This window comes from Massilia psychrophila, assembly GCF_002760665.1.
Lineage (GTDB): Bacteria > Pseudomonadota > Gammaproteobacteria > Burkholderiales > Burkholderiaceae_D > JAFCUW01.
In genome coordinates this window covers 1-57,163 of sequence record NZ_PDOB01000011.1, presented here as the reverse complement: position 1 = coordinate 57,163, position 57,163 = coordinate 1, and the positions used below count along the sequence as shown (strand labels likewise).

The 57,163-nt window shown below is 63.7% G+C and carries 54 protein-coding genes (1 of these 54 cut by a window edge); 21 read left to right on the top strand and 33 right to left on the bottom strand.

Going from position 1 to position 57,163, the window contains the following annotated elements:
- Together CR103_RS09145 and CR103_RS09140 are read left to right on the top strand one after the other, a co-directional pair.
- Positions 1-2,937, top strand: the 3' portion of a protein-coding gene (locus tag CR103_RS09145; RefSeq protein ID WP_099915679.1) for a M1 family aminopeptidase. It extends 639 nt beyond the left edge of the window; 2,937 of the gene's 3,576 nt are visible here — the last part of the coding sequence; its start codon lies beyond the left edge, outside the window; the stop codon is at positions 2,935-2,937.
- Between the two features lie 46 nt (positions 2,938-2,983).
- A complete protein-coding gene (locus tag CR103_RS09140) occupies positions 2,984-3,196 on the top strand; it encodes an addiction module protein (protein ID WP_099915678.1) in 213 nt (70 codons plus the stop codon).
- A gap of 129 nt (positions 3,197-3,325) precedes the next feature.
- Here the strand turns inward: CR103_RS09140 and CR103_RS09135 are convergent, their stop codons facing one another.
- The 4 genes from CR103_RS09135 to CR103_RS09120 all read right to left on the bottom strand — a co-directional run bounded on the left by CR103_RS09135 (position 3,326) and on the right by CR103_RS09120 (position 9,019).
- A complete protein-coding gene (locus CR103_RS09135; RefSeq protein WP_099915677.1) occupies positions 3,326-5,995 on the bottom strand; it encodes a DNA topoisomerase III in 2,670 nt (889 codons plus the stop codon).
- Positions 5,996-6,230: 235 nt separating this feature from the next.
- Positions 6,231-6,695, bottom strand: coding sequence for a Smg family protein (locus CR103_RS09130; RefSeq protein ID WP_099915676.1), 465 nt, complete (start codon positions 6,693-6,695; stop codon positions 6,231-6,233).
- 52 nt (positions 6,696-6,747) lie between these two features.
- Entirely contained in the window at positions 6,748-7,917 is a 1,170-nt protein-coding gene (gene dprA, locus CR103_RS09125) for a DNA-processing protein DprA (protein ID WP_229442973.1), read from the bottom strand.
- Between the two features lie 7 nt (positions 7,918-7,924).
- On the bottom strand, positions 7,925-9,019 hold the full coding sequence (locus CR103_RS09120) for a LysM peptidoglycan-binding domain-containing protein (RefSeq protein WP_099915675.1): 1,095 nt from the start codon (positions 9,017-9,019) through the stop codon (positions 7,925-7,927).
- Positions 9,020-9,343: 324 nt separating this feature from the next.
- Between CR103_RS09120 and def the strand changes: the two genes are divergently transcribed.
- Together def and fmt are read left to right on the top strand one after the other, a co-directional pair.
- Positions 9,344-9,886 (top strand): peptide deformylase, encoded by a 543-nt coding sequence (gene def, locus CR103_RS09115; RefSeq protein ID WP_099915674.1) that lies wholly within the window; start codon positions 9,344-9,346, stop codon positions 9,884-9,886.
- Between the two features lie 23 nt (positions 9,887-9,909).
- Positions 9,910-10,866, top strand: a complete 957-nt coding sequence (gene fmt / locus CR103_RS09110) for a methionyl-tRNA formyltransferase (RefSeq protein WP_099915750.1) — start codon at positions 9,910-9,912, stop codon at positions 10,864-10,866.
- Here the strand turns inward: fmt and CR103_RS09105 are convergent.
- Positions 10,863-11,093, bottom strand: coding sequence for a BrnA antitoxin family protein (locus CR103_RS09105; RefSeq protein ID WP_229442972.1), 231 nt, complete (start codon positions 11,091-11,093; stop codon positions 10,863-10,865). The two genes, fmt and CR103_RS09105, sit on opposite strands and share 4 nt — an antisense overlap.
- A 269-nt stretch (positions 11,094-11,362) precedes the next feature.
- Here CR103_RS09105 and metH point away from each other — a divergent pair, with 269 nt between their 5' ends.
- Entirely contained in the window at positions 11,363-15,145 is a 3,783-nt protein-coding gene (gene metH, locus CR103_RS09100; protein ID WP_099915672.1) for a methionine synthase, read from the top strand.
- Between the two features lie 119 nt (positions 15,146-15,264).
- Here the strand turns inward: metH and CR103_RS09095 are convergent, their stop codons facing one another.
- From CR103_RS09095 to rsmB, 8 genes are all read right to left on the bottom strand, one after another.
- A complete protein-coding gene (locus CR103_RS09095) occupies positions 15,265-16,557 on the bottom strand; it encodes an EAL and HDOD domain-containing protein (RefSeq protein WP_099915671.1) in 1,293 nt (430 codons plus the stop codon).
- A gap of 108 nt (positions 16,558-16,665) precedes the next feature.
- The gene (locus CR103_RS09090; protein WP_099915670.1) at positions 16,666-17,433 is read right to left on the bottom strand and encodes a class II glutamine amidotransferase; all 768 of its coding nucleotides are present in this window, start codon (positions 17,431-17,433) and stop codon (positions 16,666-16,668) included.
- Positions 17,434-17,547: 114 nt separating this feature from the next.
- Positions 17,548-17,805, bottom strand: a complete 258-nt coding sequence (locus CR103_RS09085; protein ID WP_099915749.1) for a BTH_I0359 family protein — start codon at positions 17,803-17,805, stop codon at positions 17,548-17,550.
- Positions 17,806-17,888: 83 nt separating this feature from the next.
- On the bottom strand, positions 17,889-18,278 hold the full coding sequence (locus CR103_RS09080; protein ID WP_099915669.1) for a GTPase: 390 nt from the start codon (positions 18,276-18,278) through the stop codon (positions 17,889-17,891).
- On the bottom strand, positions 18,275-18,994 hold the full coding sequence (locus CR103_RS09075; protein ID WP_099915748.1) for a response regulator: 720 nt from the start codon (positions 18,992-18,994) through the stop codon (positions 18,275-18,277). The genes CR103_RS09080 and CR103_RS09075 overlap by 4 nt, the downstream gene beginning before the upstream one ends.
- 102 nt (positions 18,995-19,096) lie before the next feature.
- Positions 19,097-21,397, bottom strand: a complete 2,301-nt coding sequence (locus CR103_RS09070) for a sensor histidine kinase (protein WP_180279340.1) — start codon at positions 21,395-21,397, stop codon at positions 19,097-19,099.
- 1 nt (position 21,398) lies between these two features.
- Positions 21,399-21,962, bottom strand: a complete 564-nt coding sequence (locus CR103_RS09065) for a DUF4390 domain-containing protein (protein ID WP_099915667.1) — start codon at positions 21,960-21,962, stop codon at positions 21,399-21,401.
- A gap of 45 nt (positions 21,963-22,007) precedes the next feature.
- Positions 22,008-23,450, bottom strand: a complete 1,443-nt coding sequence (rsmB, locus tag CR103_RS09060; protein WP_099915666.1) for a 16S rRNA (cytosine(967)-C(5))-methyltransferase RsmB — start codon at positions 23,448-23,450, stop codon at positions 22,008-22,010.
- 266 nt (positions 23,451-23,716) lie between these two features.
- Between rsmB and argS the strand changes: the two genes are divergently transcribed.
- From argS to CR103_RS09025, 7 genes are read left to right on the top strand one after another with little or no spacing between them, the layout of a single operon-like run.
- On the top strand, positions 23,717-25,438 hold the full coding sequence (argS, locus tag CR103_RS09055; protein WP_099915665.1) for an arginine--tRNA ligase: 1,722 nt from the start codon (positions 23,717-23,719) through the stop codon (positions 25,436-25,438).
- A gap of 45 nt (positions 25,439-25,483) precedes the next feature.
- Positions 25,484-26,182, top strand: a complete 699-nt coding sequence (locus CR103_RS09050) for an SPOR domain-containing protein (protein ID WP_099915664.1) — start codon at positions 25,484-25,486, stop codon at positions 26,180-26,182.
- Between the two features lie 28 nt (positions 26,183-26,210).
- The gene (locus CR103_RS09045; RefSeq protein WP_099915663.1) at positions 26,211-26,888 is read left to right on the top strand and encodes a thiol:disulfide interchange protein DsbA/DsbL; all 678 of its coding nucleotides are present in this window, start codon (positions 26,211-26,213) and stop codon (positions 26,886-26,888) included.
- Between the two features lie 28 nt (positions 26,889-26,916).
- The gene (locus CR103_RS09040) at positions 26,917-27,741 is read left to right on the top strand and encodes an SDR family oxidoreductase (RefSeq protein WP_099915662.1); all 825 of its coding nucleotides are present in this window, start codon (positions 26,917-26,919) and stop codon (positions 27,739-27,741) included.
- Positions 27,738-28,520, top strand: a complete 783-nt coding sequence (locus CR103_RS09035) for a biotin--[acetyl-CoA-carboxylase] ligase (RefSeq protein WP_099915661.1) — start codon at positions 27,738-27,740, stop codon at positions 28,518-28,520. The genes CR103_RS09040 and CR103_RS09035 overlap by 4 nt, the downstream gene beginning before the upstream one ends.
- Before the next feature lie 5 nt (positions 28,521-28,525).
- Positions 28,526-29,248 (top strand): type III pantothenate kinase, encoded by a 723-nt coding sequence (locus CR103_RS09030; protein ID WP_099915660.1) that lies wholly within the window; start codon positions 28,526-28,528, stop codon positions 29,246-29,248.
- 10 nt (positions 29,249-29,258) lie between these two features.
- Positions 29,259-29,945: an SPOR domain-containing protein gene (locus CR103_RS09025; protein ID WP_099915659.1), complete on the top strand. Its 687-nt coding sequence runs from the start codon at positions 29,259-29,261 to the stop codon at positions 29,943-29,945.
- Between the two features lie 17 nt (positions 29,946-29,962).
- Here the strand turns inward: CR103_RS09025 and CR103_RS09020 are convergent, their stop codons facing one another.
- The 6 genes from CR103_RS09020 to CR103_RS08995 all read right to left on the bottom strand — a co-directional run bounded on the left by CR103_RS09020 (position 29,963) and on the right by CR103_RS08995 (position 36,741).
- On the bottom strand, positions 29,963-31,009 hold the full coding sequence (locus CR103_RS09020; RefSeq protein WP_229442971.1) for a septal ring lytic transglycosylase RlpA family protein: 1,047 nt from the start codon (positions 31,007-31,009) through the stop codon (positions 29,963-29,965).
- Positions 31,006-32,118, bottom strand: a complete 1,113-nt coding sequence (gene rodA, locus CR103_RS09015) for a rod shape-determining protein RodA (protein WP_099915658.1) — start codon at positions 32,116-32,118, stop codon at positions 31,006-31,008. The genes CR103_RS09020 and rodA overlap by 4 nt, the downstream gene beginning before the upstream one ends.
- 3 nt (positions 32,119-32,121) lie before the next feature.
- The gene (gene mrdA / locus CR103_RS09010; protein WP_099915657.1) at positions 32,122-34,077 is read right to left on the bottom strand and encodes a penicillin-binding protein 2; all 1,956 of its coding nucleotides are present in this window, start codon (positions 34,075-34,077) and stop codon (positions 32,122-32,124) included.
- Positions 34,078-34,093: 16 nt separating this feature from the next.
- Positions 34,094-34,606, bottom strand: coding sequence for a rod shape-determining protein MreD (mreD, locus tag CR103_RS09005; protein ID WP_099915656.1), 513 nt, complete (start codon positions 34,604-34,606; stop codon positions 34,094-34,096).
- Entirely contained in the window at positions 34,603-35,610 is a 1,008-nt protein-coding gene (gene mreC, locus CR103_RS09000) for a rod shape-determining protein MreC (protein ID WP_099915655.1), read from the bottom strand. Before mreC ends, mreD begins: the two co-directional genes overlap by 4 nt.
- 87 nt (positions 35,611-35,697) lie before the next feature.
- Complete coding sequence (locus tag CR103_RS08995) at positions 35,698-36,741, bottom strand: rod shape-determining protein (RefSeq protein WP_099915654.1); 1,044 nt, start codon at positions 36,739-36,741, stop codon at positions 35,698-35,700.
- 317 nt (positions 36,742-37,058) lie between these two features.
- Between CR103_RS08995 and gatC the strand changes: the two genes are divergently transcribed.
- The 3 genes from gatC to gatB all read left to right on the top strand — a co-directional run bounded on the left by gatC (position 37,059) and on the right by gatB (position 40,403).
- Complete coding sequence (gatC, locus tag CR103_RS08990) at positions 37,059-37,361, top strand: Asp-tRNA(Asn)/Glu-tRNA(Gln) amidotransferase subunit GatC (RefSeq protein WP_099915653.1); 303 nt, start codon at positions 37,059-37,061, stop codon at positions 37,359-37,361.
- A 78-nt stretch (positions 37,362-37,439) separates the two neighbouring features.
- On the top strand, positions 37,440-38,915 hold the full coding sequence (gene gatA / locus CR103_RS08985; RefSeq protein ID WP_099915652.1) for an Asp-tRNA(Asn)/Glu-tRNA(Gln) amidotransferase subunit GatA: 1,476 nt from the start codon (positions 37,440-37,442) through the stop codon (positions 38,913-38,915).
- 27 nt (positions 38,916-38,942) lie between these two features.
- Positions 38,943-40,403: an Asp-tRNA(Asn)/Glu-tRNA(Gln) amidotransferase subunit GatB gene (gatB, locus tag CR103_RS08980; RefSeq protein ID WP_099915651.1), complete on the top strand. Its 1,461-nt coding sequence runs from the start codon at positions 38,943-38,945 to the stop codon at positions 40,401-40,403.
- A 178-nt stretch (positions 40,404-40,581) separates the two neighbouring features.
- Here gatB and pyrE read toward each other — a convergent pair whose 3' ends face one another.
- Positions 40,582-41,259 (bottom strand): orotate phosphoribosyltransferase, encoded by a 678-nt coding sequence (gene pyrE, locus CR103_RS08975; RefSeq protein WP_099915650.1) that lies wholly within the window; start codon positions 41,257-41,259, stop codon positions 40,582-40,584.
- A 96-nt stretch (positions 41,260-41,355) separates the two neighbouring features.
- Here pyrE and CR103_RS08970 point away from each other — a divergent pair, with 96 nt between their 5' ends.
- Positions 41,356-42,126 (top strand): exodeoxyribonuclease III, encoded by a 771-nt coding sequence (locus tag CR103_RS08970; RefSeq protein WP_099915649.1) that lies wholly within the window; start codon positions 41,356-41,358, stop codon positions 42,124-42,126.
- Here CR103_RS08970 and CR103_RS08965 read toward each other — a convergent pair.
- The 12 genes from CR103_RS08965 to CR103_RS08910 all read right to left on the bottom strand — a co-directional run bounded on the left by CR103_RS08965 (position 42,114) and on the right by CR103_RS08910 (position 53,794).
- The gene (locus CR103_RS08965) at positions 42,114-43,049 is read right to left on the bottom strand and encodes an RluA family pseudouridine synthase (RefSeq protein WP_229442970.1); all 936 of its coding nucleotides are present in this window, start codon (positions 43,047-43,049) and stop codon (positions 42,114-42,116) included. The genes CR103_RS08970 and CR103_RS08965 overlap by 13 nt on opposite strands.
- Before the next feature lies 1 nt (position 43,050).
- Positions 43,051-43,932, bottom strand: a complete 882-nt coding sequence (locus CR103_RS08960; protein ID WP_099915648.1) for a M48 family metallopeptidase — start codon at positions 43,930-43,932, stop codon at positions 43,051-43,053.
- A gap of 140 nt (positions 43,933-44,072) precedes the next feature.
- Complete coding sequence (metW, locus tag CR103_RS08955) at positions 44,073-44,693, bottom strand: methionine biosynthesis protein MetW (RefSeq protein ID WP_099915647.1); 621 nt, start codon at positions 44,691-44,693, stop codon at positions 44,073-44,075.
- On the bottom strand, positions 44,690-45,865 hold the full coding sequence (gene metX / locus CR103_RS08950) for a homoserine O-succinyltransferase MetX (protein ID WP_099915646.1): 1,176 nt from the start codon (positions 45,863-45,865) through the stop codon (positions 44,690-44,692). Before metX ends, metW begins: the two co-directional genes overlap by 4 nt.
- Positions 45,866-45,956: 91 nt before the next feature.
- A complete protein-coding gene (gene ptsP / locus CR103_RS08945; RefSeq protein ID WP_099915645.1) occupies positions 45,957-47,708 on the bottom strand; it encodes a phosphoenolpyruvate--protein phosphotransferase in 1,752 nt (583 codons plus the stop codon).
- Between the two features lie 41 nt (positions 47,709-47,749).
- On the bottom strand, positions 47,750-48,019 hold the full coding sequence (locus CR103_RS08940; protein WP_099915644.1) for an HPr family phosphocarrier protein: 270 nt from the start codon (positions 48,017-48,019) through the stop codon (positions 47,750-47,752).
- A gap of 90 nt (positions 48,020-48,109) precedes the next feature.
- Positions 48,110-48,517 carry a PTS sugar transporter subunit IIA gene (locus tag CR103_RS08935; protein ID WP_099915643.1) on the bottom strand — a complete coding sequence of 136 codons (408 nt, stop codon included), beginning with the start codon at positions 48,515-48,517 and terminating at the stop codon, positions 48,110-48,112.
- A gap of 1 nt (position 48,518) precedes the next feature.
- A complete protein-coding gene (gshB, locus tag CR103_RS08930) occupies positions 48,519-49,478 on the bottom strand; it encodes a glutathione synthase (RefSeq protein ID WP_099915642.1) in 960 nt (319 codons plus the stop codon).
- Positions 49,479-49,678: 200 nt separating this feature from the next.
- Positions 49,679-50,980 (bottom strand): glutamate--cysteine ligase, encoded by a 1,302-nt coding sequence (gene gshA / locus CR103_RS08925; protein ID WP_099915641.1) that lies wholly within the window; start codon positions 50,978-50,980, stop codon positions 49,679-49,681.
- A gap of 151 nt (positions 50,981-51,131) precedes the next feature.
- Entirely contained in the window at positions 51,132-52,682 is a 1,551-nt protein-coding gene (locus tag CR103_RS08920; protein WP_370659430.1) for an ammonium transporter, read from the bottom strand.
- Positions 52,683-52,692: 10 nt separating this feature from the next.
- The gene (locus CR103_RS08915) at positions 52,693-53,031 is read right to left on the bottom strand and encodes a P-II family nitrogen regulator (RefSeq protein WP_099915640.1); all 339 of its coding nucleotides are present in this window, start codon (positions 53,029-53,031) and stop codon (positions 52,693-52,695) included.
- A 13-nt stretch (positions 53,032-53,044) separates the two neighbouring features.
- Positions 53,045-53,794 carry a TorF family putative porin gene (locus tag CR103_RS08910; protein ID WP_099915639.1) on the bottom strand — a complete coding sequence of 250 codons (750 nt, stop codon included), beginning with the start codon at positions 53,792-53,794 and terminating at the stop codon, positions 53,045-53,047.
- Positions 53,795-54,088: 294 nt separating this feature from the next.
- Here CR103_RS08910 and CR103_RS08905 point away from each other — a divergent pair, with 294 nt between their 5' ends.
- Entirely contained in the window at positions 54,089-54,343 is a 255-nt protein-coding gene (locus CR103_RS08905) for an accessory factor UbiK family protein (protein ID WP_099915744.1), read from the top strand.
- Between the two features lie 38 nt (positions 54,344-54,381).
- Here CR103_RS08905 and CR103_RS08900 read toward each other — a convergent pair whose 3' ends face one another.
- Entirely contained in the window at positions 54,382-55,122 is a 741-nt protein-coding gene (locus CR103_RS08900; RefSeq protein ID WP_099915743.1) for a YoaK family protein, read from the bottom strand.
- Positions 55,123-55,325: 203 nt separating this feature from the next.
- On the opposite strand from CR103_RS08900, the gene CR103_RS08895 reads away from it, so the two are divergent.
- The 4 genes from CR103_RS08895 to CR103_RS08880 all read left to right on the top strand — a co-directional run bounded on the left by CR103_RS08895 (position 55,326) and on the right by CR103_RS08880 (position 56,895).
- Entirely contained in the window at positions 55,326-55,640 is a 315-nt protein-coding gene (locus CR103_RS08895) for an EthD family reductase (protein WP_099915638.1), read from the top strand.
- 180 nt (positions 55,641-55,820) lie between these two features.
- The gene (locus CR103_RS08890; RefSeq protein WP_099915637.1) at positions 55,821-56,153 is read left to right on the top strand and encodes an ArsR/SmtB family transcription factor; all 333 of its coding nucleotides are present in this window, start codon (positions 55,821-55,823) and stop codon (positions 56,151-56,153) included.
- 60 nt (positions 56,154-56,213) lie between these two features.
- The gene (locus CR103_RS08885; protein ID WP_099915636.1) at positions 56,214-56,420 is read left to right on the top strand and encodes a hypothetical protein; all 207 of its coding nucleotides are present in this window, start codon (positions 56,214-56,216) and stop codon (positions 56,418-56,420) included.
- A gap of 37 nt (positions 56,421-56,457) precedes the next feature.
- A complete protein-coding gene (locus CR103_RS08880) occupies positions 56,458-56,895 on the top strand; it encodes a hypothetical protein (RefSeq protein ID WP_099915635.1) in 438 nt (145 codons plus the stop codon).
- Positions 56,896-57,163: the final 268 nt, after the last annotated feature.

Sequence of the window (57,163 nt, the reverse complement as noted above, 5' to 3'; positions counted from 1 at the left end):
TTCGGCACCACCGCGCTGGTGCGCCTGACCGAATACTGGACCGTGCTTGAGAAGAACAGCCGCGCGATCGGCTTCGAAGGGGTGTACCTGATCAACCGCCTGACCTGGTCCGGCTTTGCGCTGGTCGTGCTGCTGCTGGGTTATTGGCGCTTCCATTTCTTCAGCGACGTCGGCCAGCGCGCCGCCAACCGGCCCGAGGGCGCAGGTATGCAGGCGCCGGCGCTGTCGAACAGCGCCATCGACACCCGCGAGCCACCCGATTTCGCCGGCCGCGGCATGGCGTGGCTGTTGCTACAATCGACCTGGCTGAACCTGCGCGAGTCGCTCAAGAACGTCTATTTCGTCGTCATCGCGCTGGCCGGCGCGCTGATGCTGCTGGCCGCCTCGCTCAACCTCGGCTCGCTGTACGGCACCAACACCTATCCGGTCACCTACCAGATACTCGAACTGATCGGCGAGACCTACCCGCTGTTCATGCTGATCGCCACCACCCTCTACAGCGGTGAACTGGTCTGGCGCGAGCGCGAGGCACGGGTCGCCCAGATGCTCGACGCGCTGCCGGTGCCAAGCTGGCTGCCGCTGGTGGCCAAGACGCTCAGCCTGGTCGGCCTGCAGGCGGTGATGCTACTGGTAGCGATGGTGTGCGGCATGTTGATTCAGTTGTTCAAGGCTTACTTTGTGCTCGAACCCGGGCTCTACCTGCAGACGCTGTTCCTGATCAAGCTGCCGCATTACGCGCTGCTGGCGGTGCTGGCGATCGCGCTGCAGGTGCTGATCAACCAGAAGTACCTGGCCTACTTCGCCATGATCTTGTATTACGCGGCGACGCTGACGTTCGGCGCGCTCGGGCTCGACCATCCGATGCTGCTGTACGGCACCTCGCCCGACTTCGTCTACTCGGCCATGAACGGTTACGGCCACTACCTGGCGCGCGAACGATGGTTCGCGCTGTACTGGTTCGGCGCGGCGCTGATGCTGATGGTGCTGTCGGTGGTGTTCTGGCCGCGCGGCTGTAACGCACAATTGGGCAGCCGCCTGCAGCTGGCGCGCCGTAACCTTTCCAAGCCGGTGCTGGCGGCATTCGCCGTCGGCTTCGCCATCTTCGTCGGTAGCGGCGGCCTGCTGTACTACAACCTGCACGTCGTCAACGGCTTCCAGACCGCCTGGCAAGAGGAGCAGTCGCGTGCCGAGTACGAATTGCGCTACAAGCGCTTTGGCGCGCTGCCGCAGCCGCGCATCACCGGCGTCAACCTGCAGGTCGACCTCGTGCCGGAGCGGCGCAGCCTGCGCGTGCGCGGCGCCTACCAGCTGGAAAACCGCAGCGCCGCTTTGATCCGCGATGTATTCGTGCACCAGGCGCGCACCAGTGCGCTCGTGCTGCGCTTGGCGCCGGGCGCGCGCCTGCTGCTGTCCGATCAGGCGCGCGGCTTGTATGCTTACCGGCTGGCCGCGCCGCTCATGCCGGGTGCCAAGGTGGCGCTCGAATTCGAGCTCACGGACGCGCCCCAGGGCATTCCCGGCATGGGACTTGACACCCGCGTAGTCGCCAACGGCACCTTCTTCAACAACGATGCACTGCCGCGCATCGGCTACCAGGCAAGGACCGAACTGCGCGACGACCGCGACCGCAAGCGCCACGGCCTGGCGCCGCGCGCGCCGATGGCGGCGCCCACCGACCCGCAAGCGGCCGGCGTCAACTACGTCGCCAGCGACGCCGACTGGATCGACTTCGAGGCGGTGGTCAGCACCAGCCCGGACCAGCTCGCCATCGCTGCCGGCACCCTCGAACGCGAATGGATGGCCGGCGGCCGGCGCTACTTCCACTATAAAATGGACGAGCCGATCCTCAATTTCTATGCCTTCCAGTCGGCCCGCTACGAAGTGCGCCACGAGCGCTGGCAAGACGTCACGATCGACGTGTATTACCATCCGGGCCACGACTTCAACCTGGAGCGCATCGTTAAGGGCGTGCGCGCCTCGCTCGAATATTGCTCGGCCAATTTCACTCCCTACCAGCACAAGGTGCTGCGCATCGTCGAGTTCCCGCGCTATGCCGGGTATGCCCAGTCGTATCCGAACACGATCCCGTTCTCGGAGTCGGCCGGCTTCATCGCCAAGGTCGACGACGCCAACCCGAAAGACATCGACTATCCGCTGTACGTCACCGCGCATGAAGTGGCGCACCAGTGGTGGGGCCATCAACTGGTGGCCGCCAACGTCGCCGGCGCCACGGTGCTGAGCGAAACCCTGTCCGAATATACCGCCCTGATGGTGATGAAGCAATCCTACGGGCCGGCCAAGATGCGCCGCTTCCTGCGCTACAACCTCGACCGTTACCTGACGGAGCGGGCGCACGATAACCGGCGCGAACTGCCGTTGGCGCGCAATCAAGACCAGCGCTACATCCACTACCGCAAGGGCGCGCTGGCGATGTACCTGTTGCAGGACCTGGTTGGCGAGGACAAGGTCAACGAGGCGCTACGTGCGCTGCTGGTGCGTCACGCCTTCCACGCCGCGCCCTACCCGAACGTGACGATGCTGACCGACGAACTGCGCCGCGTCACGCCCCCTGGCCTGGCCTACCTGGTCGACGACCTGTTCGAATCAATCGTGCTGTACGAGAACCGGGCGATGCGCTCTTTCGCCGTCAAGCGCGCCGATGGCCGCTATGCAGTGACGCTGACGGCCAGCGCCGGCAAGGTGCGGGTCGGCGAACGCGGCGACGAGAAGGATGCCGCGCTCAAGGACATCATCGAATTCGGCGTCGACGACAAGGACGGCAAACCGCTCGTGCGCGAGCGCCGCCTGGTCGGCAGCGGCGAGGTGACGGTGACGATGGTGGTGGCCGGCCGCCCGGCAAAGGCCGGCATCGACCCGGATAATAAATTAATCGATCGCAAGCCCACAGATAACCTGATCGATGTGGAAATGCGTTAGACTAAGGAAAGATTTAAAAAAAAATAAGATAGAGGGGGTGCCACCGATGTCCACATTAGTTGCAGAAATAGCCGAAAAAATCCAGCTGCTGAGCAGTGCGGAAAAGAACGACCTGCTGCGTTTGCTGTTGCTGGACATCGACGGCGCTGTCGATCCCGACGCCGACGAAGCGTGGCGCGAAGAGATCGTGCACCGCGTAAAGGCGATTCGCAACGGCGAAGCGGCAATCCGGGCGTTGCAGGCGGGGTGGCAGGAATAAACTGGCAACAGAGGCCGAGGTGCTTACCGGCGCCGAATAACATAAAACCGCGCGCCGTAATGGCTACGCGGTTTTTTTATTAACCGAGATGTCTGCCATCGGTACTGCCACTGGCAGTACCGATGTAACTTACTTCTTGGCCGCCGCCGCGCGCTTCACCGGTGCTTTCTTGGCCGCCACTTTTACCGGCGCCTTCTTTGCCACCGCCTTCTTTGCCGCCACCTTCTTCGCCGCCGGCTTGATCGGCGCCGTAACCTCGGCCGCCCCATCGCCCTCGTCCGCCACTGGCTTGGCCTTGACCTTGGCACCCGGCTTGGCTTTGCGTTCCTCGAACTCGAAGCTGATCTTGCCATCCTTGCCCTTGACCAGGAAGGCCTTGAACGGACGGCGCGTGCGCTGCGAAACAAAGCCTGGCATCAGGTCGGTCTTGCCGTCATTGAGCAGCTTGACCATTTGTTCCGGCAAGATCTCCTGCTGCAAGATGATGCGCCCGCTGCGGAAGTCGCATGTCTTCGGTTTCGCCACGCTCGCCTCGCACACATACGCCAGGCCCATCTCGTACACGCCGCCATTGCATTTCGGGCAAGGACCGAGCGGCGTCTGGCCGGTGAAATCGACGCCCTCGCCGTTTTCGCCTTCCTCGTCGTTTTGGCCGAAATCGAATTCGAGCTTGCAGTTGTTGATATCCTCGTCGCGCACGATGCGCAGGATCGCCGCGAACGGCCGCCCCATCTTCGAGCGGAAGCCCTGCATCGGGCCGATCGTGCGGTTCTTGAGCAACTCCTCGACTTCGGCGATTTCGAACTGCCGGCTGCCCGGCGTCTTGCTCATGTTAAATTCGCACTTGGAGCAGGCGAAGCGGCGGTAGTTTTCCTTGACCACGCCGCCGCAGTTCGGGCACGGCGTCGTCAACGTCGCATAGTCGCCGGGGATGGTCTCGTTATTGTATTCCTTGGCGCGCTTGACGATGATCTGGGTCATCTGGGCGATCTCGCGCATGAATTCTTCGCGCGAGATTTTGCCTTTTTCCATCTGCGACAGCTTGTATTCCCACTCGCCCGTCAGTTCCGGCGCCGTCAGTTCGTTCACGCCGAGGCCGCGCAGCAAAGTCATCAGCTGCGCCGCCTTTGCCGTCGGAATCAGCTCGCGCCCTTCGCGCAGCAGGTAACGCTCGCCCAGCAAGCCCTCGATGATCGCCGCCCGCGTGGCCGGCGTGCCGAGACCCTTGCCGGCCATGGCGTCGCGCAGTTCGTCGTCGTCGATCAGCTTGCCGGCGCCTTCCATGGCCGACAGCAACGTCGCCTCGGTGTAGCGCGCCGGCGGCTTGGTGACCAGGCCATTGGCGGTGACTTTTTCGGTCTGCACCTTCTCGCCTTTTGCCACCGGCACCAGGTTACCGCCGGTGCTGCCTTCCTTGTCGTCATCGGTCGACGCTTCCTTGCCGTAGATCGCCAGCCAGCCCGGATTGGTCATGACCTTGCCTTCAGTCTTGAACTGATGGCCCGACACTTCGGTAAACCGGGTGGTAACCTGGAACTCGGCCGGCGGGAAGAACACCGCCATGAAGCGCCGCGTCACCAGGTCGTACAGCTTTTGCTCCGGCTCGGACAGGTTCTTCGGCGCGATCGGCGTCGGGATAATGGCGAAGTGATCCGAAATCTTGGTATTGTCGAAGATGCGCTTGTTCGGCTTGACCCAGCCCTTGGCGCTGATCTGCTTGGCGAACTGGTGGTAGTTGTTGTTCTCCGCCAGCGACGTCATGGTCTCCTTGACGGTGTCGATGTAGTCTTCCGGCAGGTGGCGCGAATCGGTACGCGGGTACGTCAACACCTTGTGCTTTTCGTACAACGCCTGGGCCAGGCCCAGCGTGTTCTTGGCCGAAAAGCCGAAACGGCCGTTCGCTTCGCGCTGCAAGCTGGTGAGATCGAACAGGCCCGGGGCCATCGAGGTGGTCGGCTTGCTCTCTTCGGTAACTGCGCCCTGGCGGCCCTTGCAGGCCATCGCGATGGTATCGGCCGCAACCTTGCTCCACAAGCGCTCCGGACGGCGCTCGGGGTCGTTCTCGTCCTTCTTGAACGACTGGTCGAGCCAGCGGCCTTCGTAGATACCGGCCGCGCAGATGAACTCGGCGCGCACTTCCCAGTAATCGCGCGACACGAATTTTTTGATTTTTTCTTCACGCTCGGCGACGATCGACAGGGTGGGCGTCTGCACCCGGCCGACCGTGGTGAGATAGAAGCCGCCCTCTTTCGAGTTGAACGCGGTCATGGCGCGGGTGCCGTTGATACCGATCAGCCAGTCCGCTTCCGAGCGGCAGCGCGCGGCGTCGGCCAGCGGCAGCATCTCTTCGTCGCTGCGCAGCTTGGTGAAGCCTTCGCGGATCGCGCCCGGCGTCATCGACTGCAGCCACAGGCGCTGGACCGGCTGCTTGGCCTTGGCGTTCTGCTGGATCAGGCGGAAAATGAGCTCGCCTTCGCGCCCGGCATCGCAGGCATTGATCAGGGCGGACACGTCCTTGCGCTTGATCAGTTTATTGAGCACCTTCAGCCGCGCCTCGGTCTTGGCGATCGGATTGAGCGCAAAGTATGGCGGAATCATCGGCAGGTGGGCAAAGCTCCATTTGCCGCGCTTGACGTCGTGTTCTTCCGGCACGGCAATTTCGAGCAGGTGGCCGACCGCGGACGACAACACGTACTGGTCGGACTCGAAGTACTCATCGTGCTTGGTGAAGCCGCCCAGCGTCTTGGCGATATCGTTCGCGACAGAAGGCTTCTCGGCGATGATGAGGGTTTTTGTCATAGGGTTTCTCGTCGTACTTATAAAGTGGTTCGGCAGGCGCATGATACATGGCTTGGCCCAGCGGGATGCATTTGCCACCCGTGAGCTGCTTGCTAACAGTCAAAAGGTGCGGCCAATGATAAGCGGGTTGCGCGCAAATTCGCAAGCGGCCTGTGCATCGGCAGGGCCGGCGCAACACCATGCGTGAAGCCGGGCGGGAAAAGCGCGAGGATTGGGCGCCTGGGTGCCTGGTAGCTTAATGCAGCAGGCGCGGCGTCTGCTCGTCGTCGGCGCCGAACAGGTCGTCGAACATCAGCGCGTCCGGCTCCTTGCCCTGGCTCCAGAGCAGCATCAGCACGATGATCTTCAGTTTGCCCAGGCTGACGGGCGATTCGCCCAGCGCCAGCGCGCGCTCGATGACGATTTCGCGCTGCAGCGCGCTAAGCACCTTGGCGCTTTCGAGAAATTGGATGAAGCCGACCGCACCGCTGCCGAGCACATCGAGTTCCTGCACCACGTAAAATCGCGTGCCGGTCGAGGCGACAACGTCGTTGTGCTCGGCGCCGGCCATCGCGGTCAGGTCGGTGAGCCAATCGAGGGCTTCGGAAATTTCGACGTCGTCGAACCCGACCGCCGACAGCTTGCGCGCCAACGCCCCCGGCTCGGGACAGGCGTCCGGCCGGTAATAGGTTTCGTAGAGGTAGACGAGGATATCGAACATGGCTCTACTCTATCAGTTAAGTTCGCTCCGGCACAAGCCCTGCGCAGCGGCATCACCGATTCATGCGCTGGAACAATCCTCCCGGCAAGCGCTCGACCTGACCGGACAGCTCCAGCTCCAGCAGTACCAGGCTCAATTGTCCCGGTTCGGCCTTCGGTTCGGCTTCATACAGCCGCGCCAGCGCGTCGGCGCCGACCGGCTCGTGCGCCATCGCCGCCAGCAGCGCCTGGCCGGCGCCGGAAATGGCTGCGGCAACCACCGGGTTTGCATAGGCTGCCTTCGCCATCGCAACCAGCGGCGACATGCGCAGTTCGCCCAGCACGTCGGCGGCCGACTCGACCAGCTTGGCGCCTTCCTTGATCAGCTTGTGACAGCCCTTGGCCAAGGCCGAATGAATCGAGCCGGGGATGGCGAACACGTCCCTGCCCTGGCTTGCAGCCAGTTGGGCGGTGATCAGCGAGCCGGACTGGGCCGCCGCCTCGATCACCAGCACGCCGGCCGACAGCCCGCTGATGATACGGTTGCGACGGGGAAAGTTGTGCGACAGCGGGGGCGTGCCCAGCGCGTACTCGCTGACGATGCAGGCTTGTTCGGCGATGCGGTGGGCCAGAGCACGGTTGCGAGCCGGATAGACGATATCGGCGCCGGTGCCGATCACCGCCACCGTCGCGCCACTGCCGTCGAGTGCACCCTGGTGAGCCGCCGCGTCGATACCCAGCGCCAGGCCGGAGACGATGGTCAGCCCGGCGCAGCTGAGTGCATGGGCGAACACCTCGGCGTTGGCCTTGCCCTGCATCGTCGCGTTACGGCTGCCGACGATGGCCAGCATGGGCGCGGCCAGCAATTGCGGCCGGCCTTTTACATACAGCAGCGGCGGCGGGTCGGGAATCTGCGCCAGCGCCGCCGGGTAAGCGGAGTCGTGCAGCGTCAGCAAATGGTTGCCGGGCCGCTCGAGCCAGGCCAGCGACAGGCCGATCTGGCGTTCAATCGCGCAGGACGGCGGCTCGCATAGCGCGCGCGCCAGCGGCGCGGGGACGTGAATGCTCAGCGCGCGGTAACCGGCGTTGAAGACGCGCTGCGGGGAACCGAACTCGGCCATGAGCGCGCGCAGCGTAGCGCGCCCCAGGCCCGGCGTCTGCTCGAGGCGGATCCAGCCGGCAAGATTGGCAGCATCGGCCGGGGTGGCGCCGCGGGGATGGGGGCGAAGGTCCGTGTCCTGCACGGCGATGTTACTCCGGTGATTTGGCGACGTCGCCGACTTCCACTGGCTTCGTCACTTGCATGATCAGGCCGTAGGCAACATGCTTGAACACGCGGAAGATAAACAGGTTCCCGATTTGTTCATCGGGCAGCTTGATCATCGTTTTGCCCAGGCCCATCACGCCCTGCTTGCCGCCCGGGTCAGCGACAGTCTGACCGAAATGATAAAGCTGCAGCACGGCGCCGACATCGAGTCCGTCAAGCGAACCGCGATTGACGCTGACGACCTGGTTCTGGCCGGCATAGGTAACGCCTGAATAAATCGACAGCACGCGCGCATTTACCTGGCGCTGTGGCGGGTGCGGCACATAATTGCGCAGCGGCGTAGGCGGCGCCGGCATCAGGCGGTCGCCCACGCCCATCTCCTGGGTCGAGCTCGACACCGTGAACGTATGCACGTCGACACCCGGTTTCGCCTCGGCCTGCAGCTTAACCGTGCCCAGGTACACCGCCTCGTAGGCGAGCAGGCGGCCGGTCTCGGGGTCCTTCAACGCGCTACCCGGGCGAAATACCTGGAACGACGTTGCGCCGTGAAGGACGCCGCGCACGTACAGCTTGTCGTCCTTGCCGAGGTAGACGTGGTTGTCCCCGATGGCGGCAATCCGCGGCGCGCTGTTCAGTTCGCCTTCTTCGACGATCAGCGGCCTCGACAGGAAGGGCTCGATCGCGCCGGCCGAAATCGATTGCACGGCGTCGTTGCCCAGGCCCTCGGTGCGGATCTGCGGCGACAGCCGGGTAGTTTGTTCAATGCCGTCGCTTGGTGCGTCCGGGCGCGACAAACTCAGGCGCCGGTTGAGCCGGTCGAAATACACGGTCTGCCCCGGATAGATCCAGTGCGGGTCGCGGATCTGGTCGCGATTGATGCCCCACACCTGCGGCCAGCACCAAGGATGCTCGAGGAACTGACCGGAAATATCCCATAAGGTGTCGCCGCGCACTACCAGATGCTGATCCGGCGCATTCGGACGGAACTCACAGGTAGCGGCCTGGACGGGAGCGGCCAGAACAGACGCAAAAACCGCCGCGACAGCACCGCGCGCGCCGACTGTGATAAAATTTTTCATCGAGATGTCCGTAAAGTGCAGCGTGAAAACGACATTCCTGGCTGCAGCCGCTCCAGGCCCCGGAGGCGCGGAGGCCGGCTCAAACCAGCGCCATCCATCCGGCAAACGGATGAAAAGTTGCCGAACTGGATCAAATTCTGCACACAAATCCTTGAACTGGCAAGACAAACCACGCTCGGCCACCCTGCCGACCTGTTGCGTTTTTGTTGATTCAGGGCATTACATGCGCGTGCTGCGTCACACTGCGGTTATGTCCATTGCGGGTATACCCATTGTTAACCATCGTCCGCTTGATACCGAATTCTTAACGAGTTGTCCTACCCTATGGCCTTACTGAATATTCTGCGCTACCCCGACCCCCGCCTGCACAAGGTGGCCAAGCCGGTCACCGAATTTGGCGATCGCCTCGGCACCCTGGTGGCTGACATGGCCGAGACAATGTACGACGCACCCGGCGTGGGCCTGGCCGCCAGCCAGATTGACGTCCATGAGCAGCTCCTCATCATCGACACGTCCGACACCAAGGACGACCTGAAAGTATTCATAAATCCGGAAATTACCTGGGCCAGCGACGAAAAGTTGATTTACGACGAGGGCTGCCTGTCGGTGCCAGGCGTTTACGACGGCGTCGAGCGCCACGCGCGCGTCAAGGTGCGCGCGCGCGACCTGCACGGCGCGGCGTTCGAACTCGAAGCCGACGGCCTGCTCGCGGTGTGCATCCAGCACGAGATGGACCATTTGCTGGGCAAAGTGTTCGTCGAATACCTGTCGCCGCTCAAGCGCAACCGCATCAAGGCGAAGATGGTGAAAGAAGTGCGCGGCCTCGAGCGCGAGGCGGCCTTGAAAGCCGCCGGCCGTCGCTTCTGATGAGCTTGGCCACGAAGGAATCGATGAAAATCGTCTTTGCCGGCACGCCGGAGTTTGCCGCGCTGGCGCTGGCCAGCCTGCACGCGGCCGGCGTCGAGATTGCCCTGGTGCTGACCCAGCCCGACCGCCCCGCCGGCCGCGGCCTGCAGCTACATGCATCCAGCGTCAAGCAGTTTGCCATCACCCATGGCATCGAGGTACTCCAACCGTTGTCGCTGCGCCAGGACAGCGCGGACCCGGTACGCGCCGAACAGGCGCGCGCCGTACACGCCCGCCTGCTGACCACCGACTACGACGTCATGGTGGTGGCGGCCTACGGCCTGATCCTGCCGCGCGCCACCCTCGACATCAAGCCCTGCATTAACATCCACGGTTCGCTGCTGCCGCGCTGGCGTGGCGCCGCGCCGATCCACCGCGCGATCGAAGCGGGCGACGTCGACACCGGCGTCACCATCATGCAGATGGAACAAGGGCTCGACACCGGCCCGATGCTGGCGATGGAGCGCGTCGCCATCTCCCGTTTTGACACCACCGCCAGCCTGCACGACACGCTCGCGGCGCTGGGCGCGCGCATGATCGTCGACACGCTGCGCAAGATGGAATCCGGTCCCCTGGAAGCGGTGCCGCAACCGGATGCCGGCGTGACCTATGCGGCCAAGATCGGCAAGGAAGAAGCGCGTCTCGATTTCACCCTCGGCGCGCAGCAACTGGAGCGCAAGATCCGCGCCTTCAATCCGTTCCCAGGCGCCCACGCCCAGGTCAACGGCGTCACCCTCAAGATCTGGGGCGCCCAAACGCTTGCGACCGACAGCGGCGCGCGCGCCGGACAGGTGCTCGCCGCCGACGCGGCAGGCGGCATTGTCGTCGCCTGTGGAAGTGGTGCCCTGCGCTTGACGGAACTGCAAAAACCCGGCGGCAAGCGGCTCCCCGCCAGCGAGTTCCTCAAGGGTTTCGCGCTGGCGAACTGCTGTTTCGATTAGTTCGGCTCGCTGCCGGTTTTGTCCTGGTGCTCCGCCATATACTGGCGCAGGATCTGGTTGATCCGGGTCTGGTAGCCCGGCCCGGCGCCCTTGTACCATGCCAGCATGTCGGTATCGAACCGGATCGTGACGATCTGCTTGTGCGAAACCACGCTGGCCTTCGGCGCTGCGGCGCGCGGTTCCACCGGCTCCGGTGCATCCCATTGTTGTGCGTATTCTTTGTTCATCTGGTCTTTCGGTACCTGCATGTAAAAGCGAAGTGGATGGCGAATGCTTCCACCAGACAACGATTCTGCTGCCGGCATGTATCACGAAGATTGCTGGCTTCCCGTTAATTGTATCGTTATGTAACAATTGACGCGCCGAAACATAATGTTACAAACACGCGGCAACGGCGGCGTGCGCCCTGCCGGCAACCAAACTGACGCGATGCCGTATAATTTCAGCCCTTCCCCGCGCCTGCCGGATTTCCCGCCGCGCCTATAGAAAGCAATCGATGACCACCGCCACCGCCGCTGTTTCTCCGACCGAAATCGCCTTGCGTGACATCTTATCAACCCGGATCATGATTCTCGACGGCGCGATGGGCACCATCATCCAGCAGTACAAGCTGGGCGAGCAGGAATACCGAGGCGGCGCCGACGGCCGTTTCGCCAGCTTCGCGGCGCCCGGCGGCAGCGGCGCGCGCGAACTGTTTGTCAAGGGCAACAACGAACTGCTGACCTTGACCCAGCCGCACATCATCCAGGAAATCCACGAACGCTACCTCGCGGCCGGCGCCGACCTGATTGAAACGAACACCTTCGGCGCTACTTCCATCGCCCAGGACGACTATCACATGGGCCACCTGGCCTACGAGATGAACGTCGCCGCGGCCAGGCTGGCGCGCGCTGCCTGCGACAAATTTTCCACGTTTGACAAGCGCCGTTTCGTCGCCGGCGCGCTCGGACCTACGCCCAAGACCGCCTCGATTTCTCCGGACGTCAACGACCCGGCCGCGCGCAACGTCAGCTTCGACCAGCTCGTTGCGACCTACCACGAGCAAGTGCGCGGACTGGTCGACGGCGGCGCCGACGTGCTGCTGGTCGAGACCATCTTCGACACCCTCAACTGCAAGGCGGCGCTGTTCGCCATCGACCAGTATTTCGACGAGCATCCCGACATCGTGCGCCTGCCGTTGATGATTTCGGGCACCGTCACCGACGCCTCCGGGCGCATCCTGTCCGGCCAGACCGTGCCGGCGTTCTGGAACTCGGTGCGCCACGCCCGGCCGCTGACGATCGGCCTCAATTGCGCGCTGGGCGCGGCGCTGATGCGCCCCTACGCCGAAGAGCTGTCGCAGATCGCCGACACCTTTGTCTGCATCTACCCGAACGCCGGCCTGCCCAACCCGATGAGCGACACCGGCTTCGACGAGCTGCCGGCCGACACCTCGGCGCTGCTGCGCGAATTCGCCGACGCCGGTTTCATCAACATCGCCGGCGGCTGCTGCGGCACCACGCCCGAGCACATCGCCGCGATTGCCGCGCTGCTGGCCGACACCGCGCCGCGCGTGCCGCCGGAAGTACCCGTTGCACTGCGCCTGTCGGGCCTGGAACCGTTCACGGTCGATGCCGATTCGCTGTTCGTCAACGTCGGCGAGCGCACCAACGTCACCGGCTCCAAAGCGTTTGCCCGCATGATTTTAAACGAGCAGTTCGACGAGGCGCTGTCGGTGGCGCGCCAGCAGGTCGAAAACGGCGCCCAGGTCATCGACATCAACATGGACGAAGCGATGCTCGACTCGCAAGCGGCGATGAGCCGCTTCCTGAACCTGATCGCCTCCGAGCCGGACATCTCGCGCGTGCCGATCATGATCGATTCGTCGAAATGGTCGGTGATCGAGGCCGGCCTCAAATGCGTACAGGGCAAGTCGATCGTCAACTCGATTTCGATGAAGGAAGGCGAGGAAGAATTCATCCGCCAGGCGCGCCTGTGCCGGCGCTACGGCGCCGCCGTGATCGTCATGGCCTTCGACGAACAGGGCCAGGCCGACACGTTCGAGCGCAAGACCGCCATCTGCCAGCGCGCCTACAAGGTGTTGACGGAGCAAGTGGGGTTCCCGCCCGAAGACATCATTTTTGACCCGAACATCTTTGCCATCGCCACCGGCATCGAAGAACACAACAACTACGCCGTCGACTTCATCAACGCCACCCGCTGGATCCGCGCCAACTTGCCGCATGCGGGCGTGTCGGGTGGCGTGTCGAACGTGTCGTTCTCGTTTCGCGGCAACGACCCGGCGCGCGAAGCGATCCACACCGTGTTCCTGTACCACGCCATCCAGGCCGGCATGACAATGGGCATCGTCAACGCCGGCATGATGGGGGTGTACGACGACCTCGCGGCCGAACTGCGCGAGCGTGTCGAAGACGTGGTGCTGAACCGGCGCATCGACGCCACCGAGCGCATGATCGACATCGCCGGAACGCTCAAGGCCGGCGGCGCCAGGCAGGACGCGCAGAACCTCGAATGGCGCGACGCCACGGTGCAAAAACGGCTGTCGCATGCGCTGGTGCACGGCATCACCCAATGGATCGTCGAAGACACCGAAGAAGCGCGCCAGCAATTGCTGGCGTCAAACGGACGGCCGATTCACGTCATCGAAGGGCCGCTGATGGACGGCATGAACGTCGTCGGCGACCTGTTCGGCCAAGGCAAGATGTTCCTGCCGCAGGTGGTCAAGTCGGCGCGCGTGATGAAGCAGGCGGTGGCCCACCTGATCCCGTTCATCGAAGAAGAAAAGCAGCTCGAGGAAAAGCGCACCGGCATTGTCGCCAAGCCGAAGGGCAAGATCGTGATTGCGACGGTGAAGGGCGACGTCCACGACATCGGCAAGAACATCGTCTCGGTGGTCCTGCAATGCAATAACTTCGAAGTCGTCAACATGGGCGTGATGGTGCCTTGCTCCGAAATTTTGGCGCGTGCCAAGGTCGAAAATGCCGACATGATCGGTCTGTCCGGCCTGATCACGCCGTCGTTGGAAGAGATGGCCCACGTCGCCAAGGAGATGCAGCGCGACCCGCATTTCCGCATGCTCAAGATTCCGCTGCTGATCGGCGGCGCCACCACCTCGCGCGCCCACACGGCTGTAAAAATCGCCCACAACTACGACGGCCCGGTGGTGTACGTGCCGGACGCCTCGCGCTCGGTATCGGTGGCGCAGGCGCTGCTGACTCCTGAAACGCGCGACCAGTACATCGACGACATCGCCCTCGATTACGTGCGCATCCGCGAGCAGCACGCCAGCAAGAAGGCGCTGCCGATGCTGCCGCTGGCCGCCGCCCGCGCCAACAAGGCGGTGCTGCCGTTCGCCCCGGTCAAGCCGAAGTTCATTGGCCGGCGCGTCATCAAAAACGTCGACCTTTCTCTGATCGCGCGCTACATCGACTGGGGCCCGTTCTTCCAGACCTGGGACCTGGCCGGCCCGTTCCCGGCGATCCTGACGGACGCCGTGGTCGGCGAAGCGGCAACCAAAGTGTTCGAAGAAGGCCAGGCGCTGCTGAAAAAAATCATCGACGGCCGCTGGCTGACTGCCAGCGGCGTCATCGCCCTGCTGCCGGCCAACAGCGTCAATGACGACGACATCGAGGTCTACCGGGACGACAGCCGCGGCGATGTCGCGCTGACCTGGTACGGGCTGCGCCAGCAAGGCGTCAAACCGCTGGTCGACGGCGTGCAGCGCCCCAACCAGTGCCTGGCCGATTTTATCGCGCCAAAAGAGTCCGGCGTGCAGGACTACATCGGCATGTTCGCCGTGACGGCGGGGTTAGGCATCGAAAAGTACGAAAAGCGCTTCGAGGATGCGCATGACGACTATTCGTCCATCTTGCTCAAGTCGCTGGCCGACCGGCTGGCCGAAGCGTTTGCCGAATACCTGCACGAGCGCGTGCGCACCGACCTGTGGGGCTATGCTGCCGGCGAAGACCTCGCCAGAGACGCGCTGATCGCCGAAAATTATTCCGGCATCCGCCCGGCGCCGGGCTATCCGGCCTGCCCCGAGCACACCGTCAAGGCCGACATGTTCAATGTCTTGCAGCCGGAAGAAATCGGCATGGCGCTGACGGAATCGTATGCGATGTTCCCGGGCGCGGCGGTGTCGGGGTTTTACCTGGCGCACCCCGACTCGAAGTATTTTGTGGTGGGCAAGATCGGCACCGACCAGCTGGCGGACATGGCGCAGCGCCGCAAGGTCCCTGACGCGCAGCTCGAAACCTGGCTGGCGCCGAACCTGTCATAGGGCCAGGGACAGGTTCTTTGCCATGTTCGCGCTTGAGCTTGACCGCTGCCAGCGCGCGCCCGGCGCGTCGGCACCGCCACCGTCACCTCTGCACCCAGCCGGCGAAACCGGGTCGACCGTCAGATCGCGTAACGCACCACCGTCTCGCTCCACGCGAACGCGGCAACCTCGAACTCCACCGGTTCGTCGTTGGCGATGGCCAGCTGCTTCAGGCTCGGCGTCACCAGGTCTTCGCCGCCTTCCATCTGTTCAATCGATTCGGCCAGCCGCAGCAGTTCGCCGAAGAAGCCGCTGCGATGCGTCAGCGCGGCGGCCACTTCGTCGATCACCGGGATCTGCATGACGATCTCACGCATCGGAATGCCGAACAAGGCGTCCATCAGCGACATGATGCCGACGGTGAAGGCGACGTCGGCGACGTTGCGCTGGCTCGGCCGCAGCCGCTTGGCGAGCAGCTCGAGCAGCCGGCCGCGCGTGGTGGCGAGCATCAGCAAGGGCGAGGCGCTGTGGCCGCGCTCGCCCGCATCGGCGTACAGCATGATCTGCAGCCAGCGCTGCAGCTGGCGCCGGCCCAGCACGATCAAAGCCTGGCTGACCGAATCGATCCGCTGGCGCATGCCGACCGCCGGCGTATTTACCAGCCGCAGCAGGTTCAGCGCCAGGGTGACGTCGCGCTTGACGGCGCGCTCGATCTCGATGTTCTCGGCGTCCGAGCTCACCAGCGTCATCAGCTCGAGCAGCGCCAGCTGCGACGGCGTCAGCTTGCGCCCGCTGATCAATGCCGGCCTGGCAAAATAATATCCCTGGAAGTAGTCGAAGCCGAGTTCGCGGCAGCTGTCGTAGATTGGGCGCGTCTCGACTTTTTCGGCCACCAGCAGCTTGCCGGCGCGCTTGACGTGCGCTGTCACTTGCAGCAGCGCCGGCGCCGTCATTTCGCGCGTGTCGATCTTGACGAAGTCGACCAGCGGCAACAGCCGTTCGAGGCGCGAAGTGGCTTCGCGCACCCCGCCCAGTGCGAACCGGAAGCCGTGATCGGCCAGTTCGGCCATCCGCTCGAACAGCGGCGCGCCGGCGTGGGCGGTGTCTTCAAGCGCCAGCACCAATTTCTCGCGCGGCAGGAAGGCGAACATGTCGCCGTCGATGACGGCGCTGTCGACGTCGATAAAGGCCTGGGCATCGCCGATGGCTTTGTCGAGGCCCAGCTGGCCGGCGTGGGCGATCACCGCTGCCGTGGCCGACAAAGCAGCGCCTACGTTGACGTTGCCATAAGCGTTGCCGCCCTGCGCATCGCGAAACAGCAACTGGTAGCCGAACAGCGCCTGGTTACGGTCGAGGATCGGCTGGCGCCCCAGATGAAAATCGCGCACGCTGAGGTCTTGCGGTGCGTGCCGGGAGTGGGCAGGATCGGTCATCGGGTGTCGTTCCGGGGTCGGGGGAATGCCTTACTTTACCGCATTCTCTTGCGCCAGTGAACTTTCGACATTGAATTACGGACAAATTCTTTTCTTTTCGCCATCACATCACGGCAACGGCTGTCCGTCGACGAATACTTTGAGTTCGCCCGGCTGGAATTCGGTCCAGCGCTCGTTGGTGGTCAAGGGTTCGGTGACGATGATGGCAACGCGGTCATCGGGCGTCGTCACCTGCGAAAAGTCGACGTTGAGATCCTCGTCAGATAACTGGGCGGTGACGAATGGGTATTGGCGCACCACGTAGCACAGCCTGGTCGAGCAGTGGGCAAACAGCGCAGAGCCGTCCGACAGCATCAGGTTGAAGGCGCCGTGGGCGGCGATGCCGCTGACCAGTTCGGCAAGCGCGGCGCGCAGTTGCGCCAACGGCGGCGCCACGTCGCCAAAGCGCGCGCGCAGCTCCTGCAACAGGAAGCAGAAGGCCCGTTCGCTGTCGGTGTCGCCGACCGGGCGAAACGCGCCGTCCAGCACGGGAAAAAAATGCTTCAGGTCGCCGTTATGGGCAAACACCCAGTAGCGGCCCCACAATTCGCGCACGAACGGATGGCAGTTTTCCAGCGCGACCCGGCCTTGCGTGGCTTTGCGGATGTGGGCGATGACGTTTTTCGACTTGATCGGATAACGCTTGATCAGCTCGGCAATCGGCGACGTCACCGCGGCCTGGTGATCGACGAAGTGGCGCACGCCAGCGCCTTCGAAAAAGGCGATGCCCCAGCCGTCATGGTGGGTATCGGTGCTCCCGCCGCGCAGGGCAAATCCGGTAAAGCTGAAGACGATGTCCGTGGGGACGTTGCAATTCATTGCGAGAAGTTGACACATGGTGTTGAGCTTACCATATTGCCGGGAAGGGAAAGCGGGAGAGTGCCTGACCGGATGAGGTCAGGCCTGGTGTTGCGGTTGCTGCAAGTGGTTCAACGCAAAGCCCGTGCAAACTTAGTGCAACAGCACCGGCTGGCTCATCAGGGAGTCGTAGGAGCCGAGGAAATCGTCGATCTCTTCCATCGTCGGTTCGCTGGCGATCAGGTTGTTGACGTCGCGACGGAACGATTGGGCAAGCGTACCGCCGATAAACGCTTCGCGCTGGCCGGACTTGTCGACGATCTCGTAACCGCCGAAGCGCAAGGCCTCGAGGTTGTGATCGACGCCGAATTCGACGACGCTGTATTGCTCGCTGTTGTAAATCATGTTCATGGTCATTCCTTCGCCAGATCAGACAGTTTTGCAGGCTGACTTGCACCCGCCTCAGCTTTGAGGTGGGGCTGTCCGGACCAAATTCAAGTGCGCAGGTCCGGCGTCAGTTCCAACAGCTGATCGTATGGCGGCTGCAGCAGCCACGATCTCAACTGATCAAGGTGTGCAGTGACCGCCAGAGCAATGTAAAGACGTTCGGGCCGCCGCCGCAGCAGACGATTTAATGTTACACGCAAAACGAGATTGCCGGTGCAGCACAGGCAACCTGGCGCAATGCGCTCGATCAGGACAGAGGGAGACGGGAAAATGATGCTGGTGCCGTCGGGCAAACCTTCGAGGAGCACGGCGACGCAGGCGGGTGCGCCAGGCAGATCAGGTGCGAGGTGCGCCGCGATCAATCGCTCGCGCGCGCCGGCAGTGGGGCCGATAACCAGGCTGGTGGTTACCAAGAGCGGCGCCAGGGCGCTGCTCATCCCCCTTTTTTGGCCAGTTTGCCTGGCTCGACACCGAGCTGCTTGAGCTTGCGGTACAGATGGGTGCGCTCGAGCCCGGTCTTTTCGGCCACCCGCGTCATGCTGCCGCCTTCGCGGCCCAGGTGGTGTTCGAAGTACAAGCGCTCGAAAGCGTCGCGCGCCTCGCGCAGCGGCAGGTCGAAACTGAGGTTGTAACCCTGCGGCTCACCGTTTGACAAGCCGGCCAGGCGCGGCGCGATGCCGGACGACTGCATCGACTGCGCGGCGAACATCGTCGTTGCCGAACTGCTTTCCTCGACCTGGGGCGCCAGCACCGGGCGCGCCGCGATGGCCGGCGCGCGCACCGTTTCCTGGGCCCTTGTCAAGCCCTGCTGGACAGCCTTGAGCAGTTTTTGCAGCGCAATCGGCTTTTCGAGAAAATTGAGGGCGCCGATGCGGGTGGCCTCGACCGCGGTATCGATCGTCGCATGGCCCGACATCATGATCACCGGCATGGTCAGCAGACCGTCGCGCTGCCACTCCTTGAGCAGCGTGACGCCATCGGTATCGGGCATCCAGATATCGAGCAGCACCAAGTCCGGCGCCCCCGCCGCGCGGGCGTCGCGCGCTTGCTGGGCGTTTTCGGCCAGCTGGATCGCGTGGCCTTCGTCGCCCAGGATCTCCGAGAGTAGCTCGCGGATGCCCATTTCATCATCAACTACGAGTATGTTTGCCATCTGTATATTGCCTTCTTTTTGCACTCGCGCTTGCCTGGACGCGCCGCGCGCGCCCGTCGATAGCCGTATTCTAAGGTGCGATTGTAATGGTTGCACCGCCATTTACGCCAATTTTGCGGCCTCAGGAGTTAACTTTAACAGCAAAATCAGGACCGACGCGCCCGTTCCGTCCTGCCGGTTCTGGATGTCGATACGTCCGCCATGTTCGTCGATGATTTTTTTGACCATCGGCAGGCCAAGTCCGGTGCCGCGCGCCTTCGACGTGACGTACGGTTCGAACGCGCGCGACAGGATGCGCGGGGCGAAACCGGGACCGTTGTCGACGATCGCCAGGCGCACCGCGGTGCCGGCGCCGCCGGCCGCGTTCTGGTAGCGGATCGCCTCGGTGGTGACGTCGATGCGCGCTGGCGCTTGCCCTTCCCCTGCCCCGCGTTCGGTCATCGCATCCTGGGCATTCTGCAACAGGTTGTGGATGACCTGGCGCAACTGGGTGGCATCCCCCATCACCGCCGGCAGCTGCGGCGCCAGCGCGGTGTGGATGATGTCGTTGCCGTCATCGGCCAGGTAGAGCCCGAGGATTTCGCGGATCAGGCCGTTCAGGTCGAGCGGCTGCAGCACCGCCGGCGGCGCCTTGGCGTAGTCGCGGAAGTCGTCGACCATGCGCTTCATGGCGTCGACCTGGTTGACGATGGTGGTGGTACTGCGGTTGAGCAGCGCGGCGTCTTCCGGCCCCAGCCGGCTTTCCAGCTTCATCTGCAGCCGCTCGGCCGACAGCTGGATCGGCGTCAGCGGATTTTTGATCTCATGGGCCAGGCGGCGCGCCACCTCGCCCCAGGCCACCGAGCGCTGCGCCGAAATGACGTCGGAAATATCGTCGAACACGACGATGTAACCGCTGCCGACGCCGACCGGCAATCGCGAGCCGCGCGCCAGCAAGGTGATGTCATGGTCGTCCGAGGTGCCGAGCCGGCGCGGGATTTCGATCTCCTGCTGCCAGTGGGTGCGCTGGCGTGCGCTGCCGGCCGCCGACTGTGCGCTCTGGGTCGAAAATGCCCGCGTGACGGCGCCGGCGAACCCCTCGAGTCCTTCGATTTCGCTCAAAGCGCGGCCCAGGTGATCGCCGACGTCGTTGAGCAAAATGCGGTCGACCGCTTCGTTCGAATTGACGACGATGAAGTCGGCGTCGAGCACGATCACGCCGGCCGACATGTTGCCCAGCACCGATTCAAGGTGGGCCTTGGCGCTTTGCAGCGCGGCGCGGTTGCGCTCGACCGCGCTGCGCGCCTCGAACAACTGGCCCGTCATGGTGTTAAACGATTGGGTCAAGGTGCCCAGTTCGTCCGAGGTGGTGACGATCGGGCGCGGCGACAGGTCGCCCTCGGCCACCGCGCGCGTGCCTTCGGCCAGCACCAGCAGCGGCTGCGCCAGGTTCGACGCCATCACAAAGGCGCTGGTCACGGCGCCGAAAATCGCCAGCAGCAACGTCAACGTCAGCGTTTCGATGTACATCTTGCGCAGGCCGACGCGCGCCACGAAGCGGGTCTGGTATTCGCTGTAGGCGTTGCGCAGCACTTCGGCGTTGGTGGCCAGGTTGACCGGCACCGCCTGCAGCAGCTGCAGGTAGCGCGGCGCGGCGCCCGGCGGCTCTGGCACCGCGACCACTACCCGCAGGCGCAGGCCGGTGGCGGCGTCGAGTGCGTCGGCGCCGCTGGGCGCAATCGCCGCGCTGTCGCGAAAATCGCGCTCGATGCCGCCTTCGGACTGGGTGTACCCGCCTGGCATTTGCGCCCCCTTGAGCATCTGCGAGGTCGGCAGGTCGGCCGCCAGGTTCGCCAGTTTGTCTTCGGAAGCGGAGGCCAGCAGTTTGCCGTCGGCGTCGACCAGCATGGCGTTCTGCACGCCTTCCTGCTCGGTGACGATGCGGTTTAAAATCACCTGGGTGGCGGCCTGGGGCTGGCCCGCCAGCGTGGCGCTGGCCACCCCGGCGGTGGCGCGCAGTTCGGCCAGCGACTCGTCGAGGGCGGCGCGCCCGAGATCCAGGCCCGACTGCAGCGCCGCTTCGATCTTGACGTCGAACCAGGATTCGATCGAGTGCGACACGAACCGCACCGACACCAGGAAGATGACAAGGCCCGGCAAAATGCCGATGCCGGCGAACAGCAGCACCAGGCGCGCCATCAGGCGCGAGCCGAACTTGCCGCTCTTGTAGCGCCCGTACAGGCGCGCCAGCGCCACTACCACGAAGATCAGCAGCGCCAGCGCGACGCCCGCATTAAGCCCCAGCAGCCACGAATAATATCGGTCGAAAAAGCCCGAATTGTCGGACGCGGAGGCGAGCAGGAACAGCAGGATGCAGACAATACCGCCGCCGACCATCAAGCCATACCGCAAGCCTTGCTTCACCCTACTCCGCCTTGTAAGTGAAGGTTTTTTTGGCTGAACCGAGCTGCCAGCCGGCGTTGTTGAAGGCATTCACCTGCAGCGGTTTTTGCAGGAACTGGCGGTCCATGAACATGCGCAGCGTGACGTTGTAGGTCTCGCCCGGCTTCAGGCCGCTTCTCGGCGCGATCAGCCAGCGACTCGGGCGCCGGATGTTGAACAGCGCGTCGTCGAGCGTGGCGAAGTTTTGCTTGATGCTGCCCACCACCGATACATGGTACTGGCGCAGCAGGACGTCATACCAGATGCGCTGGGACTGGCGCGCCGACACCGCTTTTTCGTCCGTCCACCACCAGCGCGGACGGGTCAGTTCGATTTCCGTGGTGAAGTACAGCGAGACGCCGTGCTGGATCGCATCCTCGAGGTCGCGATTGAGATCGAACGCGTACCTGGCGTCTAACCGGTAGCCCTCTTCGGTCACCTCGATGCGGGCCAGCGTGACGTCGACACCGTCGGCCGCCAGCGCCTGGGCGCACACGAACAGCAGCAGCAGCTGGCAGGCGATGAGTCGAAAAAATCGGGTTGTCACAAGTGGGCCGGAACCTTAAAAAACCATCGCTATGTCGAAGACCTGTTACGCCGCATTCTTTTGAAACAGGGCGTAGAACAGACCATCATGATCCTGCTCGGCGCCTGCGGTTGGAAACAGCTGGCCCGGCGCCGCCAGCCGGATCGCGCCATGGCGCGCCGCGAAAGCGGCCGCCTGCGCCTCCGATTCCTGCGGCCAAAGCGAACATGTCACGAACAACAATTTACCATTGGGCCGCAGCATCTGCCAAAGGTTGTCGAGTATTTTGGCCGAAAGTGTTGCAAGTTGGAGCGCATCGCCCTTGCGCCGCAGCCAGCGGATGTCGGGGTGGCGGCGCACGATGCCCGACGCGGTGCACGGCACGTCGGCCAGGATGCGATCGAACTGCTGGCCGTCCCACCATACCGAGGTTTGCGCCTCGAACGCTTTCAGCGTGGCCGAAAGACCCAGGCGCTGCAGGTTTTCTTCGATCCGCACCAGTCGTTTCGGGTCGGAGTCGACCGCGGTCAGCTCGATCTGCGCCAATTCGAGCATATGCCCGGTCTTGCCGCCGGGGGCGGCGCAGGCGTCGAGCACGCGCATGCCGTCGTGCAGGTCGAGCAGCGGCGCGGCCAGCTGGGCGCCGGCATCCTGCACCGAGCACAATCCCGCCTCGAAGCCCGGAATTTGGGTCACGCCGATGGCCTTGTCGAGCCGCACCGCCGTCGCACCGATCTTTGACGCGCCAATGCCGGCCTCTGCCAGCAGCTGTAAATACGCCTCGACCGAGGTCTTGCGCAGGTTCACGCGCAGCGTCAGTGGCGGCTGTGCATTGCCGGCCGCGAGGATCGGCTGCCAGTGATTGGGGTAAGCCGCCTTGGCCGTGTCGATCCACCATTGCGGGTAGTTCCACATCGCCACCGGGTCCTGCAGCGCGGTTTTCACCAGCGATGCGCGCTCGCGCAGGAAGCGCCGCAGCACGGCGTTGACCATGCCTTTCGCATGCGCCATGTCGGGGTGGGAAGTGGCCACCGTGACGGCCTGGTCGACGACGGTGAATTCTTCGTACGGCGCCGCGGCCCCCTCCAGCGTGTCGATCAGCGACAGCGCGCAGCACAGCAGGCTGGCCAGCATCGGCGGCTCCGGCGCCTTCGACGTCATCAAGCTGAGCAGCACTTCGCTGCGCCCGAGCTGGCGCATGGTGCGGTAGGCGATGTCCTGGATCGCGCCCCTCGCCTGCGGCGACGCCTGCGTCACGCCGAACGCGGTGATGAGCGCCTGCGGCAGCGCCGCGCCGGCGCGCACCTGGGCCACCGCGTTGGCCGCGCCCAGCAGGCACAGCGCCAAAGAATCGGGTTTCAGGCGCGGCAGGTAGCCAGGCTGCAGCACCGGCTTGACCTCGTAGCTGGCGCGCACGCGCGGCGCGGTCGGCGGCTGGCCGGCGCGCTTCGGTGCGGCCGGCACAGGCGCGGCGGGTTTGATGGAGAGCGTTGGGCGCTTGGCTGTCATGATGATCTTTGCGTGAGGCGTGAATTGGTGCGTGCGGCTTGCATTGCGCCTGCGCTATACCTGCGTGGTAGCGCATCGGGCGCACCATAAAGGCGACAATTGTAACGGCTAAGACTTGCGCCACGCTTAAAGCGGGCGTTTTGACAACAAAATCGCTGTGCCCTGTGCTACCGGCAACATATTTTCACAGCGCCAAACCAGTATAATTGCTTGTGTTTGCCCGTGGCCCGGCCACCGCTTTTTTCACTCTGACAGATTACCCGCACATGCTCGCCCAACAAAAACTCGAAATCGTTGCCCTGCTCCAGGCCGCCCTCGCCCCGCTATTGGCCGCAACCGCAGCTGGCACCGATTCTGTTCCCGTCGTTGTGCTCGAGCGTCCGCGCGACCCGGCCCACGGCGACGTCGCCTGCAATATCGCGATGCAACTGGCCAAGCAACTCAAGATGAACCCGCGCGAACTGGCCACCAACATCGTCAGCGCACTGCTGGCCGACCCGGCAGCAAAAGGCCTGATCGAAGCGGCCGACGTCGCCGGTCCCGGCTTCATCAACCTGCGCGTGGCCGCCAGCGCCAAGCAGGCGGTGACGCACACCATCCTGGCGCAGGGCGCGCAGTATGGCCGCAGCAGCGTCGGCGCCGGCAAGAAGGTCGTCATCGAATTCGTCTCGGCCAATCCGACCGGCCCGCTGCACGTCGGCCACGGCCGCCAGGCCGCCCTCGGCGACGCGCTGTCGTCGCTGTTCGAGTCGCAAGGCTACGCTGTCACGCGCGAGTTCTATTACAACGACGCCGGGGTGCAGATCGCCACCTTGGCCGCCTCGGTGCAAGCGCGCCTGAAAGGCTACGCGCCGGGCGATCAACAGTGGCCGGAATCGGCCTACAACGGCGACTACATCGCCGACATCGCCGCTGACTTCAAGGCCGGCAACACGGTCTGCGCCAGCGACGGCCAGCCGGCCACCGCCAGCACCGACATCGACGACATCGAGTCGATCCGCGCTTTTGCCGTGACGTATCTGCGCAACGAGCAGGACATCGACATGCAGGCGTTCGGCGTCGAGTTCGACAACTACTTTCTCGAGTCGTCGCTGTACCTTGACGGCAAGGTGCACAAGGCCGTCGATGCGCTCGTCGCGGCCGGCAAGACGTTCGAAGACGGCGGCGCGCTGTGGCTGCGCACCACCGAGTACGGCGACGACAAGGACCGGGTGATGAAAAAATCCGACGGCACGTATACCTATTTCGTGCCCGACGTCGCCTACCACCTGGTCAAATGGCAGCGCGGCTTCGTCCAGGCCATCAACATCCAGGGCAGCGACCACCACGGCACCATCGCGCGCGTGCGCGGCGGCCTGCAGGCGCTCGGCGTCGGCATTCCGCAGGGTTATCCGGACTACGTGCTGCACAAGATGGTCACCGTCATGAAAGACGGCGCGGAAGTGAAGATCTCCAAGCGCGCCGGCTCCTACGTCACGGTGCGCGACCTGATCGAATGGTCCGGCGACGGCGACGCCATCCGCGGCCGCGACGCGGTGCGCTTTTTCCTCATTTCGCGCAAGGCCGACACCGAGTTCGTGTTCGACGTCGACGTCGCGCTCAAGCACTCGGACGAAAACCCGGTGTATTACGTGCAGTACGCGCACGCGCGCATCTGCTCGGTGCTGGCGCAATGGGGCGGTGACGAATCGGTGCTGAATGGCGTCGACCTGGCACCACTGACGGCCCCGCGCGAAGCGACACTGCTGGCGACGCTGGCGCACTACCCGGAAGCGCTCGAGCGCGCCCTGGGCGAACTGGGTCCGCACCAGGTCGCGTTCTACCTGCGAGAATTGGCCGGCGAACTGCATGGCTACTACAACGCCGAGCGCGTGCTGGTCGACGACGAAGCGACCAAGATGGCTCGTCTGGCGCTGATGGCCGCCACCCGCCAGGTGCTGCGCAACGGCCTGGCGCTGATCGGCGTGTCGGCGCCAAACAAGATGTAAGCCGCCTCGAGCATCCCCACCGGAATGTCAACCCTGAAGGCACCAATGCACCATACACCCCGAATCGCAGCGCGCCTGCGCCAGCAAGGCAATACCCTGACCGGTATGATCATCGGCCTGATTGTCGGCCTGGCCATCGCAGTGGCGGTCGCGCTGGCGATCACCAAAGGCGCAACGCCCTTCACCGACAAGGCGGCCAAGTCCGGCAAGCTGGCCGAGCCGACTGCAGGCCAGGCGTCGGACCCGAACACGCCGCTTTACAGCAGCAAGGACGCGGCGCGCGAAGCGAACAAGCATTTCACCGACAAGCCCAAGCCAGCCGTGCCAGCCGCGCCAGCGCCCGCCGCCGATCCGCTTGCCGCCGTGATCGCCAACATGAAGGACCCGGCCGACGTCAAGACCGAGGCCAGAAAGCACGCGGCGCCGGCCGCCGAAGCCGCCCCCGCGCATGAACTGGCGCGGACGCAGTTGCAGCAGGCGCCGAAAGCGGACGCGAGTGGAGACGACAAGGTCATCTACTTCCTGCAGGCCGGCGCCTTCCGCGAGATGACGGACGCCGAAAACACCCGCGCCAAGCTGGCCCTGCTCGGCTTCGAGGCGGCCATCAGCGACCGCATCAGCGACGCCGGCACCTTGCACCGGGTCCGGATCGGGCCGTACAGCCAGGTCGAAGCGATGACCCGCGCGCGCGCCAAGCTGGTCGACAGCGGCATCGACGTGGCGATCGTGCGCAATCAAAAATAGCCGAGCAAAAACAAGCCAGGAGCCACCCATGCGTTTCATTTCTACCCTGCTGTGCGCCGCCGCCATCGGTTTCGGTTGGTGCGCTAACGCGGCGGCCGCCGCCCCGCAAAACGGCGTGCAGTACCTGACCCTGCCCGAGGTCCAGAACACCGACGCCGGCAACAAGGTCGAAGTGACCGAATTCTTCGCTTATTACTGCCCGCACTGCGAGCGCTTCGAGCCGCGGCTGGCGGCGTGGGTCAAGAAACAGGGCGACAATATCGTCTTCAAGCGGGTGCACGTCTCGCGCGGACCGGGCGTGCTGCCGCAGCAAAAGCTGTTCTACACGCTCGAAGCGCTTGGCCTGCTCGAGCAATATCATGTCAAGGCCTTCGACGCCATGCACGTCCAGCGGCTGCGCCTGGCCAGCGACAAGGAAGTGTTCGACTGGGCCGCCGCGGCCGGCATCGACCGCGCCAAATTCATCGACGCCTACAACTCGTTCGGCGTGCAGGCCAAGGTGCGCCGCGCCGAGCGCATGATGGCCGATTACCGCATCGACTCGTGGCCGACGGTCGCCGTCGGCGGGCGATTCATGACGTCGCCGACCCAGGCCGGCGAAGCCGCGCCGGGGCCGCAAACCACGCAAACCGAAGCGCAGCTGCAGCAGTCGGCCCTCGACGTCATGGATTTTTTGGTCGCGAAAGCGAAAGCGGAAAAAAAGTAGGCATGCACACCTTGCCAGCGCACGCGCCATGAACCGCGTTTTCATCACGGGCGCCTCGAGCGGCATTGGCGCCGCACTGGCGCGCGAATACGCCGCCCAGGGCGCCACTTTGGGTCTGCTGGCGCGCCGCCGCGACGCCCTCGATGCGCTTGCCGCCAGCCTGCCTGGCGCCGGCAGTCACAAGGTCTACGCCGTCGACGTCCTCGACCACGCGGCCCTGGCTGCCGCCTGCGCCGACTTCATCGCCTGCACGGGCGGCGCCGATATCGTCATCGCCAATGCCGGCGTGTCGCATGGCACGCTGACCGAAGAATCGGATGACCTGGCCATGTTCGAGACCATTTTTGCCACCAACGTGACCGCCACCGTCGCCACCTTCGCGCCGTTCATCGCCGGCATGAAGGCTGCACGCACCCGAGGCGCCGGGGGGCCCCAGCCCCACGCGCCGACCCTGGTCGGCATCGCCAGCGTGGCGGGGATCCGCGGCCTGCCCGGCGCCGGCGCCTACAGCGCTTCGAAGGCGGCAGTGCTCTGCTACTGCGAAGCGCTGCGGGTCGAGATGAAACCGCACGCCATCCGCGTCGTCACCCTCGCTCCCGGCTACATCGACACCCCGATGACGCAGGGGAACCCGTACCCGATGCCGTTCCTGATGCCGGCCGGGTGCTTTGCCCGCAAGGCGGCCGCCGCCATCGCCGCCGGCGCCAGCTACCGGGTCATCCCGTGGCAGATGGGAGTCGTCGCCACGCTACTGCGCGCGCTGCCGAACGGCCTCTACGACCTGGCGGTCGCGGCGGCGCGCAGGAAGCCGCGTAAAGTCAACCAAGCCGACCAAGCCGGATTGGTGCCATGAACGCCAGCCGGATCGCCGCGCTCAGCATGTGCGGCGGCGCTGTCGACGTCGAGGTCGTCGCCCACACCGGCTCGACCAACGCCGACCTGCTGGCGCGCGCCCTCGACCTGGCGCGCCCCACCCTGCTCGTCGCTCTGCACCAGAGCGCCGGCCGCGGCCGGGCCGGACGCAGCTGGCTGTCGGCCGCCGACGCCTCGCTGACGTTTTCGCTGGCGTGGAAATTTTCCGGTTCGCCGCAACGCCTGCTTGGCCTGCCGCTGGCGCTAGGGGTAGCGCTGGCCGAAGCGGTGGCCGCGCAAGGCGTGCCGGTGCGGCTGAAGTGGCCAAACGACGTACTGAAAGACGGCGCCAAGCTGGCCGGCATCCTGATCGAAACGCGCCGCGCCACCGATGGCGGTACCTGGGCGGTGATCGGCATCGGTTTGAATCTCTTGATGCCGGAAGAAATGGAGCAACGCATTGGCCGCGCCGTCGCCACCGCGCCATGGCTGGCCCGCATGGAGCGCGACGTCTTGATGGCAGCGCTGTTGAGCACGCTGGCGATCGCTATCGAACAATTCGAGGCCGCCGGCTTTGGCGCCTTTCGCGAGCGCTGGAACCGATTGCACGCCTGGCGCGGCCAGCAGGTGGACATCATCGACGCCGGTACCGTCTTGCAGCAAGGCGTGGCGCTTGGTGTCGACGACAGCGGGCGCCTGCTGCTCGACACCGTTGACGGGCGCGTGGCGGTGCTGTCCGGCGACGTTTCGCTCAGGCTTACCGACAACTGCGGGGGGTAACTGACATGCTGCTGCTGATCGACGCCGGCAACACCCGCATCAAATGGGCACTGGCGGCCGACGACGTCCCGCTCGGCCAGTGGTCCGACTCCGGCGCCGTCACCCACGCCGAACTCAATTACTTGCCGGCCAGCTGGCGCCACGCCGGCGTGACGCGCGCCATTGTCTCCAACGTGGCGGGGGCCAAGGTGCGCGACCAGCTGCAGCTGATGATACCGGCGGTCGACGTTACCTGGTTCGCGTCCGTGTTTGAAATGGCCGGGGTACGCAACGGCTACCGTAACCCGGGGCAGTTGGGCTGCGACCGTTTCGCCGCGGCGATCGGCGCGCGCGCGCTGGAGCCGGACAGGGCGCTGGTGGTCGCCACCTGCGGCACCGCCACCACCATCGACGCCTTGAACCTGAAGGGCGACTTCATCGGCGGGATGATCTTGCCGGGCCTGGGCCTGATGGCCGCTTCGCTGGCGCGCAACACGGCGCAGCTGCCGATGATCGTCGCCAGCGGCGCCACCGCGGCCGGCTTTGCCGACAATACCGACGACGCGATCCTGTCCGGCTGCCTGTCGGCCCAGGCCGGCGCCATCGAGCGCGCCTGCGGCCTGCTCGGCCCCAGTTTGTGCGTGCTGTCCGGCGGCGCCGCGCGCTATATCGCGCAGGCGTTGTCGACGCCATACCGGATGATCGACAACATCGTGCTGGTCGGCCTGCACGCCGCCGCCGTCAAATAGGAAACAGCCTGTGCTGAAATTTATCTTCTGGTCCCTGCTGTGCCTGAACGGCTTGCTGTTCGCCTACAGCCAGGGCTTGCTCGGCAATTACAACGGCAACGAGCACGAACCGGCGCGGCTGAGAAACCAGCTCAGCACCGACAAGCTGCGGCTGGTGGCGCCACCTGTGCCGGCACCAGCCGCCAGTGCCAACACCACGCCGCTGGCCGAGGCGGCGACGCCCGCGCCAGCCATCTTCGCCTGCATCGAAGCAGGCAGTTTCTCGGCAGCCCAGGCGCGCCGCTTCGAAGCGAAGCTCGCACCGCTGCAGCTGGGCGAGCGCCAGAGCCGTCACGGCCTCGCCAAGAGCGAAGCCACCAGCCACATCGTTTTCATTGCGCCGCAGGGCAGCAAGGAAGCGGCCGAGCGCAAGGCCGGCGAACTGAAAAAACTCGGCGTCACCGATCACTTCATCGTGTCCGACAACTCGGCGCTCAAATGGGGGATTTCGCTGGGCGTGTTCAAGTCGGAAACGGCGGCCCGGAGCTTGCTGGCCACGCTCGGCAAGCAAGGCGTGCACGGCGCCCGGCTGGTGGCGCGCGGTGCGCAGCCGAGCAAACTGGCGTTCCGGTTCAGCGGGGTCGACGCCGCCACCAGGGCAAAAATCGACGCCATCACCGGGCCGTTTGCCGGCGTGGAAATGGGCGATTGCGAATAAGCGGTTGGCGGGTCCGGTCAGTCGGCAGTGCGGCGCACCACGATCGGCTTGATCGCCAGCGCCGGCGGCAGCGCGCGGCCGGCTTGCTGCGCTTCGTCGCGGCTGCGGAACGGGCCGCCGTACAGGCGGTGCACGGCGCCCGACTGCACCACCTCGATGATCTTCATCGCGCTTGATGCGAGCAAGCGCTCGCGCACCTGGCCCGCTTTGTCGGCGCGGCTGTAGGCGCCCAGCTGCAAGTAAAAGCCGTCCGACAGCGACTTGCGCGGCGGCTCGGCCGCAGTTGTTGCGGCGCTTGTTGTCACGCTTGTTGCCACGCCTTTTGCCAATTCAACGCGCGCCTCGCTGTCGAGCCTGGTGCGCTCCTCGAGCATCAGCGCCGCCATCTCGGGCGGGTCTTCCAGCGGCGCAGTGCGCATGGCGCCGGCGCTGCGCGCAAGCTGGCCCGGCACCAGCAGTTCGAGCTCGACCTCATGGCTGCCTTTGGCGAGCAGGCCCAGTTTCAACGCCGCCGTGTACGACACGTCGACGATGCGGCTCGAATGAAACGGGCCGCGGTCGTTGATCCGCACGATCACCGACTGCCCGCCGGAGACGCTGGTGATGCGCGCATACGACGGGATCGGCAAGATCGGATGGGCCGCGGTCATCTTGTACATGTCGTACAGTTCGCCGGACGAGGTGCGCTGGCCGTGGAATTTTTTACCGTACCAGCTGGCAATGCCGCGCTGGACCAGCGACGCATCGGCCGGCATCGGTTTATAGGTCTTGCCGAACACGGCATACGGCCGGTTGGCGTACCTCGACAGCGGCTCGGCTTTCACCACCGCGTCGGGCACGTCGCTCAGGTTGGCGGGCGGATGCTCGCCAGGGCCGTCGTCCATGTAGTAGCCGCCGCGCCCGGAACCGGCCGCCGGCATCACCTGCAAATTCGGGTCGGACTTCGGATGCGGCGCCCCCTTGTTGACCAGCGCCGGCGCGTCCGCTTTCGGCCTGGGGCCGCCGCAGCCGGCCAGCAGCAGCAGCAGCGCCGCCGCCAGCGCTTCAATCCTGCGCGGCGTCAAGTCCGCACCAGCTTGCGGTGACGCTGGATGCTCATCAGGATACCTGCCCCCAGCCCGAGGGTGACGAATGCGGTACCGCCATAGCTCATGAACGGCAGCGGCACCCCGACCACCGGCAAGATGCCGCTGACCATGCCCATGTTGACGAAGGCATAGGTAAAGAAGATCATCGTAATGGCGCCGGCCAGCAGGCGCGCGAACAGGGTCGGCGCATTCGCGGCGATCATCAGGCCGCGTCCGATCAGCAGCAGGTAGATCAAAATCAGGCCGAGGATCCCGATCAGGCCGAATTCCTCGGCGTAGATCGAGAAGATGAAGTCGGTCGTGTGCTCCGGCACGAACTCGAGGTGCGACTGGGTTCCCTTCAGCAGCCCTTTGCCGGCAATGCCGCCTGAGCCGATCGCAATGACCGACTGGATGATGTGGAAGCCCTTGCCCAGCGGGTCCTTGGTGGGATCGATCAGCGTCAGCACGCGGTCGCGCTGGTAATCGTGCATCAGCGACCAGGCCACCGGCAACGACGCCGCGCCGGCGATGAACAGGCCCAGCAGCGCTTTCCACGACAGCCCGGCCAGGAAGATCACGTACAGCCCGGCGGACAGCACCAGCAGCGAGGTACCCAGGTCCGGCTGCAGCTGGATCAGGCCGACCGGCACCGCCAGCAGTAGCGCGGCGACGACGAACGAATGCCAGCGCACCATGCCGGCCTTCTGGTGGAAGTACCAGGCCAGCATCAGCGGCATGGCGATCTTCATGATTTCGGATGGCTGGATGTCGAAGCCGATATACAGCCAGCGGCGCGCGCCCTTCTTGACGATGCCGAACAGGAACACCGCCACCAGCAGCGCCACGCCGGCCGTATAGATCGGTACCGCGAGACGCATCAGCGTCTGCGGCGGCACCAGCGCGGCTGCCCACATCACGATGAAGGCCACCATCGTGTTGCGCACCTGGCTTTCCAGCCGCCCGGGGTATTCGATACCGGCCGAGTACATCGTGATCATGCTGGTGGCCAGCAGCAGGAACAGGATCATCGCCAGCGGCGCGTCGAACACCAGCAGGTGCGGCTTCATGCGCCGCCACAGGGAGCGTCGTTCGTTGATACGCATCGGTCAGTCCTTCGCCGGCGGTTCGGCGCCCGGCTGGAACGGCGCCGGCACGGCCGGCACTTCTTCGACCTCGACCGGTACCGGCTTGGCGCCGGCCTTCGGCGCCGGCCGTTTGCCGGTCAGGTAGTAGTCGAGCGCCTTGCGCGCGATCGGCGCGGCGTAGGCGGCGCCGAAGCCGGCGTTTTCAACGATCAGCGCCAGCGCGATCTTTGGTTTGTCGGCCGGCGCGAACGCCACGTACAGCGAGTTGTCGCGCAATCGCTCGCCCATCGTCTTGGCATTGTATTTTTCGCCGCGCTTCAAGCCCACGGTTTGCGACGTGCCGGTCTTGCCGCCCGCGGAGTAGGCGGCGTTGGCGAACGCCAGGCGGCCGGTGCCTTCCTGCGTCACGCCGACCATTGCGCTCTTGATGAAGTCAATGTTTTCCTGCTTCAGCGGAATCCGGAAACTCTCTTTCGCCACCGTCGGGGTGCGTACGCGCGTGCTGCCGTCTTCCACCAGCTTGACCAGGTGCGGCCGCATCACCACGCCGTTGTTGGCCAGCGTCGACACCGCATGCGCCAATTGCAGGATGGTATAACTGTTGTAACCCTGGCCGATGCCGATGTTGACGTTGTCGCCCTTCTGCCAGGCCTGCGCCGCCTTGTTTTTGGCGAACCGCTGGCGCTTCCACTGCTTCGACGGCAGCACGCCGATTTTTTCGTGATCGAGGTCGATCCCGGTCAGGCGCCCGAAGCCGAACGGCTCCAGAAAATCGTGGATATGGTCGATGCCCATCTCGTGCCCGAGCTGGTAGTAGTAGGTATTGCACGAAATGACGAGCGACTTGTACATGTCGACCGTGCCGTGCCCGCCCAACTTGTCGTCCATCCAGCGGTAGTTCCCCAGGCTGAACGAGCCGACGTCGTGGATCGCCTGCGACGGCGTGCGGAAACCCTTCTCCAGGGCGGCCAGCGCCATGAACGGCTTGAAGGTCGAACCGGGCGGATAGGTACCTTGCAAGGGGCGGTTCAGCATCGGACGGTCGAGCGAGGTATTGAGTTCGTTCCAGCTCTGGCTGTCGATGCCGTCGACGAACAGGTTCGGATCGAAGCCCGGGCGCGACACGTAGGCCAGCACGTCGCCGGTCTCCGGCTCGATCGCCACCAGCGCGCCACGGAAGTCGTCGAACGCTTCTTCCAGGATTTTTTGCAGTTCGATGTCGATCGACAGCACCAGGTTGCTGCCGGGCGTCGCTTCCGTGCGCGACAGGGTGCTTACCGCACGCCCGCCGGCGGTCTTGATGACCTTCTCGTAGCCGGTCACGCCGTGCAGCAGTTTCTCGTAGCTTTTCTCCACGCCCTCCTTGCCGATATGGTCGGTACCGCGGTAATTGGTGGCGTCGGCACCGTCTTCGAGCGCGCGCGCCTCGCCCTGGTTGATGCGGCCGATGAAGCCGATCACGTGCGCGGCCGTTTCGCCCAGCGGGTACTGGCGGAACAGGCGCGCCTGCACGTCCACCCCGGGGAAGCGGAAGCGCTGGGCGGTGAAGCGCGCCACTTCATCGTCCGTCAGGCGGGTGCGCAATGGCACGCCCTCGAAGTTTTTCGATTCGGCCATCAGGGTGCGAAAGCGCTTGCGGTCCTTCGGCTCGATGACGACCAGCGTGGCCAATTCGTCGATCACCGAGTCGAGCGTGTTGCGCAGCTTCGATGGCGTGATTTCCAGCGTATAGGCCGAGAAGTTACGCGCCAGGACGACGCCGTGGCGGTCGAGGATCAAGCCGCGATTGGGCACGATCGGCACGATTGCCAGCCGATTGTCCTCGGCCAGCGCGGCGTAGTCGTCGTGCTTGATGACCTGCAGCCAGACCACGCGCCCCACCAGGATTGCAAAGCACACGAACACCAGCGCGAACAGCGCCGTGACGCGCACCCGGAAAAGATGGATCTCGCGATCGTTGTTGTGTAATTCAGTCATTGCGTACGCCGTCGCATCAGATCGGCCGTGTATGGTCGCGGTCGACGGCGCGCCGCTGCGGCGCCAGCAGCAGCCAGGTGATCGCCGGCCACAGCGCGATGGCGACAAAGCTCTCGATGAAATGCAGCCAGCCGGGGAAGCGGCCGGAAACGATGAAGCGCACCAGCACCTGGATCGCCTGGGTGAACACCAGCAGCGGGAAAACGTGGACCGCCTGCGTCATCACCGGGAACCACAGCACCCGACGGTGAATCATGATCGCCAGGTAGGACAGCATGGTGTAGGCCAGCGCGTTCTCGCCAAGCAAGGTCGAGTCGTGCACATCCATCATCAGGCCCATGAAAAAAGCGATCCCGATGCCGACCTTGCGCGGCTGGTGAATACCCCAGAAGACCAGCACCAGGGCGACGAAATCGGGGGCGCCGATCCAGCGGCCCCACGGCAGCAGATTGAGCATGAAGGCGCCGGTCAGGCTGAGCGTGATGAACAGCGGGCTGACCGGCTGCAAGATGTAATGCGGGCGGTTCATCGGGCAGCTCCCTGGTTGGCGACCGGGGCCGGCGCGGCTGCGGCCGGCTTGGCCGGCGCATTGGCTGTCACTGGCGGCGCCAGCTTCGGCAGATTAAGCGGCGCCATCTTCGGCAGTCCATGCTTCTTGCCGAGAGCCTTCGGCGGCTCTTCGGCGGGGCGCGGCAGCACGTCCGGCGCCGACATCAAAATCAGCAGCTGGCGGTTGCGGTCGATGCCGGCCAGCGGCTGGCACACCACGCGCCCGAATGCGCCGGTGGCACTGCTTTCGACCTGCACCACCTTGGCCACCGCCAGCCCGGCGGGATAGACGCCGTCCATGCCGGAGGTGATCAGCACGTCGCCAACCAAGATATCGGCGTTCGGCGCCATGAAGCGCAGGTCGAGCAGGCCGGATTGGCCGCGGCCATAGGCCACGCTGCGCAGGCCGTTGCGCAGCACCTGCACCGGGATTGCCTGCTCCTTGTCGGTCAGCAGCGTCACTTCCGCGGTGAACGGGAACACGCGGGTGACCTGGCCGACCACGCCGGCGTTGTCGATCACCGGCAGGCCGAGCGCTACGCCCTGGCGCAGGCCACGGTCGAGCACCACCTTGCGGGTCGACGGATCGCGCGCCTCGTACAGGATCTCGCTCATCATCGACTTGACCGGCAGGTGCTCGCGCGCGCCCATCAGTTTGCGCAACTGGACGTTTTCGGCCATCTGGAGCTGGGCCTGCTGCATCGAGCGGGCGGCGATGGCCTGCTGGCTTTCCAGTTCGCGCACCTTCTTCTGCAGCACCGACACGGTCGAGAAGTAGTTGCCCATGTTGGCCAGTGCGTCGCGCGGCAGCAGCGCGGCCATCTGCAGCGGGTACAGCACAGTGGCGGCACCCTGGCGCAGCGTGGCCAGCATGTGCAGGCGCGCATCCATCATCAGGAGAGCGATCGAAATGAATGCGAAAACCGTCACCTTGACCCGGGCCGGAGCGCCTTGCTTGAAGAGCGGCGGAGGACTGTATTCCATGACTTCCAATAATGACAGCGCGGGGCGGCATCAAAGCCCGACGTCTTGAAGAACGCAAGTCCTGCAAGGCCAGACCGGAACCGCGTTTTACTCGTATGAGAAGATCGATCCGAGCTTGTCCATGCGCTCGAGCGCCATGCCCGAGCCGCGCACCACGCAGGTGAGAGGATCTTCGGCGACCAGCACCGGCAGGCCGGTTTCTTCCATCAGCAAACGGTCCAGGTCGCGCAGCAAGGCGCCGCCGCCGGTCAGCATCATGCCTTTTTCGGCAATGTCCGCGCCCAGTTCCGGCGGCGTCTGCTCGAGCGCGTTTTTCACCGCCGAGACGATGTTGTTGAGCGGGTCGGTCAGCGCTTCGAGGATTTCATTGGACGAGATGGTGAACGAGCGCGGAATGCCTTCGGACAGGTTGCGGCCCTTGACTTCCATTTCCTTCACTTCCGAACCCGGAAACGCCGAACCGATGGCCTTCTTGATCGCTTCGGCCGTCTGCTCGCCGATCAGCATGCCGTAATTGCGGCGGATGTAGTTGACGATCGCTTCATCGAACTTGTCGCCGCCGACGCGCACCGACCCCTTGTAGACCATGCCGCCGAGCGAGATGATGCCCACTTCAGTGGTGCCGCCACCGATGTCGACGACCATCGAGCCGGTCGCCTCCGACACCGGCAGGCCAGCGCCGATCGCCGCGGCCATCGGCTCTTCGATCAGGTAGACCTGGGAGGCGCCGGCGCCGAGCGCCGATTCGCGGATTGCACGGCGCTCGACCTGGGTCGAGCCGCACGGCACGCAAATGATGATGCGCGGCGATGGCCGGAAAAACTTCGAGTCGTGCACCATGCGGATAAACTGCTTGAGCATCTGCTCGGTGACGGTGAAGTCGGCGATCACGCCGTCCTTCATCGGCCGGATCGCCTCGATATTGCCCGGCACTTTGCCCAACATCTGCTTGGCTTCCTTGCCGACTGCCTGGATTGTCTTCTTGCCGTTCGGGCCGCCTTCTTGGCGGATCGCCACGACCGACGGCTCGTCGAGCACGATACCCAGGCCGCGTACATAAATCAAGGTATTCGCCGTACCCAGGTCGATCGCCAAATCGTTCGAAAAATAGCTACGTAAAAAACCAAACATGTGTGTCCTGATGCGCAACGGTGTGCGCCTAAGCATTAATAATGTACAGCGGCAACTCGCGCCACGGTTGAAACCGCAGGCGGCGGCGGGGTGTTTTATATGCTGCGGCAGCTCGTTTTCAGCGCCGTCAACGCATTAGCCCGTCATTCTACCTTATAATTTGTCGATTAAATGCCTACAAGCCTTTCAATTGCATCTCGTTATGCTCTGCCAATTCGGCGGTATTGACAAGGTTTTACGGCCTTTTAACGCGGCGTTATATAAACTTCGTTAATATTTTCAACTATTTGAACGCGGCTCTCACCGCGCTACCTGCCATGTCCCTGACCCTTTCAGACGTAAAACGGATTGCCCACCTGGCTCAACTCGACATGGACGAAGCGCATGCCGAGATTGCCTTGGGTGAACTCAATGGCATCTTTGCGCTGGCCGAGCAGATGCAGGCAATCGATACCGACGGCGTAGCGCCGCTGTCACAACCGCTCGCCGCCTGGCTCGGCGAATTGCCGCTGCGCCTGCGCGAGGACGTCGTTACCGAAGAAAACCGGCGCGAAGCCTACCAGGCTCCGGCGCCGAAAACCCAGGATGGCCTGTACCTGGTGCCAAAAGTGATCGAATAGGTGATTGAATAAGTGATCACGTCAGTAATTGAATAAGCGATCGGGCAAGCGATACTCCACGAATCTCACCATCGAACCATGCATACTAAAACAATCAAAGAGCTGTCCGCGCTGCTGCACGCGAAACAGCTGTCCGCCGTTGAACTGACCGGCCACTTCCTGCAGCGCGCCCAGGCCAGCGACCTGAACGCCTTCCTGCATATCGATCCGGCGCTGTCGCTGGCGCAGGCCGGCGCCGCCGACGCCCGCATCAAAGCCGGCACCGCCGGTCCCCTGACCGGCATCCCGATCGCCCACAAAGACATCTTTGTCACCGAAGGCTGGCGTTCGACAGCCGGCTCGAAAATGCTGGCCAATTACACCAGTCCTTTCAACGCCACCGTCGTCGCGCGCTTCGAGCAGGCCGGCATGGTCACCGTCGGCAAACTCAATTGCGACGAATTCGCGATGGGCTCGTCGAATCAGAATTCGGCTTTCGGCGCCGTCCTGAACCCGTGGGACAAGCTGGCGGTGCCGGGCGGCTCGTCGGGCGGCTCGGCGGCGGCGATCGCCGCCCGCCTGGCGCCGGCCGCTACCGCCACCGACACCGGCGGCTCGATCCGCCAGCCCGCCTCGTTCTGCGGCGTCACCGGCATCAAGCCGACCTATGGCCGCGTGTCGCGCTTCGGCATGATCGCGTTCGCCTCTTCGCTCGACCAGGGCGGCCCGATGGCAAAGACGGCCGAAGACTGCGCCATGCTGCTCAACGAAATGGTCGGCTTCGACGAGCGCGACTCGACCTGCTTGAGCCCCGCCCAAGGCAACGTGCGCGAAGATTTTACGCGCGAGCTCGACTCGCCGCTGGCGGGCCTGCGCATCGGCGTGCCGAAAGAGTATTTCGGCGAGGGTTTGGCGAGCGATGTGGAACAAGCGGTGCGCGCCGCCCTCGATCAGTTCATCAAGCTCGGTGCCACGCTGGTCGACATTTCGCTGCCGAAAACGGCGCTGTCGATTCCGGTCTACTACATCATCGCGCCGGCCGAGGCGTCGTCGAACCTGGCGCGCTTCGACGGCGTGCGCTACGGCCACCGCGCGGCCGAGTACAAGGACCTGTCGGACATGTACAAAAAATCGCGCGCCGAAGGTTTCGGGCGCGAAGTCCAGCGCCGCATCATGGTCGGCACCTACGTGCTGTGCCACGGCTATTACGACGCCTACTATGTGAAGGCGCAAAAAATCCGGCGCCTGATCGCCGACGACTTCCAGGCCGCGCTGGGCAACACCTGCGACGTCATCATGGGACCGGTCGCGCCGACGGTTGCCTGGGACCTGGGCGAAAAAACCGATGACCCGGTTGCCGCCTACCTGGCCGACATCTTTACCTTGTCGACCAGCCTGGCGGGACTGCCCGGCATGTCGATCCCGTGCGGCTTCGGCCAGGGCGAAAAGAACGGCAAGCGCCCGGTCGGACTGCAGATCATCGGCAATTATTTTGCGGAAGCGAAACTGCTCGGCATCGCCCACCAGTACCAGCAAGTCACCGACTGGCACACCCGCACGCCAGCCGGCGCTTGAGCCGGCCAGCAGAAAAGAGAGAACACTATGCAATGGGAAGTCGTCATCGGTCTTGAGAACCACGTGCAGCTCACGACCAATTCGAAAATCTTCAGCGGCAGCGCGATCCGCTTCGGCGCCGAGCCGAACACCCAGTCCAGCCCGGTCGACCTGGCGCTGCCCGGTGTGCTGCCGGTGATGAACAAAGGCGCGGTCGAACGCGCGATCCGCTTCGGCCTGGCGGTCAACGCGCACATCGCGCCGCACTCGGTTTTCGCGCGCAAGAACTATTTTTATCCCGACCTGCCCAAGGGCTACCAGATCAGCCAGTTCGCCGATCCGGTGGTGATCGGCGGCCAGGTCAGTTTCGGCTTCGAAAAAGACGGCAAGTTTGAAACCCGCACCATTCACCTGACCCGTGCCCACCTCGAGGAAGACGCCGGCAAGTCGCTGCACGAAGACTATGCCGGCATGACCGGCATCGACTTGAACCGGGCCGGCACGCCGCTGCTCGAAATCGTCTCCGAGCCGGAAATGCGCAGCGCCGCCGAAGCGGTCGCCTACGCCAAAGCGCTGCACTCGCTGGTAGTGTGGCTGGGCATTTGCGACGGCAACATGCAGGAAGGCTCGTTTCGCTGCGACGTCAACGTCTCGGTACGCCCGCTCGGCACAACCGAATTGGGCACCCGCTGCGAAATCAAGAACCTGAACTCGTTCCGCTTCATCGAGGAAGCCGTGCATTACGAAGTGCGGCGCCAGATCGAACTGATCGAGGACGGCGGCAAGGTGGTGCAGGCGACCCGTCTTTGGGATCCGGACCGCAAGGAAACGCGCGCCATGCGCACCAAGGAAGACGCCCAGGACTACCGCTACTTCCCGGATCCGGACCTGCCGCCTTTGACCATTTCGCCTGACTGGATCGCGCGTATAAAAGCCGACATGCCGGAACTGCCGGCGGCCATGCGCATCCGCTTCGCTGCCGACTACGGCCTGGCCGAATACGATGCGCTGATATTGACGCAATCGCACCAGATGGCGGCGTATTTCGAAGCGGTGGTGGCGATCGCCGGCAAGCAGAACGGCAAAATGGCGGCCAACTGGCTGATGGGCGACGTCGCCTCGACTTTAAACCGCGAAAACGTCGACATCGCACACGCTCCCGTCGAAGCGTCGCAACTGGCGCTGCTGCTGGTGCGGATCGCCGACGGCACGATTTCGAACAAGATCGCCAAAGAAGTGTTCGCGGCGATGTGGGAAGCGAAGTCGACGGATGAAAAAATCGCCGACCTGATCATCGATCAGAAGGGATTACGCCAGATTTCGGACAGCGGCGCTTTGGCGTCCATTGTCGACGAGGTGCTGGCGGCAAATGCCAAGTCGGTCGAGCAGTACCGCGCCGGCAAAGAGGCGGCGATCAACGCGCTGATCGGCCAGGCGATGAAGGCCTCGAAGGGCAAGGCCAATCCGGCGCAGTTGACGGAACTGTTGAAGAAGAAGCTGGCGGGTTAAACGTCAACTCTTACCACGCCCGACGCACAAGGTGACGTCATCCTCGCGCACGCGGGGATCCAATTTGCGTGCGCATTGACAGCGGCGGTGAACATCGCCGAACGCTGACAACTCTGCTCGTCGAAATGGGGTCCCCGCATGCGCGAGGACGACGTTTCAAATGTAAACGTTATTACTCTTACGCGATACCGTACCGTGCGCGGTAGCTCGACACCGCCTCACGGTATTGCGCCAATTGCGGATCCGCCCCTGCTTCGCCTTCGGCCTCGGACAAATAGCTGAACAAGTCGTCGAGGTTACCGATCGAGATCACCGGGATGCCGAATTCGCGGCTTACTTCCTGCACCGCCGAACTGGCCGACAAGGCGCCGTCGGTGCCGGAGCGCTCCATCCGGTCGAGGGCGATCAGCACCGCGCATGGCTCGGCGCCGGCGGCGCGGATCATGTCCACCGATTCGCGCACCGAGGTGCCGGCCGAAATCACGTCGTCGATGATGACCACCTTGCCCGCGAGCTTGGCGCCGACGATGGTGCCGCCCTCGCCGTGGTCCTTCGCTTCCTTGCGGTTGAAGGCGAACGCGGTGTTGTGCCCCTTGCCCGCCAGCGCGACCGCGGTGGCGCTGGCCAGCGTGATGCCCTTGTACGCGGGGCCGAACAGCATGTCGAATTCGACCTTGGCGTCGAGCAGGGTCTGCGCATAGAACTGGGCCAGCTGGCCCAGCGTGGCGCCTTCGTGGAACAGGCCGGCATTAAAAAAATACGGCGACAAGCGCCCCGCCTTGGTCGTAAATTCGCCAAAGCGCAGCACCCCCGTTGAGACGGAAAACGCGATAAACTGTTGCCGCAAATTGTGCACAATAACCCCTGTTGTTTGTCTGTGATGAAATGTGGCTGTATTTTAATCCGGCGCCACGGCCAGCGCCATCGCTCTCCTTCTTTTGCCCCTGAAACCATGCCAAAAATCATTTCCGCCAACCTCAACGGTATCCGCTCCGCCCATAAAAAAGGCTTTTTCAACTGGATGGCGGCGCAAGACGCGGACTTTATCTGCGTGCAGGAACTGAAAGCCCAGGAAGCCGACATGACCGAGGAATTCCTTGCCCCTGGCGGCTACCACGGCCACTTCCACTACGCCGAGAAAAAAGGCTACTCGGGCACCGGCGTCTACAGCCGCACGCAGCCGGACGCCAAGCGTATCGGTTTCGGCTGCAGCGAATTCGACGCCGAAGGCCGCTACACGCGCTGCGACTTCGGCAACCTGACCGTCATCTCGGTCTACTGCCCGTCCGGCTCCTCATCGCCGGAACGCCAGGAAGCCAAGTTTCGCTTTATGGAGCGCTTCCTGCCGCACTTGGTGGAACTGAAAGCCGAAGGCCGCGAAATCGTCATCTGCGGCGACTGGAACATCGCCCACAACGAGATCGACCTGAAGAACTGGAAGGGCAACAAGAAGAACTCGGGTTTTCTTCCGCAAGAGCGTCAGTGGCTTACACGCGTGTTCGACGAAGTCGGCCTGGTCGATGTCCACCGCGGCATCGACAAGCGCGAAGAGCAGTACACCTGGTGGAGCAACCGCGGCCAGGCATACGCCAAGAACGTCGGATGGCGCATCGACTATCACGTCGCCACGCCCGGCATCGCGTCGCAGGCGCACACCGTCTCGATCTACAAGGACGAGCGGTTTTCGGACCACGCCCCGTTAATCATCGACTACTCGCTATAAACGAGGCGGCGTTCGCTGAAAAACTCGCGCTCTTTTCCGCTCAAGGGATCGGTGAACGCAATCGAACGCGCCAGCAGCTGCAGCGGGCGCGTAAAATCGTCGCCCCGGCACGGCTGCGCATCGGGATAGAAAGCGTCGTTGGCGATCGGCGCGCCGAGGGACGCCATGTGCACCCGCAGCTGGTGCTTGCGGCCGGTGTGCGGCTGCAATCGGTATAGCGCCAGTTCGCCCTGCATGCCGGCCATCTGGATGCTGGTTTCCGAATTCGGCGCGCCGGCCACTTCGCGCATGCGAAAGAACGGCGTGCCTTCGACCATCAGGCTGCGGTGGACATGCGGCCAGGCCAGGTTCTCGAGCGGCGCCGCCAGCGCCTCGTACGCCTTCGACACCCGGCGTTTCTGGAACAGCGACTGGTAGGCGCCGCGGCTGGCGACATTCGACGAGAACAGCACCACGCCGGCGGTTTCGCGATCCAGGCGGTGAATCGGCACCAGGTCGTCGATGCCCAGCCTGAGTTTTAAGCGCACCAGCAAGGTCTCGCGCAAGAAGCGCCCGGCCGGCGCCATCGGCAGGAAGTGCGGCTTGTCGGCGACCACCAGGTGCTCATCCTGGAACAGTACCTGCTCCTGATACGGAATCGCCGTTTCGGCCTCGAGCTCGCGGTAGTACCAGATGCGCGTGCCGGAGCGCACCACGCTGTCGGGCGCCAGCCTGGCGCCGGCGCCGTCGACTACCTGGCCGCGCGCCATGCGGTCGCGCCAGGCCGCTTCGCCGACGGCCGGGAACTGCGCGATCAGGAAGCCGATCATGGCGCCGCCGCTGCCGTGCGGCAGCCACAGGTAGCTCGGACCCACACCGTTGACGATCGGCAGCGCAGCGACGGCGTTGGCAGACGCTTGCCGTCCCATCCGGGGCCGTTCCATCTCAGTTCTGCGCTGTGCGATAGGCCGGCAATCTGGCGGGGTTCACGCCCTGGCTGCGCGCGTACAGCGGCAGCAGCACGTTCATGTGGGCGTTGATCTGGTCGATGCGATCCTGGCCGCCCGGGTGGGTCGACAGCAACTCGACCGGCGCGCGCTTGTTCAGCGCACCCATCTTCTGCCACAACGCGACGCCGGCACGCGGGTCGAACCCGGCGCGCGCCGCCAAGTCGAGGCCGATCAGGTCGGCTTCGCGTTCTTCGTCGCGTGAAAACTTCAGCACCACCATCTGGCCAAGGGCGTTGGTGGCAACGTCGGTCAGCCGCGGGTCGATTCCCGTATAGGCGGCGACGCCGGCGCCGATGATGCGGCTGACGACCCCGGTGGCGGTCGACTTGGCCGCGCGCTCGCGCCCGTGCTCGCGCAGCGCGTGGGCGATTTCATGGCCCATCACGGCTGCCACTTCGTCGTCGGTCAGTTTCAGCGAAGTGAGGATGCCGGTGAAAAAAGCGATACGCCCGCCCGGCATGCAAAAGGCGTTGACCTGCTTCGAGTTGAGCAGGTTGACCTGCCACTTCCATTGCGCCGCTTCCGGATTCCAGCGGGTCGCAAACGGGATGATGCGCTTGGCAATGGCGCGCAGGCGCACGACCTGCGGATGGGTTTCCGGCACCAGCACGCCGTTTTGCTGGGCCTCGGCCAACAGGCCGGCGTACTGCTGCGACGCCTGCTGGTCGACCGCGGCTTGCGGTTGCAAGTGGCGCCAACGCGAAAGTTTGGTTACTTCAATTCCGTCCTGCACCACTTGCTGCGCCTCGGCGGCCGGCGCGATACCGGCGCCGCCAAGCAGCGCGACCAGCAAGACCAGGCATTTCAAGTTTTTCATTGTCGGTTCCATGGAGCGATTTCAGGTAGCGTTATCATGGCAGGAAACGCCAGCATATAGCACACGATAAACGTCCAGCAACCAGCCTGTTTCCGCCACGATAAAACCGCTGGCAAGCTCGGGGCTGGTGGCGGTCATGTTCAGGCTCCGGGACGCGCTTTTTTGCGCAGCCGGAACACCGCCAGGCTGCCGCGCAGGTTGGGCAGGAACGAGACCGGCCGGCCGCCTTCGGCCAGCGCCACGCGCTCGAGCACTTCGAGGCCGCATTCGGCGGCCAGCTCCTCGAAGTCGAAAATGGTTGCGCAGCGTACGTTGGGCGTGTCGTACCACTGGTAAGGCAGCGTCTTGGACACCGGCATGCGTCCGCGCGCCAGCGCCACGCGGTGCGGCCAGTAGGCGAAGTTGGGGAACGAGACGATCGCCTCGGCGCCGACCCGCACGATATCGCGCAGCAGCGCCTCGACGTGCTGCATCATCTGCAGCGACTGCAGGCACAGCACCGTGTCGAAGGAATTGTCGCCGAAGATGGCGAGGCCTTTTTCCATGTCCTGCTGGATGACGTTGATGCCGCGCTGGGCTGACTCAAGCAGTTTATTGTCGGCGATCTCGATGCCGTAACCGCTGCAGGCCTTGTCGGTCTGCAGGTAGTGCATCATGGCGCCGTCGCCACAGCCAACGTCGAGCACGTGCGATCCGGCCGGCACCCAGTGGGCGATGAAAGCGAGGTCGGGACGCTCGCTGGACAGTTCCTGGAAATTCATGCGTGCTCCGTTGTGCTGTGGTCCACCTGTTTTTGGTCGAGCCCGTCCCAGATCCGCCCGTACCAGGCGCGCACCATGTTCATGTAGCGCGCGTCGTCGAGCAAAAAGGCGTCGTGGCCGTGCGGCGCGTCGATCTCGGCGTACGATACGCGGCGCCGGTTGCACACCAGTGCCTGCACGATCTCGCGCGAGCGTTCGGGCGAAAAGCGCCAGTCGGTGGTGAACGAGGCGACATAGAAGTCGGCCCGGGTATCGGCCAGCGCGCGCTCAAGGTCGCCGTCGCAGGCGCGCGCCGGATCAAAATAGTCGAGCGCCTTGGTGATCAAGAGGTAGGTATTGGCGTCAAAGTATTCGGAGAACTTGTCGCCCTGGTAGCGCAGATAGGATTCGATTTCGAAATCGATGCCGAAGTCGAACTTGTAGTCATTGCTCCCGGCGGCGTTGCGCAGCTTGCGGCCGAATTTTTCGGCCATGTCGTCGTCCGACAAATACGTGATGTGGCCAACCATGCGGGCCACCCGCAGGCCGTTCTTCGGCACCACGCCGTGCTCGTAGAAGTCGCCGCCATGGTAATCCGGATCGGACAAAATCGCCTGGCGGGCGACGTCGTTGAAGGCGATGTTCTGGGCCGTGAGCTTGGGCGTCGAGGCGATCACCACGCAGTTGCGCAGCCGCAGCGGATACATGATCGACCAGGCCAGCGCCTGCATGCCGCCGAGTGAGCCGCCCATCACCGCGGCGAATTGCACGATGCCGAGCTCGTCGGCCAGGCGCGCCTGCGCCACCACCCAGTCTTCCACCGTCACCACCGGGAAGGCGGCGCCGTACGGCTTGCCGGTGGCCGGGTTGACGTGCATCGGGCCGGTCGAGCCGAAGCAGGAGCCGAGGTTGTTGACGCCGATGACGAAGAAACGGTCGGTGTCGAGCGGCTTGCCCGGCCCGACCATGTTGTCCCACCAGCCGACTTTTTTCGGCTCGTCGGCGTACACGCCGGCCACGTGGTGCGAGGCGTTGAGCGCATGGCACACCAGCACCGCGTTCGACTTGTCCGCGTTGAGGGCGCCGTAGGTTTCGTACATCAGCGTGTAGCCGGCCAGCTGCGCGCCGCTTTGCAGGTGCAGCGGTTCGGCGAAGTGCATTGCTTGCGGTGAGACTATTCCGATGGATGGCATGTGGGTCGCAAATAATTTAAGGGGACGAATAAAATGCAGGCAAACCGGGGTCGGGCTCCAGATCACGCACCGGGGTCAGACCCTAAGAGCCCTATATCACCTGCAGCTGTTCGACGGCCAGGGCGATTGCGTCCGGTTCCATCGAGCGCAGGATCTTGCGGGTTTGCGGTGTGATGGTGGTCAGGTCGCAGCCGAGGATTTCCTGTTTCACCGCCAGCAGCTGCGCCGGGTGCATCGAGAACTCGCGCAGCCCCATGCCCAGCAGCAGGCGGGTGAGCTTGACGTCGCCTGCCATCTCACCGCAGACGGCAACGTCGATGCCGGCTTTTTTGCCGGCCGTGATGGTCATGGCGATCAGCTGCAGGACGGCCGGATGGAGCGGATTGTACAGGTGCGCCACTTCGTAATCGACGCGGTCGATCGCCAGCGTGTACTGGATTAAATCGTTGGTGCCGATCGACAGGAAGTCCATCCGCCTGACGAACATCGGCAGCGCCAGCGCGGCGGCCGGGATCTCGATCATGGCGCCGACGTCGATACCGTCGTCGAATTTCTGGCCTGCCTCGCGCAGCTGCGCTTTGGCTTGCGCCACCATCGCCAGCGACTGGTCGATCTCGAACGCGTGCGCCAGCATCGGGATCAGCATGCGCACCTTGCCGAAAGCGGAGGCGCGCAGGATCGCCCGCAACTGGGTCAGGAACAGCTGCGGCTCGGCCAGGCAATAGCGGATCGCGCGCAGCCCGAGCGCCGGGTTGAGCGCGGTGTGCTCGCTCTGGTCGAGCGGCTTGTCGGCGCCGATGTCGAGGGTGCGGATGACGACCGGACGGCCTTTCATCGCCACCACCGCCTTGCGGTACTGCTCGAACTGCTCGTCTTCGCTCGGCGTCAGGTGAGCGTGGCCGGCGCGGCCCATGAACAGGAACTCGGAGCGGAACAGGCCGACGCCGGCGGCGCCCTGCTCCAGCGCCGCCGGGCAGTCCTCGGGCAACTCGATGTTGGCCAGCAGCGTGATGGGCGTGCCGTCGCGCGTGATGGCCGGCGTCTTTTTCAGCTTGAGCAGCTTCTTGCGCGCCTTCAGCAGCGCCACCTGGCGCGCGCGGTACTGCTCGAGCACCAGCGGGCTCGGATTGGCGATCACCACGCCGGCGTCGCCGTCGATGATGACCCAGTCGTCCTGCTCGATCAGCTGCGAGGCCTGCGACATGCCGACCGCGGCCGGGATGTCGAGGCTGCGCGCAACGATCGCCGTATGCGAGTTCTGGCCGCCGACGTCGGTAACGAAGCCGATGAAGGAGCGGTCGCGGAAGTGCAGCATGTCGGCCGGCGAAATGTCGTGGGCGATGACGATCATCTGCGGCTGGTACTCGTCGCTCGGCAAGCGCGGCGGCGTCAGCAGCGCTGTCCCCATCAGCACCTTCAGCACGCGCTCGGCGACCTGCTGGATGTCGGCCTTGCGCTCGCGCAGGTACTCGTCCTCGATCTCGTCGAACTGCGCCGACAGTTCGTCGATCTGGGTCACCAGCGCCCATTCGGCGTTGTAGTGGCGGGTGCGGATGATGTCGAGCGGCGCTTCCGAAATCATCGGGTCCGACAGGATCAGCGCATGGACGTCGATGAAGGCGCCCAATTCGGTCGGCGCATCGCGCGGCAGGTCGGTCCACAGCGCCTGCAGGCCGCGATGGACTTCGGCGATGGCGTGCTGCAGGCGGTGCACCTCCGCTTCGAGCCGCTCCTCGGCGACCAGGTAGTGCTTGACGTCGAGGGCGGCCGGCGTGAGCAGGTGCGCGCGGCCGATCGCGATGCCGCGCGAAACCGGTATGCCGTGGAGCGTAAACGAAGCCATCGAGGGTCCTGTATTGGGATAGCGCGGAGCGTACACCGGGCTTACTCGCCTTCGCCGAACTTGTCCCCGATCAGCGCGATGAGCGCTGCCAGCGCGTCGGCTTCATCGAAGCCGTCGGCTTCCAGGGTCACCTTGGCGCCCTTGCCGGCGGCGAGCATCATGACGCCCATGATGGACTTGGCGTTGACCCGCCGGCCGTTGCGGGTAAGCCAGATCTCGCTCTTGTATTTTGCCGCGAGCTGGGTGAACTTGGCGGAGGCGCGCGCGTGCAGGCCCAGCTTGTTGACGATCTCTAATTCTTGTTGAATCATGTCTTTATCTTCTCAGTCACACAAAACCCTCGCCACACAGGATGGCCGCACGGCGCCATCATCATTGTCGGTTCACCGCCTGTTGCGCAGCTAATCCGGCCCGACCCGGATCCGGTTATCGACCCGCACCGCTCCGCTCTGGGCGCCGGCCAACGCCATCTCCACCACGACGTCGAGGCTGTCGCGCCGGTAGGTGATGGCGCGCAGCAGCATCGGCAAGCTGATGCCGGCAATCACCTCGACCTGGCCCGGCACCGCCAGCGAATTGCAACAGTTCGACGGTGTGCCGCCCTTGATGTCGGTAATCACCAGCACGCCGCTGCCGTCGTCGAGGCGCCCGATCGATGAGCGCGCCAGTTCGTGTACCTCGGCGATGTCCTGGTCGGCGCTGACATCGATCGCTTCGAAACGCTCGGTCTGGCCGCGGAACACGTGCGCCACCGCCTCGATGAAGGCCCTGCCGAGCGGCGCGTGGGTCAACAGTAAAATGCCTACCATATTATGTTTCCGGAACCTGGTGTAAAACCTGCCGTTCAAGGGCGTCGATGAACATCGCCGCCACGTCGAAACCGGTCTGGTCGGTGATCTCCTGGAAGCAGGTCGGGCTGGTGACGTTCACTTCGGTCAGGAAATCCCCGATAACATCCAATCCTACCAGCAACAGACCCCGGGCCGCCAGTACCGGGCCGAGCGCTTCGGCAATTTCGCGGTCGCGCGTGCTCAAAGGCTGCGCCCGGCCGACGCCGCCGGCTGCCAGGTTGCCGCGCACTTCGCCGGCCTGCGGAATGCGGGCCAGCGCAAACGGCACCGGCTGGCCGTCGATGACGAGGATGCGTTTGTCGCCATGCACGATGGCGGGAATGTATTTTTGCGCCATGATGGTGCGCGCGCCCAGCTCGGTCAGCGTCTCGATCACCGAGCCCAGGTTCATGCCGTCGTCCTTGATGCGGAAGATGCCGGCGCCGCCCATGCCGTCGAGCGGCTTGAAGATGACGTCGCGGTGCAGCGCGTGAAAGGCGCGCAGGCGCTCGGCGCTGGACGACACCAGGGTCGGCGCGGTGAAATTCGAAAATTGGGCGATCGACAGCTTTTCGTTGTGGTCGCGGATCGCCGACGGCTTGTTGAAGACGCGCGCGCCCTGCATCTCGGCCAGCTGCAGCAGTTGGGTGCCGTAGACGTATTCCATGTCGAACGGCGGGTCCTTGCGCTCGATGACGGCGTCGAATTCGGACAATCGGGTGCTGGCCTGCTTGACGACCGCGTACCAGTCGTCCGGATCGCCCGTGAGGGTGATTTCGGCAACGTCGGCGCTGACGACGCCGTCGTCGAGCGCCATGTCGCGTTGTTCGAAAGCGTAAATGGCGTGCCCGCGCCTGGCCGCTTCGCGCATCATGGCGAAGGTGGAATCCTTGTAGATCTTGAATCCGGACAGCGGATCGGCGAGAAAAGCGATTTTCATGGGGAATTCCGTTCAGGCGTATGGCTTGATTTTAGCTGGAAACGGGGGTTTCCGCCGGGGGACTGAAGAGATCGGGAGGGCTACCCGTCATCCGCGCGAAGCGGGTACCCATGCTGAGCACGCTAAATTGGTCGAGCTGGCTCAGTATCGAGCGAATTCGTGCAGCGCGCGGATGACGTATGTCAGGCGGTGCATCGATCTCAATACACTTCCGGATTCGGATCCGTGCGCTCCATCTCGAGCGAAGCGGCCAGCAGCCCGAGCCGGGCCACCACGCCGTACACGTAAAAACGGTTCGGCGCCGCCGTGCCCGGCTTGGCCTTGAGGTCCGGCACCGCGTGCTGCTGGGCGAACGCCAGCGGCACGAACTGCGAGCCGGGGGCATTCAAATTCTGGTCGACGCCACGCTCGGCGTGGATGCGGTAGAAGCCGCCCACCACGTAGCGGTCGATCATGTACACCACCGGCTCGGCGACAGCGTCCCTGATGCTTTCGAAGGTCGGCACGCCTTCCTGGATAACGACGTCGCTGATCTGCACGCCGTCCTTGATGACCGACATGCGCTCGCGCTGATTGCGGTTCAGGTCCTTGAGCTCGCTGGCGTCCTTGACCGTCAGGATACCCATGCCGTAGGTGCCAGCGTCCGGCTTGACGATGACGAACGGCTTCTGGTCCTTGATGCCATATTCCTTGTATTTCTTGCGGATTTTGGCCAGTAGCATGCTGACGTTGTCGGCCAGGCACTCGAAACCGTTGTCTGCCTCGAAGTTGACTTCGCCGCATTTGGCGTGGAAGGGGTTGACCAGCCACGGGTCGACGTCGATCAGCTTGCCGAACTTCTTGGCCACTTCGTCGTAGACGGCCAGGTGGTTGCTCTTGCGGCGCAGCGCCCAGCCGGCATGTACCGGCGGCAACAGCGACTGCTCGTGGATGTTTTCGAGGATCGACGGAATGCCGGCCGACAGGTCATTGTTGAGCAGGATGGTGCAAGGATCGAAATCGGCCAAGCCGATGCGGCGCCCATTGGCCGAACGCACCAAGGGCTCGATCACCAGCATGTTGCCGTCAGGCAGAGCCAGCGGCGTCGGCTGGGTGATCTCCGGCGACAGCGAGCCGAGCCGCACGTGCAGTCCGGTCTGGCGGAAGATTTGCATTAGCCGGGCGACGCTTTGCAGGTAATGCGGATAGCGCGGGGTGGTTTCCGGGATCAGGAGCAGGTTGCGGGCGTCCGGGCAATACTTGTCGATCGCGGCCATCGCGGCCTGCACCGACAGCGGCAGCATCTCGCTGGCAAGATTGTTGAAACCACCTGGAAACAGGTTGGTATCGACCGGTGCCAGTTTGTAGCCGGCGTTGCGCAGATCGACCGAGCAGTAGAACGGCGGCGTATGTTCCTGCCACTCCATGCGAAACCAGCGCTCGATGGCCGGCGTGGCCGTCAGGATTTTCTTTTCTAAATCGAGCAACGGGCCAGTCAGGGCCGTGACGAGGTGAGGAACCATAAATGACGTCCTTCAGACTTCTGAGTATTGTGAAAACCGTAAATCGGGGCGAAACCATAATTTTAAAGGCATGAACAAAAAAAGGCGCCCGGAAGGGGCGCCTGCGGGGCGACGACAGCCCGCCTGCGCGGGCCTGGGTCTACAACGCCGATCAGGCGTGGTAGGCGGACTCGCCATGGCTCGTGATGTCGAGCCCTTCCCTTTCCTCTTCTTCCGGCACGCGCAGGCCGACCGCCAGGTCCACCAGCTTGTAAGCGACCACGGCCACGACCGCCGACCAGATGATGGTGGTGCCGACGGCTTGCGCCTGGACCCACACCTGGTTGCCGATCGAATAGGCGTCAGGCGACATCTTGTTGATGGTGTAGTCGAAAATGCCCTGGCCGCCCAGTTGCGGCGCAGCGAACACGCCGGTCAGCAGCGCACCGAGAATACCGCCGATGCCGTGCACGCCGAACACGTCGAGCGAGTCGTCGGCGCCGATCATGCGTTTCAAGCCATTCACGCCCCACAGGCAGATGATACCAGCGAGCAGGCCAATGACCAAGGCGCCCATGGGACCGACGAAACCGCAGGCCGGGGTGATAGCGACCAGGCCGGCCACCGCGCCGGAAGCGCCGCCCAGCATCGACGGCTTGCCTTTGGTGATCCATTCGCCGAACACCCATGAAATGGTGGCGCAGGCAGTGGCCAGCAGCGTGTTGATGAAGGCCAGCGCGGCGACGTCGCCGGCTTCGAGTGCCGAGCCGGCGTTAAAGCCGAACCAGCCGACCCACAGCATCGAGGCGCCGATCATCGTCATTGTCAGCGAGTGCGGCGCCATCGATTCACGGCCGTAGCCGACGCGCTTGCCGATCATGATGGCACCGACCAGGCCGGCAACCGCGGCGTTGATGTGGACCACCGTGCCGCCCGCGAAGTCGAGCGCGCCTTTTTGCCACAGCCAGCCGGCCTTGGCGGTTTCGGTCGCCAGCGTGGCCGCGTCCTTGATGGCGTCAGGGCCGGTCCAGAACCACACCATGTGGGCCACTGGCAAGTAGCCGAAAGTGAACCACAGCACGATGAACAGCAGCACCGCGGTGAACTTGGCGCGCTCGGCGAAGGCGCCGACGATCAGGGCGCAGGTGATGGCGGCGAACGTGCCCTGGAACGCGACGAAGATAAATTCCGGAATCACCACGCCTTTGCTAAATGTGGCCGCGCTGGTAAAGGTGGCGGTGGCCGGATTCCAGATACCGCTCAGGAAGGCACGGTCGAATTTGCCGACGAAGGCGCTGCCTTCGGTAAACGCGAGCGAATAGCCATAGATGCACCACAGCACGATGATCACCGCAAAAATCATGAACACTTGCAGCAGCACGGACAGCATGTTTTTCGAGCGGACCAGGCCGCCGTAGAACAGCGCCAGGCCAGGAATCGTCATCATGATGACGAGGATGGTGGCGATGAACATCCAGGCGATGTCGCCCTTGTTCGCTGTCGCCGCCGGGGCCGTTGCAGGGGCGGCTTGCGCCGCGACCGGCGTTGCAGCAGGGGCGTCGGCCGCTGCCGGAACACCAGCCTGGGCGAGGACAATCGGCGCCGGCGCGGCATGGTCGGCGCCGTCATGATTTGGCGCATCATGCGCGCTGGCAGTCAGGGCGCTGCTCAGGGCGCCGATTACGGCAATCCCGAATAGCCACTTTGTCAGGTTTTTATTCACCTGGTTCCCCTTAAAGAGCTTCGTTGCCGGTTTCACCGGTACGAATACGCACCACCTGCTCGAGGTTGTACACGAAGATTTTGCCGTCACCGATCTTGCCGGTGCGGGCCGCTTTTTCAATCGCTTCGATCACCTGGTCGACAATCGCATCGTCGACAGCTGCTTCAACCTTCGTTTTAGGCAAGAAATCGACGATATATTCGGCGCCGCGATACAGCTCGGTATGCCCCTTTTGGCGGCCGAAACCCTTGACTTCCGTGACGGTGACGCCTTGCACGTTGATCGCCGATAGTGCTTCGCGCACTTCATCGAGCTTGAACGGTTTGATGATGGCGGTAATGAGTTTCATACGAAGCCTCGGGTTAAAAAGTTTTGGAAACGGCCAGCACGGCTCCGGTTTTTGCCAAGTTCTTGCCGGACGGGCTGACGTAAGCCTTGGTATCGGCGTAGATCGCCGCCAGTGCAACGGTACAAAAGCCGAAATCCTTGGTAACGCCGATCTTGTAATCGGTGTAAGAAAACGCATTGTTGTTCTTGATGCGTTGGTGGCCGACGTGCAGGTTGAGCAGCAAGCCGGTGCCGATTTCGACGTTGGCGCCGACGTCGAGGTAGCCGCTGTTTTTGCTGTTGGACGTGCCGAACAGATTGGTGGTGGAATGCGAATACTTGATGTAGCCGGGGCCGTAGCCGACCTGGCCGTACAGCTCGAACGTATTGGCGCTGGTGGCCAGCGCGTTGGACGGATAAAAATAATACAGGCCGCCGACGTCGTACGAGATGCCGGCGGCGATTTCGCCCTTCTTGCCGGCGTAGATGTCCCACTCGATATTGCCGTCGCCACCCGCGTCGCTGATCCACTTGATGGTCGACAGCCAAATGCCGGCATAAAAGCCGCCCGGATTGTTGACGTAGTCCGCGCCGCCCTGCAGCGCCGGCTTCAGGCGCGACTGCGAAATGCCGCGATATCGGTAGTCGGTGGTGACGGCGGCATTGAAGCTGACCGCATTGTCCGGCGGGGCATCCGCGGCCCGAGCGGTGGAAGCGGCGCCGAGCGACGCGAATGCAAGAGTGATCGCTGCGGCAAGTGTCAACTGGCTTTTCAGGTTTTTCATGGCGATTCCCTATTCAATTGAACGGATGTGGCGGTTGCGGTTTAGAATATTATTGCGGACATGGCTTGTTCTGCTGGCTTGTTCTGCTTTTATGTTGTTTTACCTGTTAGCAGAATGCATGCCAGCTTCGAAATTTCCTTGCGTCGCTTGTTTTTCAGGGTTGACGACACAATATCGATCGTAATGATCGGTAAACAATTGTGCGTTGCGCGATCAGCGTCGGCGCACGCACCGATTTAAGGCTGGCGCGCACTACGACGGTGCATGCGCACGGCCACACCACGAGAAACGGATATGAACATGAACAGCTTTTTCACCGATTTACAGGGAAAGATCAACCAGGCCATCGACAGTTCGCCGGCCAAGGACCTCGAAAAAAACGTCAAGGCGATGATGACCCAGGGGTTTTCGAAGCTCGACCTGGTGACGCGCGAAGAATTTGATATCCAGGCGCAGGTGCTGGCAAAGACGCGCGCCAAGCTCGAAGCGCTGGAGTTGCGGATGGGTGAACTGGAATCGCGGCTGGCCGAGCAGGCGACGGGCAAATAAACGTCGTGCGGTTGGGCGGATAACCGCGGCAGCGCCGTTTAGCCGCGCTGCCGATTCAATACCGGCGCAATCGAAATTGCCGCCAATGCCAGTGCCAGCGGCACCGTCGAGATAAATCCGGCGTAGTGAAAGCCGAAGGCGCCGCCAAGGCCGCCGGCCAGGAATGAGCCGATCAGGGTTGCATGCACGCGCAGCTTGCGCAGGTTGGCGGTGACCGCCACGCGGCCATCGGCCTCGCTGTGGCGGTTCCAGTAAAGCAGTTTGCCGATCTCGATGCCCATGTCGGTCGTCAGGCCAGTCAAGTGGGTGGTGCGTATCTCGGCGCGCGATATCTTCGTGATCAAGGCGTTTTGCAGCCCCATCGTAAAACACAGCGTGATGACGGCCAACGAGACATCGACAAGCTCGTGTTTTTGCAAGGTTCCGCCGAACGCGCCGAACACGAGAATGAGGACCGCTTCGATCAGCAGCGGCACGGCATACACGTTGCCGACATTCGCCCGGCGCAGAAAATTGACCATCAGGGCTGTCGTCGCCGCGCCGCACACGAAAGCGAGCCACGAGATCGCGGCGATTGCGGCAAGGTCGAAGTGGCGCAGTACCACCTGGTCGGCCAGGGTCGACACCATCCCGGTGATGTGCGAGGTGTACTGGCCAATGGCCAGAAAGCCGCCGGCGTTAAGCGCCCCGGCGACCAGGGTCAAAATGACGCCGATATGCAGATCGGCCTGGCGCGTGCGCGGCTTGGCGGTCAGGCCGGTCAGGTACTGTAATGGCATGATGGCCACGCCTTCAGGTATGCGGTGCATGTGCCCGAATGATGCGGGCGGGTGTCGACACTATCGCGACAGTACCTTCATCATACCCCCCCGCCGTTAGCCACGGGCTACGTGTGAACCCACAAAAAGAACTTGCCTAAAAAAAAACTCCGGTGCACGATTCGATTGCAGTCCGAAGTTAACCAATCACCAGGAGATGAGCCGTGATCAAAGTGAGCGTGATGTATCCAAACTCCCCGGAAGCCCTATTCGACCATGCATATTACCGCGATCAACACATGCCGATGGTAAAGAGCCGGATGGGTGAGCATTGCAAGTCGTACATGATCGACAAGGGGCTCGGCGGTGGCGCGCCCGGGGTCGCCGCCCCTTACATCGCCAGCGGTCATCTTGTTTGCGAATCCGTCGAGGCGTTCCAGGCAAGTTTCGGCCCGCATACAAAAGAAATCATGGGTGACATCCCGAATTACACCAATACGACGCCGGTGATTCAGATCAGCGAAATCGTGGCTGGCTAGGTTTTCCAAGGCGGGGCCAGAACACGGCGTCAGCCGCCACACTTGTCAACGGCTGCGAGCACGGCCGACACGCGCGCGCCTGCTCTGCCTACAAAGTTCCATATCGATTTTTCCGTCTCCGCGCCTTGTACGCATGCGAATTAGCTTGCTTCGCTGTCACGTGTCAGTTATTGTTTACACGTGAATGAAAAATTAAATAAACTGACTGGGGATGCACTGCTGGCCGCGCTTGCTGCGTTGGCCAACCCGCATCGGCTGCGCATCCTGGCATCGCTGCAGTCGAATGGGCGCAACTACGTCAGCCAACTGGCCCGCGAAATCGGCATCAGCCGGCCGCTGCTGCACCTGCACCTGCAAAAGCTGGAGAAGGCCGGCCTGGTCAAGAGCGCGCTGGAACTGTCTGCCGATGGAAAGGCGCTGAATTTTTTCGAGGTTACCCCTTTCGCCTTGTCGCTCACCCCGGCGACCATTGCGCAAGCTGCTCTCACTTTGACTCACCACCTGGAACCATAGAGGCCCCACATCTCCGAAAACGCAATTTTTGCGGCGTTCTTCTTTCCATCCGTCGCAGCCGTGCTGATCTATTTTATGAAATACCGGGCTGCCATCAAGCAGGCGCGCGTGCACGGTGAACAGGATGACGCTTACCGCGACCTGGCATTGAGGGTGGCGGCATCGCAATCTGGCATGATCTCTGCCCTGGCGGTGCTGACCGGCTCGCTCGCCGACGTGCAAACGCGCATGGCCGGGCTGGAAAAGGTCTTGAAAGAAGTCGAATAGATCGATTCCAACAATTCCTTTATACAGGAGGTGTTATATGAACGAGGTTTCACTGTTTCGCCTGTATTTGCTGCGCGCGATGTACCTGCTCGTATCGATCGGCCTGGGGCTGCTGATCTGGCCGCAGATCCTGTTCCCGAGCCAACCTTGGGAACTGAAGCAAGGCGTGGTCTTGTGCATGCTCGCCGCATTCCAGCTCATGGCCATGCTGGGCCTGCGCTATCCGCTGCAGATGTTGCCTGTCCTGCTTTGGGAACTGGCGTGGAAAACACTCTGGCTGGGCGTCGTCGCATGGCCACAATGGTCAAGCGGAACGCTCGATGCGTCGAACCGGGCTAATGCGAGCGCCTGCCTGTGGGTCGTGATCCTGCCCTTCGTCATTCCCTGGGGCTATGTGGTGCGGCATTACCTCACGAAGCCGGGCGAGCGCTGGCGTTCTGCCAAGGGTCACGCCGCGGTGACGCCTGCGGCGTGAGCGCTACCCGCACTGTTTGCAAGCCGCCATGGCATCGTAGCCAATCCAGACATCGTTGCAGTTAGTATCTCTGCAAGCGATGCAACCCAAAGGAACAAGGCCATATTTTGAGCCTTACTGCGGCCTCGCCGTCCTTGCCACCGGTAGTTGTCAACAAAGATGTCGCGTCAATCAAGCAGCTTTCTCTAATACTTCTGGCTGATTCCGTTCTGGATTCAGCCAGACCTGGTCCTGCAGTTCCCAGTCCCGGGTCCGTCCCGCCCAGCGC

Bases quoted from the DNA above. Each gene is read 5' to 3' on its own strand.
- CR103_RS09140 (WP_099915678.1), top strand. From the start codon at position 2,984: ATGTCCACATTAGTTGCAGAAATAGCCGAAAAAATCCAGCTGCTGAGC.
- CR103_RS09135 (WP_099915677.1), bottom strand. From the start codon at position 5,995: ATGACAAAAACCCTCATCATCGCCGAGAAGCCTTCTGTCGCGAACGAT.
- CR103_RS09130 (WP_099915676.1), bottom strand. From the start codon at position 6,695: ATGTTCGATATCCTCGTCTACCTCTACGAAACCTATTACCGGCCGGAC.
- CR103_RS09120 (WP_099915675.1), bottom strand. From the start codon at position 9,019: ATGAAAAATTTTATCACAGTCGGCGCGCGCGGTGCTGTCGCGGCGGTT.
- def (WP_099915674.1), top strand. From the start codon at position 9,344: ATGGCCTTACTGAATATTCTGCGCTACCCCGACCCCCGCCTGCACAAG.
- fmt (WP_099915750.1), top strand. From the start codon at position 9,910: ATGAAAATCGTCTTTGCCGGCACGCCGGAGTTTGCCGCGCTGGCGCTG.
- CR103_RS09105 (WP_229442972.1), bottom strand. From the start codon at position 11,093: ATGAACAAAGAATACGCACAACAATGGGATGCACCGGAGCCGGTGGAA.
- metH (WP_099915672.1), top strand. From the start codon at position 11,363: ATGACCACCGCCACCGCCGCTGTTTCTCCGACCGAAATCGCCTTGCGT.
- CR103_RS09095 (WP_099915671.1), bottom strand. From the start codon at position 16,557: ATGACCGATCCTGCCCACTCCCGGCACGCACCGCAAGACCTCAGCGTG.
- CR103_RS09090 (WP_099915670.1), bottom strand. From the start codon at position 17,433: ATGTGTCAACTTCTCGCAATGAATTGCAACGTCCCCACGGACATCGTC.
- CR103_RS09085 (WP_099915749.1), bottom strand. From the start codon at position 17,805: ATGAACATGATTTACAACAGCGAGCAATACAGCGTCGTCGAATTCGGC.
- CR103_RS09080 (WP_099915669.1), bottom strand. From the start codon at position 18,278: ATGAGCAGCGCCCTGGCGCCGCTCTTGGTAACCACCAGCCTGGTTATC.
- CR103_RS09075 (WP_099915748.1), bottom strand. From the start codon at position 18,994: ATGGCAAACATACTCGTAGTTGATGATGAAATGGGCATCCGCGAGCTA.
- rsmB (WP_099915666.1), bottom strand. From the start codon at position 23,450: ATGACAGCCAAGCGCCCAACGCTCTCCATCAAACCCGCCGCGCCTGTG.
- argS (WP_099915665.1), top strand. From the start codon at position 23,717: ATGCTCGCCCAACAAAAACTCGAAATCGTTGCCCTGCTCCAGGCCGCC.
- CR103_RS09050 (WP_099915664.1), top strand. From the start codon at position 25,484: ATGCACCATACACCCCGAATCGCAGCGCGCCTGCGCCAGCAAGGCAAT.
- CR103_RS09045 (WP_099915663.1), top strand. From the start codon at position 26,211: ATGCGTTTCATTTCTACCCTGCTGTGCGCCGCCGCCATCGGTTTCGGT.
- CR103_RS09040 (WP_099915662.1), top strand. From the start codon at position 26,917: ATGAACCGCGTTTTCATCACGGGCGCCTCGAGCGGCATTGGCGCCGCA.
- CR103_RS09035 (WP_099915661.1), top strand. From the start codon at position 27,738: ATGAACGCCAGCCGGATCGCCGCGCTCAGCATGTGCGGCGGCGCTGTC.
- CR103_RS09030 (WP_099915660.1), top strand. From the start codon at position 28,526: ATGCTGCTGCTGATCGACGCCGGCAACACCCGCATCAAATGGGCACTG.
- rodA (WP_099915658.1), bottom strand. From the start codon at position 32,118: ATGCGTATCAACGAACGACGCTCCCTGTGGCGGCGCATGAAGCCGCAC.
- mrdA (WP_099915657.1), bottom strand. From the start codon at position 34,077: ATGACTGAATTACACAACAACGATCGCGAGATCCATCTTTTCCGGGTG.
- mreD (WP_099915656.1), bottom strand. From the start codon at position 34,606: ATGAACCGCCCGCATTACATCTTGCAGCCGGTCAGCCCGCTGTTCATC.
- mreC (WP_099915655.1), bottom strand. From the start codon at position 35,610: ATGGAATACAGTCCTCCGCCGCTCTTCAAGCAAGGCGCTCCGGCCCGG.
- CR103_RS08995 (WP_099915654.1), bottom strand. From the start codon at position 36,741: ATGTTTGGTTTTTTACGTAGCTATTTTTCGAACGATTTGGCGATCGAC.
- gatC (WP_099915653.1), top strand. From the start codon at position 37,059: ATGTCCCTGACCCTTTCAGACGTAAAACGGATTGCCCACCTGGCTCAA.
- gatA (WP_099915652.1), top strand. From the start codon at position 37,440: ATGCATACTAAAACAATCAAAGAGCTGTCCGCGCTGCTGCACGCGAAA.
- gatB (WP_099915651.1), top strand. From the start codon at position 38,943: ATGCAATGGGAAGTCGTCATCGGTCTTGAGAACCACGTGCAGCTCACG.
- CR103_RS08970 (WP_099915649.1), top strand. From the start codon at position 41,356: ATGCCAAAAATCATTTCCGCCAACCTCAACGGTATCCGCTCCGCCCAT.
- CR103_RS08965 (WP_229442970.1), bottom strand. From the start codon at position 43,049: ATGGAACGGCCCCGGATGGGACGGCAAGCGTCTGCCAACGCCGTCGCT.
- CR103_RS08960 (WP_099915648.1), bottom strand. From the start codon at position 43,932: ATGAAAAACTTGAAATGCCTGGTCTTGCTGGTCGCGCTGCTTGGCGGC.
- metW (WP_099915647.1), bottom strand. From the start codon at position 44,693: ATGAATTTCCAGGAACTGTCCAGCGAGCGTCCCGACCTCGCTTTCATC.
- metX (WP_099915646.1), bottom strand. From the start codon at position 45,865: ATGCCATCCATCGGAATAGTCTCACCGCAAGCAATGCACTTCGCCGAA.
- ptsP (WP_099915645.1), bottom strand. From the start codon at position 47,708: ATGGCTTCGTTTACGCTCCACGGCATACCGGTTTCGCGCGGCATCGCG.
- CR103_RS08940 (WP_099915644.1), bottom strand. From the start codon at position 48,019: ATGATTCAACAAGAATTAGAGATCGTCAACAAGCTGGGCCTGCACGCG.
- CR103_RS08935 (WP_099915643.1), bottom strand. From the start codon at position 48,517: ATGGTAGGCATTTTACTGTTGACCCACGCGCCGCTCGGCAGGGCCTTC.
- gshB (WP_099915642.1), bottom strand. From the start codon at position 49,478: ATGAAAATCGCTTTTCTCGCCGATCCGCTGTCCGGATTCAAGATCTAC.
- gshA (WP_099915641.1), bottom strand. From the start codon at position 50,980: ATGGTTCCTCACCTCGTCACGGCCCTGACTGGCCCGTTGCTCGATTTA.
- CR103_RS08915 (WP_099915640.1), bottom strand. From the start codon at position 53,031: ATGAAACTCATTACCGCCATCATCAAACCGTTCAAGCTCGATGAAGTG.
- CR103_RS08910 (WP_099915639.1), bottom strand. From the start codon at position 53,794: ATGAAAAACCTGAAAAGCCAGTTGACACTTGCCGCAGCGATCACTCTT.
- CR103_RS08905 (WP_099915744.1), top strand. From the start codon at position 54,089: ATGAACATGAACAGCTTTTTCACCGATTTACAGGGAAAGATCAACCAG.
- CR103_RS08900 (WP_099915743.1), bottom strand. From the start codon at position 55,122: ATGCCATTACAGTACCTGACCGGCCTGACCGCCAAGCCGCGCACGCGC.
- CR103_RS08880 (WP_099915635.1), top strand. From the start codon at position 56,458: ATGAACGAGGTTTCACTGTTTCGCCTGTATTTGCTGCGCGCGATGTAC.